The 57,671-nt window shown below is 44.6% G+C and carries 41 protein-coding genes and 3 pseudogenes (1 of these 44 running past the window's edge); 22 read left to right on the top strand and 22 right to left on the bottom strand.

What is annotated here, in order from left to right; all coding sequences use genetic code 11:
- From B853_RS18305 to sstT, 6 genes are all read left to right on the top strand, one after another.
- Positions 1-102, top strand: the 3' end of a protein-coding gene (locus B853_RS18305) for a hypothetical protein (protein ID WP_038883244.1). Its footprint begins 324 nt before the window's first position; 102 of the gene's 426 nt are visible here — the last part of the coding sequence; its start codon lies beyond the left edge, outside the window; its stop codon occupies positions 100-102.
- Positions 103-111: 9 nt separating this feature from the next.
- Entirely contained in the window at positions 112-723 is a 612-nt protein-coding gene (locus tag B853_RS18300) for an SCO family protein (RefSeq protein ID WP_010450612.1), read from the top strand.
- Positions 713-1,180 carry a copper chaperone PCu(A)C gene (locus tag B853_RS18295; protein WP_010450610.1) on the top strand — a complete coding sequence of 156 codons (468 nt, stop codon included), beginning with the start codon at positions 713-715 and terminating at the stop codon, positions 1,178-1,180. The genes B853_RS18300 and B853_RS18295 overlap by 11 nt, the downstream gene beginning before the upstream one ends.
- A gap of 189 nt (positions 1,181-1,369) precedes the next feature.
- Complete coding sequence (locus B853_RS18290; protein WP_038883243.1) at positions 1,370-1,672, top strand: PTS sugar transporter subunit IIB; 303 nt, start codon at positions 1,370-1,372, stop codon at positions 1,670-1,672.
- 253 nt (positions 1,673-1,925) lie between these two features.
- Entirely contained in the window at positions 1,926-3,002 is a 1,077-nt protein-coding gene (rsgA, locus tag B853_RS18285) for a ribosome small subunit-dependent GTPase A (RefSeq protein ID WP_038883242.1), read from the top strand.
- Between the two features lie 258 nt (positions 3,003-3,260).
- Entirely contained in the window at positions 3,261-4,478 is a 1,218-nt protein-coding gene (sstT, locus tag B853_RS18280; RefSeq protein ID WP_010450605.1) for a serine/threonine transporter SstT, read from the top strand.
- Positions 4,479-4,540: 62 nt separating this feature from the next.
- Here the strand turns inward: sstT and pdxY are convergent, their stop codons facing one another.
- The 6 genes from pdxY to B853_RS18245 all read right to left on the bottom strand — a co-directional run bounded on the left by pdxY (position 4,541) and on the right by B853_RS18245 (position 12,317).
- On the bottom strand, positions 4,541-5,407 hold the full coding sequence (gene pdxY / locus B853_RS18275) for a pyridoxal kinase PdxY (RefSeq protein WP_038883241.1): 867 nt from the start codon (positions 5,405-5,407) through the stop codon (positions 4,541-4,543).
- 100 nt (positions 5,408-5,507) lie between these two features.
- The gene (locus B853_RS18270; protein ID WP_038883238.1) at positions 5,508-5,696 is read right to left on the bottom strand and encodes an AbrB/MazE/SpoVT family DNA-binding domain-containing protein; all 189 of its coding nucleotides are present in this window, start codon (positions 5,694-5,696) and stop codon (positions 5,508-5,510) included.
- Between the two features lie 124 nt (positions 5,697-5,820).
- The gene (potE, locus tag B853_RS18265; RefSeq protein WP_038883235.1) at positions 5,821-7,131 is read right to left on the bottom strand and encodes a putrescine-ornithine antiporter; all 1,311 of its coding nucleotides are present in this window, start codon (positions 7,129-7,131) and stop codon (positions 5,821-5,823) included.
- A gap of 64 nt (positions 7,132-7,195) precedes the next feature.
- Complete coding sequence (gene speF, locus B853_RS18260; protein ID WP_010450596.1) at positions 7,196-9,376, bottom strand: ornithine decarboxylase SpeF; 2,181 nt, start codon at positions 9,374-9,376, stop codon at positions 7,196-7,198.
- Positions 9,377-9,787: 411 nt separating this feature from the next.
- Positions 9,788-10,234, bottom strand: coding sequence for a helix-turn-helix domain-containing protein (locus tag B853_RS18255; protein WP_010450595.1), 447 nt, complete (start codon positions 10,232-10,234; stop codon positions 9,788-9,790).
- An 886-nt stretch (positions 10,235-11,120) separates the two neighbouring features.
- Positions 11,121-12,317, bottom strand: coding sequence for a tetratricopeptide repeat protein (locus B853_RS18245; RefSeq protein WP_038884725.1), 1,197 nt, complete (start codon positions 12,315-12,317; stop codon positions 11,121-11,123).
- Positions 12,318-12,785: 468 nt separating this feature from the next.
- Here B853_RS18245 and pulA point away from each other — a divergent pair, with 468 nt between their 5' ends.
- On the top strand, positions 12,786-16,775 hold the full coding sequence (pulA, locus tag B853_RS18240; RefSeq protein WP_038884722.1) for a pullulanase-type alpha-1,6-glucosidase: 3,990 nt from the start codon (positions 12,786-12,788) through the stop codon (positions 16,773-16,775).
- Positions 16,776-16,898: 123 nt separating this feature from the next.
- Here the strand turns inward: pulA and B853_RS18235 are convergent, their stop codons facing one another.
- From B853_RS18235 to lamB, 5 genes are all read right to left on the bottom strand, one after another.
- A complete protein-coding gene (locus B853_RS18235) occupies positions 16,899-18,518 on the bottom strand; it encodes an endonuclease (protein WP_038884720.1) in 1,620 nt (539 codons plus the stop codon).
- Positions 18,519-18,780: 262 nt separating this feature from the next.
- Positions 18,781-20,403 (bottom strand): alpha-amylase family glycosyl hydrolase, encoded by a 1,623-nt coding sequence (locus B853_RS18230; RefSeq protein ID WP_038884718.1) that lies wholly within the window; start codon positions 20,401-20,403, stop codon positions 18,781-18,783.
- A gap of 90 nt (positions 20,404-20,493) precedes the next feature.
- Positions 20,494-21,012 carry a glycosidase gene (locus B853_RS18225; protein WP_227741911.1) on the bottom strand — a complete coding sequence of 173 codons (519 nt, stop codon included), beginning with the start codon at positions 21,010-21,012 and terminating at the stop codon, positions 20,494-20,496.
- Positions 21,013-21,174: 162 nt separating this feature from the next.
- On the bottom strand, positions 21,175-22,005 hold the full coding sequence (locus tag B853_RS18220) for a MalM family protein (RefSeq protein ID WP_038887799.1): 831 nt from the start codon (positions 22,003-22,005) through the stop codon (positions 21,175-21,177).
- A 154-nt stretch (positions 22,006-22,159) separates the two neighbouring features.
- Positions 22,160-23,380 (bottom strand): maltoporin LamB, encoded by a 1,221-nt coding sequence (gene lamB, locus B853_RS18215; protein WP_038887798.1) that lies wholly within the window; start codon positions 23,378-23,380, stop codon positions 22,160-22,162.
- 443 nt (positions 23,381-23,823) lie between these two features.
- Here lamB and glgX point away from each other — a divergent pair, with 443 nt between their 5' ends.
- From glgX to B853_RS18185, 6 genes are all read left to right on the top strand, one after another.
- Positions 23,824-25,779 (top strand): glycogen debranching protein GlgX, encoded by a 1,956-nt coding sequence (glgX, locus tag B853_RS18210; RefSeq protein ID WP_038886724.1) that lies wholly within the window; start codon positions 23,824-23,826, stop codon positions 25,777-25,779.
- Positions 25,780-26,017: 238 nt separating this feature from the next.
- A complete protein-coding gene (locus B853_RS18205; RefSeq protein ID WP_081641237.1) occupies positions 26,018-27,739 on the top strand; it encodes a sensor domain-containing diguanylate cyclase in 1,722 nt (573 codons plus the stop codon).
- A gap of 289 nt (positions 27,740-28,028) precedes the next feature.
- A complete protein-coding gene (locus B853_RS18200) occupies positions 28,029-28,265 on the top strand; it encodes a hypothetical protein (protein ID WP_038886727.1) in 237 nt (78 codons plus the stop codon).
- Positions 28,266-28,454: 189 nt separating this feature from the next.
- A complete protein-coding gene (locus tag B853_RS18195) occupies positions 28,455-29,084 on the top strand; it encodes a recombinase family protein (RefSeq protein ID WP_038886729.1) in 630 nt (209 codons plus the stop codon).
- Positions 29,081-30,265, top strand: a complete 1,185-nt coding sequence (locus tag B853_RS18190) for a multidrug effflux MFS transporter (RefSeq protein ID WP_128826967.1) — start codon at positions 29,081-29,083, stop codon at positions 30,263-30,265. The genes B853_RS18195 and B853_RS18190 overlap by 4 nt, the downstream gene beginning before the upstream one ends.
- 101 nt (positions 30,266-30,366) lie before the next feature.
- Entirely contained in the window at positions 30,367-30,969 is a 603-nt protein-coding gene (locus B853_RS18185) for a TetR/AcrR family transcriptional regulator (RefSeq protein WP_038885762.1), read from the top strand.
- Positions 30,970-31,071: 102 nt separating this feature from the next.
- Here B853_RS18185 and B853_RS18180 read toward each other — a convergent pair whose 3' ends face one another.
- The 3 genes from B853_RS18180 to B853_RS18170 form a co-directional block, all read right to left on the bottom strand.
- On the bottom strand, positions 31,072-32,604 hold the full coding sequence (locus B853_RS18180) for an MFS transporter (protein ID WP_038885764.1): 1,533 nt from the start codon (positions 32,602-32,604) through the stop codon (positions 31,072-31,074).
- Positions 32,605-32,609: 5 nt separating this feature from the next.
- Entirely contained in the window at positions 32,610-33,623 is a 1,014-nt protein-coding gene (locus B853_RS18175) for an HlyD family secretion protein (RefSeq protein ID WP_038885766.1), read from the bottom strand.
- Positions 33,624-33,859: 236 nt separating this feature from the next.
- Positions 33,860-35,593: a hypothetical protein gene (locus B853_RS18170; RefSeq protein WP_038885767.1), complete on the bottom strand. Its 1,734-nt coding sequence runs from the start codon at positions 35,591-35,593 to the stop codon at positions 33,860-33,862.
- Positions 35,594-35,946: 353 nt separating this feature from the next.
- Here B853_RS18170 and B853_RS18165 point away from each other — a divergent pair, with 353 nt between their 5' ends.
- The 3 genes from B853_RS18165 (at position 35,947) to B853_RS18155 (ending at position 37,784) form a co-directional block, all read left to right on the top strand.
- Complete coding sequence (locus B853_RS18165) at positions 35,947-36,918, top strand: M23 family metallopeptidase (protein WP_038885768.1); 972 nt, start codon at positions 35,947-35,949, stop codon at positions 36,916-36,918.
- Positions 36,804-37,259 carry a bactofilin family protein gene (locus tag B853_RS18160; RefSeq protein ID WP_128826966.1) on the top strand — a complete coding sequence of 152 codons (456 nt, stop codon included), beginning with the start codon at positions 36,804-36,806 and terminating at the stop codon, positions 37,257-37,259. Before B853_RS18165 ends, B853_RS18160 begins: the two co-directional genes overlap by 115 nt.
- A gap of 138 nt (positions 37,260-37,397) precedes the next feature.
- The gene (locus B853_RS18155; protein WP_005429145.1) at positions 37,398-37,784 is read left to right on the top strand and encodes a DUF2541 family protein; all 387 of its coding nucleotides are present in this window, start codon (positions 37,398-37,400) and stop codon (positions 37,782-37,784) included.
- 48 nt (positions 37,785-37,832) lie between these two features.
- On the opposite strand, the gene B853_RS18150 is transcribed toward B853_RS18155, so the two are convergent.
- A complete protein-coding gene (locus B853_RS18150; protein WP_038885771.1) occupies positions 37,833-40,583 on the bottom strand; it encodes a M16 family metallopeptidase in 2,751 nt (916 codons plus the stop codon).
- Positions 40,584-40,889: 306 nt separating this feature from the next.
- Between B853_RS18150 and B853_RS18145 the strand changes: the two genes are divergently transcribed.
- Positions 40,890-42,776 carry a methyl-accepting chemotaxis protein gene (locus tag B853_RS18145; protein ID WP_038885773.1) on the top strand — a complete coding sequence of 629 codons (1,887 nt, stop codon included), beginning with the start codon at positions 40,890-40,892 and terminating at the stop codon, positions 42,774-42,776.
- 138 nt (positions 42,777-42,914) lie between these two features.
- On the opposite strand, the gene fecE is transcribed toward B853_RS18145, so the two are convergent.
- From fecE to B853_RS18115, 6 genes are all read right to left on the bottom strand, one after another.
- The gene (fecE, locus tag B853_RS18140; RefSeq protein WP_038885774.1) at positions 42,915-43,679 is read right to left on the bottom strand and encodes a Fe(3+) dicitrate ABC transporter ATP-binding protein FecE; all 765 of its coding nucleotides are present in this window, start codon (positions 43,677-43,679) and stop codon (positions 42,915-42,917) included.
- A gap of 2 nt (positions 43,680-43,681) precedes the next feature.
- Positions 43,682-44,641, bottom strand: a complete 960-nt coding sequence (locus B853_RS18135) for a FecCD family ABC transporter permease (protein ID WP_038885778.1) — start codon at positions 44,639-44,641, stop codon at positions 43,682-43,684.
- An 11-nt stretch (positions 44,642-44,652) separates the two neighbouring features.
- Positions 44,653-45,606: a FecCD family ABC transporter permease gene (locus B853_RS18130; protein WP_373854507.1), complete on the bottom strand. Its 954-nt coding sequence runs from the start codon at positions 45,604-45,606 to the stop codon at positions 44,653-44,655.
- A gap of 77 nt (positions 45,607-45,683) precedes the next feature.
- Positions 45,684-46,607 (bottom strand): Fe(3+) dicitrate ABC transporter substrate-binding protein, encoded by a 924-nt coding sequence (locus tag B853_RS18125; protein WP_128826964.1) that lies wholly within the window; start codon positions 46,605-46,607, stop codon positions 45,684-45,686.
- A 100-nt stretch (positions 46,608-46,707) separates the two neighbouring features.
- The gene (locus B853_RS18120; RefSeq protein WP_038887493.1) at positions 46,708-48,825 is read right to left on the bottom strand and encodes a TonB-dependent receptor family protein; all 2,118 of its coding nucleotides are present in this window, start codon (positions 48,823-48,825) and stop codon (positions 46,708-46,710) included.
- Positions 48,826-48,946: 121 nt separating this feature from the next.
- Positions 48,947-50,983 carry a TonB-dependent receptor gene (locus B853_RS18115; protein WP_038887494.1) on the bottom strand — a complete coding sequence of 679 codons (2,037 nt, stop codon included), beginning with the start codon at positions 50,981-50,983 and terminating at the stop codon, positions 48,947-48,949.
- A 241-nt stretch (positions 50,984-51,224) separates the two neighbouring features.
- Here B853_RS18115 and B853_RS18110 point away from each other — a divergent pair.
- The 5 genes and pseudogenes from B853_RS18110 to B853_RS18090 form a co-directional block, all read left to right on the top strand.
- Positions 51,225-52,432 (top strand): annotated as a pseudogene (locus tag B853_RS18110) (ATP-grasp domain-containing protein).
- Positions 52,429-54,240: an IucA/IucC family protein gene (locus B853_RS18105; RefSeq protein ID WP_038887496.1), complete on the top strand. Its 1,812-nt coding sequence runs from the start codon at positions 52,429-52,431 to the stop codon at positions 54,238-54,240. The pseudogene B853_RS18110 and the gene B853_RS18105 overlap by 4 nt, the downstream one beginning before the upstream one ends.
- 6 nt (positions 54,241-54,246) lie before the next feature.
- Positions 54,247-55,446 carry an MFS transporter gene (locus B853_RS18100; RefSeq protein ID WP_038887498.1) on the top strand — a complete coding sequence of 400 codons (1,200 nt, stop codon included), beginning with the start codon at positions 54,247-54,249 and terminating at the stop codon, positions 55,444-55,446.
- On the top strand, positions 55,418-57,250 hold the full coding sequence (locus B853_RS18095; protein ID WP_038887500.1) for an IucA/IucC family protein: 1,833 nt from the start codon (positions 55,418-55,420) through the stop codon (positions 57,248-57,250). Before B853_RS18100 ends, B853_RS18095 begins: the two co-directional genes overlap by 29 nt.
- Positions 57,243-57,428: pseudogene (locus tag B853_RS18090) on the top strand (siderophore biosynthesis PLP-dependent protein); the annotation flags it as partial. The gene B853_RS18095 and the pseudogene B853_RS18090, both read left to right, overlap by 8 nt.
- A gap of 23 nt (positions 57,429-57,451) precedes the next feature.
- Here the strand turns inward: B853_RS18090 and B853_RS18085 are convergent.
- Positions 57,452-57,671, bottom strand: a pseudogene (locus tag B853_RS18085) (IS4 family transposase); the annotation flags it as partial.

Below are 57,671 nucleotides of genomic sequence, written 5' to 3'. Positions count from 1 at the left end.
GATGTGATATTGCCCGTTTGTACACACGATGCAATGACGTGGGTTGGTGAGCTTTCAGATGGCAAAGACACCATCTATCCAGCCCTAAAAATGCAAAGATAAGGAATTGATATGAGCCGTAATTGGTCTCTCTTTCTCGTTGTGGCTTTTGTCCTCGGCTTTGGCGCTAAAACTTACCTAGACGGACAAAAAGACGTCGAGAAAAAACAGCAAGTCTCGACGGAGCAAAGCGTGTTGTTTGGTGAAGGCGAGAAACCCGTCGATATCTTCGATACCAGCGATGATCGTATTCGCATCGTTTATTTTGGCTTTACACGCTGCCCGGACGTTTGCCCAACATCTTTAGCTATGCTGGCAGGCGCACTCAATCAAATTGACGATACACAAAAATCCCAGCTACGTCCGATGTTCATCTCGCTTGATCCAGAACGCGACGAAGCAGATGCGTCAGCGAAATATGCTCACTACTTCCACCCTATGATTGAAGGTTTGTCAGCGCCACTCGAGGTGACAACTCCACTTGCCCACAAGTACGGTGTTATTTTCCGTAAAACGGAACTCGAAGGCTCAGAGCTGAAATACACGCTCGACCATAGTTCTTACTTCTATTTCTTAAAGCCTGACGGCACACTCATCACCAAAGTGCCGCATACCTTAACGCCTGCACCAATTGTCGAGGCGATAACCAAACTGACTGCAGAAGGAAAAACCAATGAAAGCTAAGCATGCAATCAAAACGTTGGCACTCTCCGCCCTACTTCTAAGCCCTTTGGCACAAGCGAATCTCAACGTGATGCCACATGAGCCGTATGCGCGAGCAATGGCGCCAGGCGCTGTCACTAGTGCGGTCTTTGTCACTTTTGCTAACCGTAGCCAAGAAGACATCAATATCGTCGCGGCAGAAACACCAGCAGCGGGTAAAGTCGAACTGCACGATGTGATTAAAGAAGGTGACGTAATGAAGATGCGTCAGGTAGACCACATCACATTAACGGCAAAAGAAACCACAGAGCTAAAACCGGGCAGCCTGCATATCATGCTATTTGACCTTAAAAAGCCACTTAACGAAGGCGACGAAATCGAAGTCACAGTGACTTACGGCAACGGTCAAAAGCAAAGCTTTACCGCTCCAGTGAAGAAAGTCATGGCAGGAATGAAAAAGCACGAACATCACCACTGATTCTTGCTCGGAACATCAAGCCAAAGCTCCTCTGCATGAGGAGCTTTTTTATTCCCCCAACATTTTCTCCTATCAATAAACATAAGCTGCCCTCCCATTTCCCAATGCTAACTTTTGTGTTCTAAATCAGAGTCAATAGACCGCAGCTGAGATATAAACAAGGCTTTGCTGCCAAACGAGTTTCTCACCATGTTAAAAGCCCTTTCTCGCGTATTTAAAATGCTGACGCAAGTGAATCCAAATCTGGAACAGGACGTTGATACCATCATTGACGCTATTGGTGGCATGGATAATTTGGTGGAAACTGGTGCTTGCGCGACAAGGTTACGCCTAACTCTAAAAGACACTGCTATCGTGAGTCAAAAAGCATTGAAAGCACACGGGGCACATGGTGTGGTGATCATTGATGAGCGACATATCCAAATTATCTATGGCGTAAAAGCCAATACTTATTCGCAAGAGATGGAAGAACGTCGAATAAAACACATATAAAACGCAAAGGAGTTGTAAGAATCGAATCACAGCCGCTATACTCCGGCCGTTAACTCACCAACCAAGAGGAAATATGATGATTGTAATGACAAACACTAACTGGGCAGCGAAAGGGTAAACGTCCACTTTTTCTCGTGGCTAAGCCACAACACCTCCCTTCTTTGCCCGGTCTTCACCGGGGTCAGCTCTATGCGAATTAGACCCTAATGCGATTTGTATTAAGGCGCTTTGTTGCGCCCGGGATAATTCAACAATGAATAAAACACATTCTTTTTGTGAATCACTACTTACTCAACCTAACCCACTAAAGCTATTAGGTTGGAAACCATTTTTTCAACAACAACTAACGTTAGACGATTACGAAGACACACTCTTTGCACGAGTGATTGCTCACCATCGTAGTGGCTATGTCGTGGTTAGCGAACAAGGTGAAACCCACTTACCAATCCAAGCCTCGCTACCCAGCATGACCGTCGGCGACTGGGTAATATTAAACCACCAGCAACAGTTTTCTCGTTTGCTTGAACGCCGTAGTTTATTTAGTCGCAAAGCCGCGGGCAGTAAAGTAGCCGAGCAGCTTATCGCCGCCAACGTGGATACGGTATTTATCGTGTGTTCACTCAACCACGATTTTAACCTTAGCCGAATTGAGCGTTACTTAGCACTCATCAATGAATCCGACGTCGAGCCCGTCATTGTGCTGACAAAAGCCGACTTATGTGACGATGCTGATGAGCTTACAGCTCAGGTACAAAAGCTTGATCCTCTGCTTATGGTAGAAAGCGTTAATGGTCTGGATGAATCAAGCGTCACCAAATTGATGAGTTGGTGTGGCGAAGGCCAGACCGTTGCGTTCATCGGCTCTTCTGGGGTAGGAAAGTCCACCTTAGTGAACACCCTACTTGGCGAGCAAGAACAAGCAACTGGTGGTATTCGCGAAGATGACAGCAAAGGTCGACACACTACAACCTCTCGTTCAATCCATCTACTGCCCTCTGGTGCAATCATAATGGACACACCGGGAATGCGTGAGATCCAGTTGGCAGACAGTGAAGCAGGAGTCAGCGAAACTTTTGCTGATATTGAAGCGCTAGCAGAAAGCTGCCGATTCAATGATTGCCAACATCAAACCGAACCTGGATGTGCGGTTCAAGCCGCAATTGAAGGTGGTTCATTGGAGTTACGCCGCTTTACCAACTACCAGAAGTTATTGCGAGAACAAGCCCATAATGGAGCGACTCTCGCTAAGCAGCGAGCGCAGAACAAACAGTTCGGAAAAATGGTGCGCAATGTTGTGGGTGAAAAGCGTAAACGACAACAAGGTTACTAGATTGTTATATCTAGAAAAACCATAGAACATAGGAGGCTAACGCCTCCTTTTTTTATAACTTTATAAAATCACACCTTTCATAACAGACAATACTTTACAACATTTAACATCAATTAAATCAACATTGAGCAAACATTTAAACTAAAAACAAACTAAAACTAGACACAAAATATTACCAAGCTAAGATATGTGATATTCAGCAAGAAAATGGCTGGATTTATAAAAACAGGATAAGTAATCAAATTGCAGGAATGATGTATGCAACACAACAGTCTCGTTGCCCGATACGCTCGTGGTAACCTCGTTCTCCAAATCCTCGTCGGTATTGTTCTCGGTACGTTGCTCGCAACGATTGCCCCTGAGCATGCTGAAAGCGCAGGATTACTCGGTAGCCTATTCGTAGGCGCTTTAAAAGCAATCGCTCCAGTTTTGGTGTTTATTTTGGTTGCCGCTTCAATTGCGAACCAAAAGAAAAACCAGCACACTTACATGCGCCCAATTGTGGTTCTATACCTGATGGGGACGTTCTTCGCAGCACTGACCGCCGTGGTTCTGAGCTTCCTTTTCCCTACCAATCTAACTCTGGTAACCGGTGCTGAAGGTGCAATGCCACCTCAAGGCATTGCTGAAGTATTGCGAACGTTACTCTTCAAGCTGGTTGATAACCCAGTAAATGCACTAGTAGAAGCAAACTACATTGGTATCCTTGCATGGGGTGTCGGTCTTGGTCTTGCACTACACCACGCGTCAGCGACAACGAAAGCAGTATTCGAAGATCTAAGCCACAGCGTTTCTCACATTGTTCGCTTCATTATTCGTCTTGCTCCATTTGGTATCTTTGGCCTAGTGGCTTCTACCTTTGCTACGACAGGCTTTGGTGCACTTGCAGGTTATGCTCACCTTCTTGCTGTATTACTCGGCGCAATGATGGTCATCGCTCTAGTTGTTAACCCAGCGATTGTTTTTGTAAAGACAAAGCAGAATCCTTACCCACTGGTGTTCCAATGTCTACGTGAAAGTGGTGTAACCGCATTCTTTACTCGCTCAAGTGCTGCAAACATCCCAGTTAACATGGCGCTTTGTGAAAAGCTGAAACTAGACGAAGACACATACTCTGTCTCAATTCCTCTTGGCGCGACCATCAATATGGCTGGTGCTGCAATTACCATCACTACTTTAACCCTAGCTGCCGTTCACACTATGGGCATTGAAGTAGACCTAATGACTGCAGTACTGCTAAGTATCGTGGCTGCTGTATCAGCTTGTGGTGCATCTGGTGTTGCCGGTGGTTCTCTACTTCTTATTCCTCTTGCGTGTGGTCTGTTTGGTATCTCAAACGACGTAGCAATGCAGGTTGTAGCAGTTGGCTTCATCATCGGTGTGATTCAAGACTCGGCTGAGACTGCACTAAACAGCTCAACGGACGTTATTTTCACAGCAGCAGTTTGCAAAGCAGAACAGCAAAAAGCGCAATAGTACTCGCATACAAAATGTAAAAAGGGAGCCAATTGGCTCCCTTTTTTTATTTAAACTCAAAGCTACTTACTTGATGCAACTTCTTCTAATGGGAAATGCTCGCTAGGGTCAACAAACTCTTGTTGTGCCGCGATTGTTTGCAGCTCCCACTCACCGGCTTGGTGAGTCGCATTCAATACGCCATAGCAAGCATCATGACAATGCTGGAACGCTTGTTTTGGTGTCCAGCCTTTTAACAAGCCTGCGGTAAAGATCGCTGAAATCAAATCACCAACACCTACTGGTGCTTTTTCAAATTCAAATTGAGGACGCTTAGCAAGGAAAGTACCTTCCTGCGTAGCCAATAACATATTGAAGCTCGTATCGGACAGACAGTACAGGTGTTTCACCAATACCACTTTGGGACCTTTTGCTAATGCGCGCTGACAAGCTTCAATCGCATCATCCAAGGTATGGATTTCCATCTCTGCAAATTGAGACAGTTCAAACTGGTTAGGGACTATCACATCAGCCATTGGCATTAGACGAGTCAATAAATGATCTGCGATACCCGGAGCAACAATACAGCCTTTGTCAGGAGCGCCCATTACCGGATCACACACATACAGAGCTTCTGGGTTAGCTTGTTTCACTTTTGCGACCGTTTCAGCAACGGCAAGACACTGCTCTGCGCTGCCTTGATAGCCCGTAAGCACTGCCTGGCATTTGTCCAGGGCGCCTATATTGCTAAGGCCACGAACCAACTCGTTGATGTCATCAGCAGAAAACGCACGACCCGTCCAACCTTCTTGATATTGGGTGTGGTTAGAAAATTGAACGGTGTGAATAGGCCACACTTCGAAACCCATGCGTTGCATTGGGAAAACAGCACTGCTGTTACCAGCATGGCCAAAAGAAACATGCGATTGTATAGAGAGGATACCTTGCATAGTACCAGACCTCTTCTTGTAATTATCAATAGTTCAAAGACAGCGGCAAGCGCCAATTTACGAAACCAGTAGTGTATCCGACAAACCTCAATTCTCTCACTCAATTCTCACCGTCTTGGCTTGAATCGGTTGGAGAGTTGGTTTTCAGTACCATTTTCTTAATTTCCATTTTGTCTTTATTGAGCGCAATTTCGAGGGTGTCCCCTTCCCTTATCCCGAGTTCACTCAGGATCACGCTTGGAATGACTACGACGGTATCGTCACCGATTTTAACAGGTTGGCTAATCATCTTTCGTCCTCCAAATGTCAAAAATGAGTTTTCACGTTATGAATGGCGAGTAATCAGGTGGTCTCCCTAAAAATAAAACAAAAGAGCCTTCCACACCGCGTATGGGAAGGCTCGATTGAAAAGCTTAGTTAGCTAGAGGTTCGTGTTTCGATGCAATCAAACCGTAAGCACTCCAACCTAGGAAGGTTACAATAGAGCCCCACATCATTGCGTCATAGCCAGAACCGTACAGTGCGTAGAAGCTGTATACTGAACCAATCAGAGCGATAATGTTTGTCGTCTTCATTTCACGCTCAGGCACATGAGCCACTTGCTGCATAATGAAGATTGCGCCCATACATAGGATGTAAGGAACAACGTTGGTTACCACCGCTAGGTTAACCAGCGCTTCAAACTGCTCATTCAATGTTGGTGAGATGGTCATCAAAGACAATACAGATTGAATCACAGTGATCGCCACCATACCTTTGATTGGCGTACCGCGTTTATCGACTTCTGAGAACAGTTTAGGGAAGAAGCCTGCATCTGAAGATGATTTGAATACTGAAGCGATAGTGAACTGCCAACCCAATAGAGAACCTGCACACGCTAATACCGCCATGCCCGCAACCACTTTACCAGCTGTAGAACCTAGCATCACTGTCCATACCGTTGAGAATGGCGCGGTTGATGCTGCTAGTTCAGAGTTCGCTACAATACCAGAACAGATGTTAGTTGAAACAATGTAAACCACAGCCGCAATTAATGTACCGCCCAATACAGCAATCGGTACGTTCTTTTCTGGGTTTTCTACTGCTTCTGAGTTTGCACAAGCTGATTCTAGACCTAGGAACGCCCATAGAGTCATCGCGATAGACGCACTTACCGCTTCACCAAATGGTAGGTGATGTGGGTTCCATGCTTCAACGTACATTGTTGGGCTAAAGTAGAACCAACCAACAATACCCAAAGAACAAACCGGAAGGATAACGCCCCACACAGTGAACGAACCAATTTGACCCGTGATCTTTGCACCACCAAAGTTAGCAAAGGTACAAATCCAAAGGATAGCGATGGTATACAAACACGTTTCAACCGGTGATAACGTCACTTCAAAGAAAGCAGAGCCATAACCGACACAGGTAATCGCGATCGCAATATTGGCAATCAGTAGTGACAAACCATAGGTCCAGCCGGTCATAAATGCACCCGATTTACCAAACGCGTAAGAGGCATAACCGTTCATACCACCTTCACGCTTACTAAAGCGACCACATTTTGCAAATACATACGCCAAAGCTAGTGAGCCTGCCGCAGTGATCAGCCAAGATAGAATCGAGATCGTGCCCACTTGCGCCAACTTACTTGGCAACATGATGATGCCCGAACCCGCCATGTTAATGAATGTCAAAATGGTTAACTGCACCACCGACATTTTTTTAGTTTCAGTACTCATAAATTATTCTCCACGAATAAACGGTTCGCACCAGAGCCTGATGGCTCGGTGCGAACGGGGTAGATTAATCTTTTAGGACGTAACAATGTGCAGTAGTGCGACCATTGACATCTTCTAGGTAAACACCTTGAATTTCAGGAGCGAAGCCTGGGAAGCGGTTGATGCCCTCTTCAAGTGATAGGAAGTAATCCACAACTTGTTGAGTCCAAACCTCACCTGGGATAACACATAGGATGCCTGGAGGGTAAGGAAGCGCACCTTCTGATGCGACGCGACCGCTTGCTTCTTTCAGTGATACATAGTCACACTCACCACGGAAGTATTTACGGGTTGCAACATCTGGTTTGTGAACCATTGTTGGGAAGTATTCGCTACGGAACATCGCTTTTTGTAGCTCTTTAACGTTCAGCTCTTTGTACATGTCGTGCATTTCTTGACATAGCTGACGGATGGTGTAGCCGCGGTAACGTTCTTTGTTCGCTTCGAACACGCGTGGCAGTACAATGCTTAATGGCGCGTCATCACGGATGAATTTTTCGAAGCGGTTGATCTGTGCCACTAGGTGACGGATCTTACCCATATCCTCTGCTGGAGTTAGAAGGAACAAGATAGAGTTCAAGTCACACTTCTCAGGGATGATGCCGTTTTCACGTAGGAAGTTAGCCAACAACGTTGCAGGAATACCGAAGTCTGCATAACCACCATCTTCAGCAATGCCTTCTGTCGTTAACAGCAGTTTACATGGGTCAACGAAGTACTGACCTTCACCGTAGCCTTCAAATTTGTGCCATTTTGCGTTTGGTTCAAACATGAAGAACTCTTTGTTAGATGCGATTTCTTCAGTGTCGTAGCTGCCCCATGGCTTACCATTAATTTCAGCTGGTACGAATGGGCGGATCAGTTCACAACTCTTAAGGATTTCTTTACGCGCTTCGATACCTGTCTTCACAGCATCACGCCATAAACGTAAACCTGCTTCGCCGTCGTGGATCTTCGCGTTCACATCCAGTGCAGAGAACAGTGCATAGAATGGTGATGTTGATGCATGCATCATAAACGCGTTGTTGAAGCGTTTGTGGTTACAGTAACGAGCCTGTCCTTTGATGTGCGCATCTTTTTTATGGATTTGCGAAGTTTGAGAGAAGCCAGCTTGTTGTTTGTGAACAGACTGAGTTACAAGTACACCTGCGTCTTCTGGTTTCAGATCCAGTAACAGTGGTGAACAGTCTTTCATCATTGGAATAAATTGCTCGTAACCAACCCAAGCAGAGTCAAACAAGATGTAGTCACAAAGATGACCGATCTTATCCATCACGTAGCGTGCGTTGTAGATAGTACCGTCGTAAGTACCAAGCTGGATGATAGCTAGACGGAATGGACGTTCATCACGAGCACGCTCTGGTGATACTTTCGCGATTTGAGCTCGGATGTATTCTTCATCAAAACAATGCTCGTCCATACCACCGATAAAGCCCCAAGGGTTACGCGCTGTTTCTAGGTAAACTGGCGTACCACCTGCTTGGATTAACGCACCATGGTGGTTTGATTTATGGTTGTTACGGTCAAACATCACCAAGTCGCCCTCGGTCACCAACGCGTTACATACCACTTTGTTTGACGCTGAAGTACCGTTTAGTACGAAGTAGGTTTTATCTGAGTTGAAGACTTTCGCTGCGTGTGCTTGAGCTTGGTGCGCAGAGCCTTCGTGGATAAGCAAGTCACCTAAATCAACGTCGGCGTTACATAAGTCACTACGGAACAGGTTTTCACCGAAGAAATCATAGAACTGTTTACCAGCTGGGTGTTTCTTGAAGAACTGGCCGCCTTGGTGTCCAGGACAGTCAAACGCAGAGTTACCCATATCTACGTAGTGAGTCAATTGTTTGAAGAATGGAGGAAGCAAACGACTTTCATATTTAGTCACCGCTTCATTGATTTGACGGCAGTAGTACTCGATTGATTGTCTTTCTAAATCAATCACACCTGTCAACCAAACATAATCTTCTGCTGAAACTGGAGTTTCATCAATAACTAGGAATACAGGAATGCCATAGCCAGTTTCAGAAATTGCTTTATGTAGACCAGCTTTAATATCTGTAGAGGTAATAATAGCTGCGCCAACATCTGTTAATTCAACATGATCTAATGGTTGTAGGGATCTATTGTAGGTTTCATCCAGAGATTCAGACAATAAACTAAAATCTTCTGGCATGTAATTACTAACACCAATTACTAAACGATTCATTTGGAATATCTCTTATTTGTTCTTTAAAAACGACAGGTACAGATATTACAAAGGAAATTAATATTTAAAATTCAAAAAACAAATTTCGTGACTATATGTTCATTATTAAAAGACTTATTTTATCGAAATTAAATTTCGAGACTTTAATCACTTTTAAACCACGAGGCTGATGATATTAGATTTGATTATTATTGAAACTAATCATTAAAATTGTGTGATTTAGACTGCTATTATTGAAAAACAAATATTAGGAAAATAAAATTTTGCGATTTCAATCACTATATATGACTTGGCGTTGTAATATTAGTGATTATCAACAGATGTAATTTAACTAAATTTAAACACGTAACAAAAAAGCCATCAACACAAATGCTGATGGCTTTTTACTTTGAATGGTAGGTTAATACAAAATCAATTAAATAAATGGCTATCGAGTTTTACTCCACCATTTGACCATTGCTGGTAGCGCTTAACGGCAATGCCCGATGAATACATCGTATGTTTACAGTCCATACACTCAACGAAGTAAAGCCCACTCATACCTGCCATCACATGTAGCCTTCGACTATCGCAACGCTTACAGGACAAACGTTGCACCTTAGAGTTCACATCAACTCTACGTGCAAAGTTAAGCGTTTCATGCGTGCACAGTGCCTCTACGGCGCTGTCTTTGAAGGGGTGTTCACTCAGCAAATGGTTAATCGCATAATCGTAAACAGGGGGAATCGAAGATTTGCCACTCTCTATATTGGTTATCTTAGCAACGGAAACACCCAACAAAGACGCAAACTCCACTTTGCTGTATTCCAAGATAAACCTTGATGAGATGAACTTATCTGCACTAATGATTCTCAACATACACAAATCTCTACTAAAGTATATCTAGGAGGCTAAAGCAACCTCCGACTCTATACTAAAAATGTTAAATAAAATCACTTCCTAAATCTTTTAGAACTGCGTTCTATATTATAATTCGCTAGAGACCATACTAAAGGCATGAGCTTTCAATATAAGTCAGAATATAAAGTTTGCTTTTACTAATACAAAAATTAATAGCTACTATTAGTTAAACTAATTTGTATCCATTAAAGTTATTAATTTGTCATTTATTGAGCAAACTTACTTTTTATTTTTAGCGAACCTGATTTGAGCTATATTAGGTTAAAGAAACAAGGGGGGAATTCCCTCTATACAAGAAAAACATTTACAAAGCAGATCATGTTTCCATTTTATGTTGAAATAAGAACAGAAAGTGTACGCTATTAAATATCCACTCATTAACAAAAAATAATATTTCTACATTTTTAGGATAAAAATTTTAAAGACAAAAGTAGCTATAAATTAACACTAGTGTAAGAAATACTTTAATATGCAACTACTCTAACCGTGTATCACTATCATGACTTCAAGATGCAGAGTTCAGCGTGTTGTCATTGATTCGAATTTAAGGACAACAGCACAGAGTAATAGCGGGCACTCCCCAAGCTGTTTAACACAGCTATTCTTTAAAACAGAACGCAGGTCTGTAACACGATCCCGAAGGAAAAGCTGTCTTGGTTCGTATACTCGGATTCTTGATTTAGACTCACTAGACCTTCAATCACCGCTCGCCTACAAACCAAATCATTCTCACTGAACCTAGCATTTCGACGTAACTTGGGTATAGCAACAGATATAAAAAAGCCCAAGCAACGGCTGTTACTTGGGCTATCACTAAGAAACTCAAAAATTAAGGGTTATTGACCTAGTGCGGCTTCTGAGGAGACAAGAAGTTCTGAGTGAAATCTAATGCCTCTTTTGACAGTGTCGTTTCAGGAGAACTGCCACTCACATTCGTACCATCAAGTTGCTCTACGCTCTGTGGATCAAAAGTAGCATCACTCTGGATGACACCTTCCATTTCTTCATCATTTCCGGGCACTAACAAGTCTTCTTCATTTGGAAAATATGGTTCACGGCTATATACCTTATTCAGAGCACGTATAATTGAGTGCTTCTTAACAGCTCCAGAACTCAGCTTCCTTTGCAGCGGCTTTGCGATGGCTTGCAGTCCAACAACAACATCAACACCAATGTTAGCCGCAACCTTGTCTCGCAGAACTTTAGCAGGCTCATAACCAAAGCTAGCCGATAAGAATAGCCAAACATAGGCTATCGCATTCCCCGTTTTTCCATTGTCTTTCCAAGCCTCTCCTGCATGATACATGGCTTCTGCATTACCGCTTTCTGCAGCCCTTTCTAACCAATAGCACGCTTTTTGATGATTTTGCTCTACTCCCGTGCCATATAAATAGCACAATCCTACTTGCACTTTACCTTCAGGACTTTCTTCTTCTGCTGCTCGCATGTACCAGTAGAGAGCATCAGCTTCATTTCGAGCAAGGTTATCAGGAGACTTTTGCCAATCCCCCATATAAAGTATCGCCGGAATGCACTTCTCCTCGGCGGCTTCTTGTATTAGCTGCAATCCTTTAGGAATGTTTTTTTCCGTACCACGCCCGAAGATCAACGCTTTTCCTGTCGCAAACTTAGCTTCAACATCTCCCTCGACACCAGCAATTGCGACGCGCCAAAAGTTGGCTTGCTCTTTCAGAATGACATCTTCACGCATTCGTTCACTTAAGCGAACTACGCCGTACATCCCAGTAACATTGTCTAGCTTTGCCGCTTTGTCATACCAGTAATAAGCCTTCCTGACGTTTCCTCTCTCTGCCTCTTTCGCCAAAAACAGGATTGTCGGAATATGACCCGTTTCTGCTTTAAATTCCCGTTCTTTGATTTCTTGTTCGCGTGCCTTTTGCATCGCTCGGCGATAAGCAGCTTCGCGAGCTTTCTTTTCAAGCTCTATGCGCTTTTTCCGCATCGACAGCGATATCATCCAGACAAAAATCAGAATAAGAGAAAGGCCAGTTGCACCAATAGCAATCCCCATGCTACTCATAGTTAGCCTCTTTTATATATCGGCTTAAACATACCCCAACAGGGCGCTTAAAATATCTCTTTATTATATAACGACCGTTTGACCAAAATCTGAAGTTTGAGACAGTAAGGGGACTGCTATCACTACGTAATTTGTAAATCTTTTTTCTACTTACAAATTAACCACTAAAAATTTATAGATCTCAATCACACTAATGGGGCTGAGTGATTCTCCTCCCTTATCATCCCCCTGCTCTACTCCTCACTTAATTTATGTATAGGCTTTGAGTCGCATCTCTCATTATGTGTTGAGTTTAGTACTTAATTTGTGACCCAAACTCATACTGTGACTAAATTTTAACTTGCAAATAACTTAGCTGCCTGCATTCACATTTTGCTGATGCATCAGTGTATTAGCATTTACGTGCACATTTCCTCTAGAGCGTCTTGCTCTGCCTACTTTCAGATTTATAACAATGGATATGTAAACGTGGACAACAAAACATTCAAACTATCAACCGTTGCCAAAACCGTTCTACCGCTTCTGTCAATTGCGGTACTTAGCGGCTGTGGCAGCGACAGTACAAACGATGACAACACCAACCCAGGTAACTCTGGCTTATACCCTGCTGGAGAAAATGAAGTCGTTGTTTACTACAAACGAGACACCGCAGCAGCATCTAGTGCAAGTGACTACGAAGGCTGGGGATTACACCTATGGAATGGCGAAGGCTGTACCAGCACCGACCTCGATGCGATGGGAATTGGCTCAGGCGGTACAGATTGGAGTGCTCCTCGCCCGTTTGATGGTATCAGCGATACCTATGGTGCTTACTATGTACTTAAAGTAAACCCTGATGCGTCTGATCCGCATGAGTGTATGAACTTTATTCTTCACAAAGATAATGACAAAGCATTCGGTAGTGCCAACTCTAAAGTTGAGTTAACGAAAATTGGCGAGTCAAAAGGACTATTTGGCTTCCATGGTAGTAGCGAACTGTATTACGAACCAATTGAAGAGCGTCCAGTCGATATCGACGGCCAGAAAGCACATTGGTTAGACGCGGAAACCATCGCTTGGGAAGCAGCCGAAAACGCTGATTCAATCAAGCTGTTCTACAGCTTGAACAATGACATCAAGATGGGTGAAGACAAAACGGTTACTGGCGGCACTGCAGTTGAACTCACTAAGGTTGGTGAACTATCGGATGAGCTTAAATCTCGTTTCCGTCATCTTGCTGGCTTAAAAGCTGCGGGTATTAGTGTGGATGCAGATATCCTCCACAAAATCCTAAAATCACAAATCGTGATGGTTGCTTACAATGCAAATGGCGATGTCACTTCGGCAACTGAAGTGCAAAAACCAGGGGTTCTTGATGCGGTATTTGCTGACGCTGAAGCTGGTAACGCAATCGGGCAAGAGCTGGGGGCAGTTGTTGAAGGAACGGCTGCGACATTCAAACTTTGGGCACCGACTGCTCAAGAAGTAGAACTGGTCCTTTACGATGAAAACCTAAACGAACAAGCTACAGTCGCTATGACAGAAGACCCTGAAACGGGTATCTGGGCTTCTGAGGCACAAAGCAATGTAGTAAATCAATACTACCGCTACCAAGTGAAGGTCTACCACCCAACAACAGGTAAAATTGAAACTCGCCTAGTAACAGACCCTTACTCTTTGAGCTTATCTGAAAACTCTTTGTACTCTCAAGTTGTTGATCTCGATGACTCTAGCCTAAAACCTGCAGGTTGGGATAACTATGATCGCCCAACTGTGAAGAAAGACGAAGACCACGTACTGTACGAATCACACCTGCGCGATTTCAGCTTCAATGATAGTAAAGGTACAGCAAGCCTGAACGGCAAATACCTAGCCTTAACAGAAGCAGATCGTGAATCAGTATCTCACCTTCAAGCACTAAAAGACGCAGGTCTAACTACGCTGCATATCCTTCCTGCTTTTGACATCGCAACCGTAGATGAAAATGCAGAAAACCGTGTTGATATTACAGATACGGTAGGAAAACTCTGTGGTGTGAAACCGGAAGCGGCTGTTTGTGGTACAGAAGACAACGGCAAAGTGATCGAAGATCTGCTTAACAGCTACGATCCTTCGACAGGCGCAGCACAAGCTCTGATGAACGATCTACGCATGTTCGATAGCTTCAACTGGGGCTACGACCCATTCCACTACACTGTGCCTGAAGGCAGTTACGCAACCGATCCAAACGGTTCTAAGCGTATTCTTGAGTTCCGTGAAATGGTTCAAGCTACACACAAAATGGATCTAAAACTTATCATGGACGTGGTTTACAACCACACTAATGCATCTGGCGTAAATGATAAGTCTGTACTCGATAAGATCGTCCCTGGATACTACCACCGCCTAAACGTAAACACTGGTGGTGTTGAAAACTCTACTTGTTGTGACAACACAGCAACTGAGAACTTGATGATGGGTAAACTGATGGTTGACTCATTATTGATTTGGGCAGACGACTACAAGGTTGACGGGTTCCGATTCGACTTAATGGGCCACCAGCCAAAAGATGTGATGGTTTATGCACTGAAGAAAGTTCGTGAAATCGATCCTAACACCCTATTCTACGGTGAAGGTTGGGACTTTGGTGAAGTTGCAAACAACGCACGCTTCGACCAAGCAACCCAAATCAACATGGCAGGCACTGAGATTGGTACATTCTCTGACCGTCTACGCGACGCGGTTCGCGGTGGCAGCCCATTTGATGGTGGTGTAGATTCGGAAGGCAAACACCCTCTTCGTTTCAACCAAGGCTTTGGTAACGCAGCTTATCCAAACGAAGAAACTAAGACTGACGCAGATGCTGTTAATGGCCGTCTACATAACCAAGATCTCGTTCGTCTCGGCATGGCTGGTAACCTAGCAGAATACGTACTTCTAGATTACAAAGGCGAAACAAAACTTGGTAAAAACGTAGACTACAATGGTGCTCCTGCGGGCTACACTAAGATGCCTTCTGAGAATATCTCATACGTTTCTAAGCATGATAACCAAACCCTATGGGACAACAACGCTTATAAAATCGCAACAGGTACAAGCTCTGCTGAGCGAGCTCGTATGCAGTCTGTATCGCTATCTACAGTGATGTTAGGACAAGGTATTCCTTTCATCCACATGGGTTCTGAGTTGCTTCGTTCTAAATCAATGCAGCGCGACTCTTACGATTCTGGTGATTGGTTCAACCGTGTTTTCTTCGACGGAAGCGATAACAACTGGAACGTTGGTCTACCTCGTGAAGACAAAGACGGCGCAAACTGGGAGTTGATCAAAACTATTGTTGCTGACAGCGCTGCGAAGCCAAACGCTGACGATATCGAGCTAACTAAGCAACAATTCCTAGAACTACTGAAAATCCGTAGTACAAGCGAACTGTTCCGCTTAGATACCGCTCAAGACGTGATGAACCGTGTAGACTTCCGCAATGTTGGTGACAACCAAGTTGAAGGTCTAATCGTTATGTCGATTGATGACGGCACATCTGCTGGTGCAGATTTGGATCCTAACTACGATGCAATCGTAGCGGTAGTTAACTCGACATCTACAGCTCAATCCTTCACTGTTAAAGGCGCTGCGGGCTTCGAACTGCATGAAGTTCAGAAAAACTCGGCAGATGACATCGTGAAAAGCGCGAGCTTCTCTGGTGAGACATTCACAGTACCAGCACTAACCACAGCTGTATTTGTTCAACCACAAGCTGGTGCGCAAGGTGCTGGCCTACCAGTAAATACTGACAACAAAGACGTATCAAGCATTCCTCCTTATGGAGAAACTGCGGTTTACGTTAAAGGTACAATGAACGGTTGGTCTGATAACAGTGACTGGGCAATGACCTTTATCGGTAACGGTATGTACTCAGTAACGGGTGTACTAGAAGCAGGTGATCACGAGTTTAAGTTTGCTGACGCAGGTTGGTCAAATCCAAACATTGGCTGTGACGCTGCAGATCAAGCAAGTGGCTCATTGAACCTAGGTACAGAAGGCAACTGTAAGTTGTCTGTTGCAGAAACAGGTAAATACAGCTTCACCCTGAACGCTCTACACGTTCAAGATCAAAGTGTTGAAAAGCCTGTTGTATCAGTAACCAAGTCTGCTGATGCACCAACATTTGGTGAAACTGCGCTTTACCTTCGCGGTGATGTTACAGACGCTAGCTGGGCAGCAGTTGAAACAGCCAAGTTTAGCTACGTTGCAAATGATGTTTACTCTCTAGATATCACTCTAACTGCAGGTAAGTTCGACATGAAGATTGCAAGCTCTGACTGGGCGGCAGAAACGAACTTCGGCGGCCAAGGGGCGATTGAGTTTGGTACACCTCTAACAATGGAAGCGGGTAGTGCGAGCGGTAACATCAGCATCACGCTACCTGAAGATGGAAGCTACAACTTCCACTTCAATGCAGCAGACAAAGCAGCTCCAATCGTAACTGTAACGAAGAACTAATACAGTAGGCGCAATCATGTGCTAGTTTGGGGAGGTTAATACCTCCCCTTTTTTGTTCTCTAAAAAAGCCGCCAAGTTAATCTGTTTAACTTAAGCGGCTTTCGTGTTCTTAATGGTTGAGGGTTAATTGCCCCAAATCATTTCAACAAACTCAGGGTGATCGATAAACGGATTGCGGTTTCCTTGAAACTCAAATACTTGTTGGTTACGACTCAGTTCTTTTGCGCTAACAGGATCATTCTTATGCCAACGCTTAAGCATGCTTAGCATCCACGGTTCAAATACTGTCGTGCTGTTACCATTGAGAACCGCATCAGAGCTACTGGAGTTCGCCTCCCAGTTACCAATAACGTTTTCATAGCGTGTTGCCATGTAGAAATACGCACGCGCAAAGTCTCCTTTAAATTCGTCTATCGGCTCAAATACTGTACCTGAGTAACCCAAAGACGCGCTCGCCGAACCTAATTTTGAGCCATTACTAGAAATGTAAGTGCTGCTACCAACCTCACCAAATGGCCAATTACTACGCTTCGCATTAACGTAGCCATCCGTTGCAAACAGGTGGTGGCCATCAGAGTTCATCGGCTCTACCTTGCCACCAAACCAGCTTTTCGGGAATGAGTGTTCTCGGTTGTAGCAATCTCCCTCTTTACTGTATTGACCACATTGGTCTGTGACTTTAGTGAAACTAACCGTGTCATTGCCTAGCGGCTTTTCCGAATACATATCAAGAATCGAACCATCTTTTTCATAATAGTTATCCAGATCCGCATCTTTCACCAAGGTCCAAATCGCCGAGTAACCTCGCCCCGTGTGGTTATTGATGATATTGAACAGTGCTGTTTTCAATGCAAAGCCAGTTTTGCCCTCTGCCGCTTTGTAATATTCCCCAACCACGGGTGGCTTGGTTGTCTCACCAAGGGTGAAATTGGTGGTTTGCGATTGAGTAAACTCACCACCTGATGCTAGCGTTTCTTGACCTAACATCAAGACGTATGAGCCGTTACCGCTACTACAGCAAATACCATCACCATAGCTATCATTGATGGTAAATTGATAATCGCCATCCGCTAGGCACATGGTTTTTTCATAGGTTTTAGAGGAATCGAAACCTTGACCAAAGAACAGTACTTTTGATTGGTTGTCCTTCAGTTCCCAGCTAGTCTCTGAGCCATAACTGTCAGTCGTTAAAGTCAATAGGATTTCATTGTCGTTGCAACTTTCAACTGGAGGCTGAGTACCACCGCTATCTTGGTTCGGTAGAAAGTTATCAATGAACACCACTTCTGAGCCATCAAAGCCCGATTCATCATAGAACCTTAGACCGACATTAATGGTTTTATTTGATGATGCGGTATAACTGTGTGTTAACTGCTGCCATTGATTAGTTTGGTTGGGGTTCGTGTAACCATGGTATCCATCGACGATCAGACGCGCTTTAACATTACCTTCAGTGTGATAAACAGAAACTGAAAATGGGTAAGTTTTTCCTTGCTCCACATTAATGGTTTGCAAAAAATCGGTGTTACTTTGTGTCCCCGTATTCACGACCACTTGTGCGGCTAAACCACCAGACTGAACTTGATTACTGGTAGGAGATACTGCAATACCAGAATCAATCACCGTCCACTGGGTTGGCGTATTGCCACTCCACTGTTCGAAGTCACCGTTAATGACATCACTGTAGGCAAATGGAGAGCAAAGCAAAGGTAGAATAAAGAGGGGTTTCGCTATGGATTTCATTATAATTTTCCATTAGTTATATAAATCCACGAAAAGATAAACATAATGGTTACGTATAAATAAGCGTCAAATCACAATTTTACGTTGCATGAATGTGAATATTCTCATTCTCGTGCAGAACATCTCACAAACTGCGTACTGTTTATGACGAAAGATAACAACAATTGTTCGATATAAAACAGAAGGATAACGGAGTAAAAAAGCCAAGTGAGTGCCTATGGGGGTCAGCAGCTGCACTTGGCTTTGGATCGAGAAGTTGATTTTATTTAGCGCTTGGCATCACCTTGAAGAAGCGTCCCTGTAAAGAAGACATTGGGATCAGGTATTGCCCATTGCTTGGTGTGATTTGTTGGTTTGTCATTAAATCTATCAGCGCTTGATTGCTGCCGACTTGTGATTCTGTTAGCACAATATTGCGCGCGCTCTCAAGCGTATTGAGTGCAAACAATACTTGGTCATCACCAGACTTTTTCAAATCCACATAACTGCCATTGCTTGCGACCAAGTTAGTACGAGAGCCTTGGTATAAAGCAGGGTGAGCAGCACGCTTATTCATCAATGACTTCACGTAGTTTTTCAAATCAACTTGATTAGCGTCTAAGGTTGCCGTTATTCCTTCAATCTTTGCGCTGCTGCGAGCAACATGGTCATCACACACACCTCTAATAGCACAGGTATTGTTGTCTTCTTTTGCGGCAAAGCCATCAACTTGGTCACCAATTTCATCACCGTAGTAAAGAGTGATTGGCCCGGTATAAGCGGCTTGGAAAGCAAAAGCTGCTTTATGGCGTAGCCAGTATTCCGCATCATTCACATCAGCCAAGCCGCCTCGTTGCAACAAATCACCAAAGCGAACTAAATCGTGATTACCAATCATCAAGTTTGGCTGAGCATGAGCTGGGTACTGATTGTGGGTTTGATAGCCATTGTCTAGCCAATCAACACCTCGCCCACCAACACCACTCTCGTTCACTGCAAGTGTTTCCAAGATACGATAGCGCATTGGGAAGTCAAACGCTGAGCATAATGCGGGGTCATCGGCAGAACCGTACGTCTCACTCGCAATATCAGACTCGCCCTTCCAGACTTCTGCCACCATGTAGCCTAATGGGTTCACTTGTTTGCCATCAGCATTGGTATAAGTGACATTTTGTGAGGCTTCATCCACTGCTTTACGAATTTTCGTCCAAGCATCTGTTGGTACTTGATACGCTTGATCCAAACGCCAACCATCAATTTTCAGCTCTTTCACCCAATAGGTAGCAACTTCTTTATAAAAATCTAAGCTTGCAGGGTAATCGACTGGGTTGCTCGCACCTGAAGGTAGTAAACCCGATGGCGATGGTTTGATTAACCCATTTTTATGGTGACCAAACACACCATCAAAGAAGACATACAAGCCACGCTTGTGAGCTTCATTAACTAACGTTCGCGCGGTTTCCAAATCGCCAAAACGGGGATCAATTTTGAAATAGTCTGTCGCGAAATATCCTGTAGCATCCAAACGATCCGCCCAATGATCTTGACCATCAATGGCTTCAGACTCAAAAATTGGTGTTAGCCAAATCGCGTTTATGCCTAAGTCTTGTATATAGTCGAGTGAATCAATAATACCTTGCAAGTCGCCATTGTGATGGCTGGTCCCATAACCTGTGCCGTGACCAATACTCAAGTCTCCATCAACAAAGCTTTCAACCATGATCTGATACATACGAAGTTGATTACTTTGTTCCTTGATGCTCGTTTGACAGGCATAGCTCATATCAGGCAATGGATTATTATTGTTATCATCTCCACCGGAAGAATTGCAAGCTGATAGTGCTCCAACCACACTTAATGCCAACAACGTTTTATATAACGATGCCTTATAGCGGATATTATTCATAAAACTCTCCCAAAATAAAATAAACCCCTGCACGTATTCCATGCAGGGGTTAATAAATAAAGAATAACTTTTAAATAACTAAATGGAATATTATTGGCACTTAGATAACATTATAGAGTATGGCGCACCATTGTCTTTAAACTCTAAACTCCATAAGTACTTTCCAGATTCTTTAATTTCAACTTTTGTATCTGTACCATAGCCACCATAAGTTAACTCATTGAGTTGACCAACAAATAACTTTTTACCTTTTGCAGTAAATTGAGGTTTCCAGTGCTCAGCCGCATACTGCATTTTATATTTTCCTGGCACTTCATCAATTACGACTTGGTAAATATTATGCCCTTTATAAGCTAGCTTACGTTCAGCTACGTGCTTCCAGTCTGCATTTGGAAAACTACCAACCACAAACATGTCTTTCGACAAAGGACCATTTTCAACAGAATCTGGTAGATTACAGTTTGTCATCATCTCCATTTGATCGCTGGTAAATGCAACCACATTATTTACTTCATCATTAGGTGTATTTTCTGATGATGTTGATGAACAAGCAGATAAAATTGAAACAGCAGCCAAAGTGAATGCAGTATTTATAATTAGTTTCTTCACGTTATATCCTTATTTTAATTCTCTAGTAATTAATATATTTAAACAAGATATATTATGGATCTAAATAATTTCAACTTTAAATGCAATTTATAAAATATGTGAAAGGGATAACTAAATGTACAATAAAAAGCCGACTTTTTATTGTCGGCTTTTTCATATAAATCACTTATTATTCACGGCTTTTACAAATACTTCTTGTGCTCCTTTGATTCCCAAAGCTTTAGCTTCATCAAGTAAACTTAATGCTTTAGGGATATCATCAGCTTTCACTGCAGATTTTATTGCATTGTGATAGTAGTTTTGTGTTTCAGGTTGAACCGTTTCAACACTTTTTGCTGCTACTGGTGCCGCTGTTGATTTGGTCTGTGATGAGTTGATCGAGAAGAAGCTTACGCGATCCAATGAAACTTCAATTTTCCCTTTATCACTATTAGGAACCGGGATATCTTTCACTTCTGGTAAGTAGTTACCTCGAGCTTCAGCGTCTAATCGAGCTGGATGAATAACATCTGTAAAACCTCCAAGCTCAGCTTGGTCAGTGTAAACAATCAAGTAAACAGAATCTAAACCGACGGGAGGGAAAAAGTCTTTTTCAGCCACTAAGCGGTTACCTAGGTGAAGGCGTGGTTTTGTGTACTCAAATTCCCCTTTACCATAGCTTTCGATCTCTTTACCGTTTTTATCTACGATAATGGCACGTGGTACAAAAGCTGTATCTTCAATCAGACTTGTAATTTTAATAGCGAACTCACCGCGGTCTGCAGGCAGTTCGAATACCGCTACACGGCTGTCGATATCCTTATATCTCAGCACTTGGCTCTGAGAAGTGATGTCAACAATAGCAGAGCTTGGAAGCTTCATTTTTACCGACTGAAGCTCAGAGAGTTTCTCAACTTGCTGTGCTTGGGCAACTTGAACTTGCTCGATAACTTCAGTGGACTGACAGCCAGCAAGTGCGACACATCCACTTAACATGAGGGCACGGAAGTACATACTTTTTCCTTCTAGTTATTTTTCTAAAGGTTTTTCCATTGGAGCATCTTAGGGTGACTTCGCCAAAACGTCTAACTTTTCGAAAGCCCTTAGAAAAATAGCCGACTAACATCGGCTATTTATCGGACAGCTAGATAACTAAGAGATTACTTGATTACCACCAAGCTTCTGCTTGGATACCAAATACAAACTCGTTGTCGTCACCATTAAAGGCTGTATCATTTTCAGTATCTAAGAAGTACGTACCATATACACGTAGTTCAGGACGAGCCCACCAGCTGTCACCCATTGCCCATGCTTGAGCAACTGTAAGTTTTGCATTACCGAAATCTTCTGTTGCTACGCCGCTATTAGAAATTTTCTCACCAGCGTTGTAACCAGCTTCAAACACTGTACGCATTGTATCATTCCACTTGTACATTGGGCGAACAACTACTGAGTACTGATCGATATCAAAGTTCTTACCTGTGTAAGAGCCGTTATCTTCACCACCAATATCGCTACCTGATAGGTATGCTAATTGGTGACCCATTTCCCAGTTTTCAGCCAAGTTTACAACACCCCAGTTAAGCAAACGGAAGCCAGATGCATCGTTAAACGCCTCAGTTCCTCGAGCGTAGTATGCACCAGCGCCCCAGAAGTTTGCAGCTTGAACACCATAACCATTTGTACCAAATTGGAACACTGTTTGGTTGAAACCGTTATCTAAGCCTTGGTGAAGAATTGCAGAAGCAAGTACACCATCATCTGCAACCTCAGATTTATCATTTTTTTCAGTTGCAAAGTTATATGCCATAGCAAGCTCTAAAGAAGCGTTCTCCCAAAGACCAATGTTGGCTAAACGAGCATCAAAGATGTATCCTGTTGATTCGCCGTGGTCACCATCTTGAATCAAAGCAACAGATAGTTTTTGATTACCTACAGATAGATTCTCAATACCACCACCAGTGCCAGAAGTGTTTAGGAAGTAGAAGTCAGAGATATGAATATCTTTACGTTGGTAATAAGTTTTACCAGCCCACATCGTTGCATCTTTGTCTGAAGCAATTAAGCCTTTTGCTTTAACTGCAAACTGTGCAACGTTAAAATCGCCATCTTCCCAGCCATTTGCGCCATTGTTGCCTTGAGCAATCATAGATTCAATGCGCCAAGTTTGGTCACCTGTTTTTAGGTCTTCAGCAAAACCAAACTCGTAGTAGTTATCACTTTCGTTGCCTAGACGACCAGTACCCGCTTTGTTGATCGCCATATCACCATTGCCGTTTCCGCTGATACCAATTCCAGCACGCATGTAACCATTAAAATCCACCGCGAAAGCAGAACCAGCAGCTAAAGTTGCAGCAACAGCAGCAGCAATTACACTTACTTTTTTCATTCTTAACTCCATTAAGGGTATTTATAATTCTGTCTTCCCTGCTCTCTCTCTTGGTGCTATAGGCAGTAAAAACCACCAAAAGAAAAAGAGGTAAGATGGGAACAAGTCCCCGTTTGTTTCAACAGTCTTAAGGTTACCCAAGGCGTACAAGGATGACTTCCTCCACCCAAACTAATTTAGGGGGGGGATGAGAAGGGATGAGAGAAATTACCGAATGGTGTTTTTTCGAGTCAGATCACCAATCTAGGGAGGAATTAGTAAGTTTATTCTGTTTTAAGTCACTACAAAGTGATATCCATTTCATATTTTTGCAAAATATGGGTAGTAGAAAGTAATTAAATTACATTTATATTTTTGTCGTTGAGGTGGTTGACCTTAGTAAGACAAAGTTTTTTACTTATAGTTTCTTAAAGGTAGCAATAAAATTAAAAAAAGATTCCCTAATGACAAAATTTCACTCTCGCCCGTACCCACTTGGCGCAACTTTGAATACTGCAGGTTGTAACTTTTCAATTCACGCGCCAAACAGCAAAGACATCAAGCTCGCTTTGTTTTCTAGTGAGAGTGAATACACTTTGCACGATCTACCCAATGAATACGCTGGTATTCGCCATACCTTTATCCCAGGCATCAAGCTCGGGCAAAAATATGGGTACGTCGTAACGCATAAAGACCAACCTTTGTTAATTTCCGACCCTTACGCAAAATCCATTGACAAAGCTCTCCACTATCAACCTCCCTTCTCTCCAGCCAAAAGTTTTGATATGCCTAAGTGTGTGGTTATTGAAGATGAGTTTGACTGGCAAGACACGGAACACCCACGCATTCCCAGAGAAGAGATGACGCTATTCGAAACACACGTAAAGGGATTAACGAAGCAACATCCTGAAGTAAAAAGCGAAGAGCGAGGTCGTTATTTAGGGTTAGTGTCTCCAGAAATGCTAGCCTTCTACAAGCAGCAGAATATCAACACTCTGCAATTGTTGCCGATTGCGGCCTGTATGCATGAGCCACATCTGTTAAAGATGGATAAGGTGAACTACTGGGGTTATAACCCATACTTGTTTATGGTGCCGGATCCACGCTATGCAGAAAAAGATGCCGTAACGGAATTGAAAACCACCATACGAGAACTGCATAGGCACGGCATTGAAGTAATTTTAGACGTGGTTTACAACCACACCGCTGAAGGAGGCGAAGGCTCCACTGTCTTCAACCTAAAAGCACTCGATCCTCGCTTTTATATTAAACATGGCCAGCACTTCGCAAACTATACAGGCTGTGGCAACACGGTAGATCTAACATACCAGCCAGCATTAAATCTTGTCATGGATACTCTGCGCTACTGGGTGAGCGAGTTTAAAGTCGACGGTTTCCGCTTTGACTTGGCAGCCACACTTGGTCGCCAAGGTGATGACTACAACCCTGAAGCCGCTTTCTTTAAATCCGTAGCGCAGGATCCAATATTGCGTGAAACCAAGCTGATTGCAGAGCCTTGGGATATCGGCCCTAACGGATACCAAGTCGGTAATTTTCCATTTGGTTGGAACGAATGTAACGACAAACTGCGCGACATCTCACGCAGCTTTTGGCGAGGAGATCAGGGCTACCTGAAGGAATTCGCAACTCGCTTAATGGGCTCTCGTGACATCTACAGTGCAGCAAACTGGCCTTATAAACTCACAGTCAACTACATCACGTATCACGACGGCTTCACCTTGCAAGATCTTGTGTCTTACAAACAGAAGCACAACGAAGCCAATGGCGAAGAGAACCGCGACGGCCACGGTGACAACCGCTCAGAGAATTACGGTGTCGAAGGCGAAACTGACAGCCTAATGGTCATTGCTACGCGTGAAAAACAAAAGCGCAATTTAATGGCAAGTTTACTCTTTGCGTTTGGAATTCCGCATATCCTGACTGCAGACGTACTCTCACATACACAAGGTGGTAATAACAACGCCTATTGCCAAGATAATGAAACCAGTTGGCTAGATTGGACGTCATCGGAACGTAAACAACACTTCAAGACGTGGATGTCACAAATGGTCGCCAACCGAAACCAATATATGGTGCCTTTCATTCGTGCGTTCAGTGGTGAGAATCGCAATAACAACCGCATCTTTTGGCGTCGCATTGATGGCACCTTGATGGAGCATGACGATTGGAACCGATTGAGTTCAGTTGCTTTACATTTGGGAATTGGCAAAGATGGAGAAGAGCTTGTTTACCTGATCAACCAAACCAATGTCCCTGCTCGCTTTAAACTTCCAAATGACCGAGATCAGGAATGGGTAACGATTTGTGATACTAACGTTCGTAACCTAAATCCTGGACATGCTGAAGGTGAAGTACTCTTGTCTCCAACCTCTATGGCTATTCTTCATTTTCAGCCATAATACTCAACATCATGACACTACTTACGCGCCCAGACTCAGATCTGGGCGCTTTTCTAACGCATTCTCCGATATAGAGTTTTCTTTCTGTTATTAAACACACCATACGCATTGTTATGAGCATGAAATAAGTCTACTATTGGCAGCCAAATCACATTATAAAACAACGTTATTTGGCATGGCTTTTCCTAAACTATTAATACGCATACTACGGCCCTACTTGGTCATTCTCGCGGGCTTAATGATCTTTTTAGCTCATTCGCAGTTTGTTGACTCTGAAACAATGGTTTATCGTCAGTCTCAGACAAACCTGATTACTGCTGATAGGCTTATCCGCTCACAAATTGAAGCTACCTTCAGTAAATTCTATCTATTAGAAAGAGCATTGCGGGCTAACAATAACAACTTACAGAGCGACGATTTTCTAGCATTAAGTGATGGCATCCTCGATTACTCTCCTCAATACTCAAACATCTTATTCACTAAAAGTGACGGAGAGGTAGCTTACGACTTATCCAACCAAGTAGCCCTAGCAGATACCTCTCATATCAATTGGCACAAACTCGATACCATCAGTGACAATTTCTATATTTCTTCTTTATATCCCAATCTAAAACAGGAATGGGTATTTGCAGTTAAACATGTTCTGCCAAATTCTAACGCCCAGTTATGGATAGAATTCAATCTCCTGCACTCTACCCAACAGTTAAGAGGTTTGAAGACATTAAGCAAGGGCTATGTCTTTGTGGTAGATAGAGACACAGGGCGCCTTGTATTTCACCCAAACCCTAGCCGTATTGGCGATAAATCCATTAGCTTTCACGGCGGTATACATGAGAAAGTTGCTAGCGGTCTTCTATTTGGCAAGCACGAGTATTACTACCAAGATCACTTCAAGGTTTCAGTTTTTGATGCTGACAATTCGTTAAACTGGGTGTTTGTTGCTGGCACAGATCGAGCCGATATCTTAAGCAGTAGTTACCAGTTTACTCTCACTGCCGCCGTGATAGCATCCCTGTTAGCACTTGCTATCATTATTAATTACCTCACATACCAACTGCATTTATCACTAGCTAAACTAAACAGTGCTAAGAATATTGGTGAGTTCAAGACCCGACTTAAAAGCGTTCTTCACCGCTTCTGTTTTGATCGAGGCATACAGTTCTGCGTTTACGATAGTATTAATCACGGCTTTTATACCCTTGATTACCACGGCAATAAGAAACTCACCCTATCTGATGCCAAACTAGCGGCAAGCTTTTCTCAGTCATCAATATCCTATCGAAGTAAAAAGTACTCGGATGTACTGGCTCAGAAACTCAAAGTTCATGGAAACCACTATTGCATTCCATTATTTGATGGTCAGGAGTTACTGGCTGTCACTTATGTCTGCTGTCGCTTTCCGACATACAAATGTATTCTCAACTTAATCCAAAACTATGCACAAATCGCGTTAGCAAACCTAAAGTTACATGACCGTTTACGTCATCAAGATCCAATGACACAGCTAGAGAACAAAGCGTGTCTGGCAACAAAAGTTGCTCGAGAACTTGGCAGTGAGAACCGCTTCATTGCGATGATCGATATTGATAACTTCAAGTACATCAATGATAAGTATGGTCATCCCGTTGGTGACTTAGTGATTCAAAAAACAGCCGAAGTAATGCGGGACAGTTTCCCTAAGCCAAAGGGAATTTGCTTAGCGCGCTATGGCGGTGAAGAGTTTGCAGTTGTATTCCAAGCCAATGATGAGTTTGATGCTAAGCACCAGCTTGATGGTTTCCTGACAGCATTGCAACGGAGCCATTTATCCCTTGGCTGCGGTGATGTCCGATTTACGGCAAGTGTCGGATTTACACCATTAGAAACTAGCTACCATCATGTGGTGGAGCAAGCTGACAAAGCACTTTATCAAGCAAAAAGATTGGGCAAGAATCGCGTCTGTCATTTAAAAGCGGCATAACATTCTTCGTCCTTAAAGACACAAAGCCAGAACAGATAACGTTCTGGCTTTTTACTGTTTACTACTCCTTTTCAAAGCGCTAGACAACCCATCTTAGGGAGCCTCTATAGTGCCCTTCCTCGCAAAACCTCATATTTGGTAACGCCTAGTGTTACTTTTAGTCTTGTGCGCTATGACTTGTCGCGCATTGATGGTGGCGTTCATTTGATTTAGGCATTCTTCCTCTCAACCAAGGCTCATCCTGATAACCAAAACCAGAGCCAAGATACCATTTTTGAGAGTCACCACTATGAAAGCCATTAAATCAATCATCATTGCACTACTGTTTACATCAGCACTTTCTGGTTGCGTTTCAACGTCCGGTCACTATCGCTTGGCACCCAACGTTCGTCCTACCTTGATGAATGCCAATATCAACGTTCAGCCACTGGTCAACACGGCGGTCTCCGTTGGTAAAGTCGTACTGCCTTATGCGATTTCAGCAGGACACGCTTACGTCAATACGCCTTATTTCTTATTACAATAAACCGTAGCCGTCTAATCTCTAAAACCAAAACTAGCCTGTTTTTTTCGGCTAGTTTTCATTTATTGATCATAGAGATACGATTCCACCACCTTCAATTTGGTTCATTTGGTGTTGTAAGGATTAATGAACCAATGTATATTTATGAGTCATTACAGTATATGAGCCATTCATAAGAGGCACTTTACGACCATGAATACCTTTATCTATACGCGCCGCTCACCCAAAAAACAAGCTTATCCCGAGCAACTTGAAGCTCTTAAAACCGCTGCCCCAGAAGCGACACTTCTTGAAGATAAAGTTCGCGGCTGCACACCACCAGCCAAGCGACAAGCCTTTCAACAACTCTTAAACACCACTCAATCCGGTGACACGGTGGTACTTTGGTGGCTAACCGCCTTTGGCCGAGACTTCAGCCAAGCATTGAGCACAATTCAGGTACTGCTTGATAAAGGTGTCATCCTCAAAACCGTTTGTGAACCACTGACATTTGAACCGAATTCAGTTCAAACCCAAACATTACTCTCTCTGCTTTCTGGTTATGGGCAAGTGCAAACTCAACACCGTTTATTTGCCGCAGCACAAGGCCGTAAGGCACTTAAAGACAACCCTGAGATGTGGAAGCAGAAATTCCGAGGTCGTCCAGCAGACAAAGCGAAACATCAACATATCGCTACTCTTCTTCTGGAAGGTAACACACTACAAAATGTGGCAGAACAGTGTGACGTGAGCTTATCCACGGTAAAGCGAGTGAAAGCAAAACTGAATGATTTTGATGAAGAAGGGAGCTTGCGTCGCCGTGGTGATGGTGAAAAATCATGAGTCGACCGTTCGAATTTAAAACCATCTTGCTAGCGTGTTTGATAATCAGTGTTGGTCAGCTCAGCATGGGCTTGGTGTTTCCATCTCTACCTTGGATCGCGAAAGATTTCGATATTTCCCTCGACCAAGCTCAGCTCCTAGTCAGTGTTTATTTACTTGGCTTCGGTCCTTCACAGTTTATCTATGGCCCAGTATCCGATGCGTTGGGTCGTAAAAAAGTGCTTTTGGCTGGCTTGTTGATTGCCATGCTCGGTCTGTTGATGATCATCTTCCTCAGCCACACATTCACAGGCATGATTGCAGGCCGTTTTCTGCAAGGGTTGGGGACTGGCTGCTGTGCGGTGCTAGCCCGTGCATCAACTCGTGACCGCTTCAATGGCCCAGACCTGCCAATCGCACTGTCCTACATTGCGATGGCTGCTTCGATCACACCGTTAGTTGCACCCGTTATTGGTGGTTTCATTAACGCCCACTTCGGCTGGACCATGGTGTTCATTTCATTATTGGGTTACGTATCTCTCGCTTGGATTGTGATTGTGGTGCGCTTTAAGGAGACCGTCTCGCAAACCTCTGCGTTGCCATCACCGAAAAAGATGCTGCTGCAATATCGTGACCTACTGACTTCTCGTTACTTTATGAGCTTTGCCAGTATTGGTTGGCTTAACTTCAGCTTGATGATCACAACCGTTTCGGTGATGCCTTTTATCATGCAAAACCAAATTGGCATGACATCTGATCAATACGCGATGTGGGCGCTGATTCCAGCATTCGGCATGATTTGTGGCACCAGTATCTGTAACCGTGTGCGCCCAATCATCGGAACGAAGAAGATGCTCTTAGCAACACCAATCCTGCACTTAAGCTCGGCAATGTGGCTGTTCTTCTGCCCTGTTGAGCCGTTGTATTTAATGCTTGGTCAGCTGCTAATGATTTTAGGCAATGCTATCGCTCTACCTTGTGCTCAAGCCATGGTAATGCAACCCTATAAGAAGCAAGCGGGGGCAGCTGCAGCGATGTCGGGCGGCGGCCAAATGGTGGTGTCATCAGTAGTGAGTATGGCACTCGTACAGTTGGGTTTAAGCCAAGCATGGCATCTATCATTAGTGATTGTGGTCTTCGCGACTATTACGCTGACTAACATCTTACGTGGCTTTGCCACTGAGCAACCTTCAGAACAATAGAGCCGAGATTTACTCTGGTTCAGTTTGTACCAAGAAATGAAGTGTATCATTAGATCAATAATGATACTGTACTGAACAGTTTTATTTAGGCTGATTTAGTTATGCGCGCATCTACTGAAAAGAAAAGAACTCGAATCATCGAAGTAGCGACCGAACTGTTTATTGAACAGGGTTACAAGGATACATCACTCGATCAAATCGTTTCAATTTGTGGTGGTTCAAAACAGACCCTTTATCGTTACTTTTCCAACAAAGAAGGGTTGTTTGTTGAAGTGCTCGCGCATAACACCAAGAGCAGCCTAGAATCCGTTTTCCAACTTGCCGATAAACAGAATGAACCACTAAAAGAAACCTTAGAAGACTTCGCCAAAAAGTATCTACGAGGCATTTGCTCTAACCCAATCTTATCGCTTTATCGCATCGTGTCTGCTGATTTTAATAAACATGACTCGGTTCCAAATCAGTTTTGGCAAACCGGGCCGCAGCGTATTCACCAATACTTAATTGAGTTTTTAAAAACCGACACCATCAGCCAGCAGCTTCACATCGATGATGCCGATTTAGCCTGTGGTCAGCTACTCGCGCTGATCAAAATGGATTGCCAGAATATGGCACTGATGGGCTTTGATTTCTTAAGCGATGAAGAATTGGATTCGCATACACAAAAAGCGGTGACGGCGTTCCTTAAACTTTATCAGCGCTAAGAACCTCAAAACTAAAAAACAAAGGGAGCACATTGGCTCCCTTTGTTTTTACGGCTTAGTTACCGAGTTGCTTGGCTGGCTATTTGTTCTGTTTACATAACCTCAGTGCGCTCCTTGTTTTGCTGCCAGCTTTTTACCAATCAACAAGATTGGCGCAAGGGCAAAAATAGAGACAATAAACATCACCAACGAATTACTCAGTGCTAATGTCGTAGCTTGCTCTTTCACAACCGCACTAATTTGGCTCATGCCGAGTGCCGGATTAGGTAAGCGGCCATAAGTCAAAATCGCGCTGCTCAATGCCTGTTCATAAGCCGCAAACACATGGTTTGAACCGTCCAGTGTACGACCGATTTCGCCCGATGCTTGCGCGCTGTGGCTTTGAATCACGCGAGAGAAAAACGCCCCACCAATCACCCCGCCCATGGTTCGGAACAGATAGAAGTTAGCAATGCCTTCTAAGCGCTGTCCTACTTGAAAGTACATCAACACAGCAATCGTCACCGACACATTCAACAAGCCAACACCAAAACCACGCAGCAGCATTGGAATGGGTAGTGACTCCGTACCAACAAAACTTGGCAGTTGGCTGAACTCGTGTACCGACAATAAGATCATCAGCACACCAAAAGGAACCACAGCATCCGCTAGCGGACGGCGGAAGTAATACACCAATACACTCACCAGCATGCCGACCAACATGGCGTAAAACGATGGCAACTGTGCATAGCCCGCATTGAGGCTGTTATAGTGCATCGCCATTTTTAGGAAGTTGGCAAACAGCACCGTACTTGCCATCACGGCAAAGCCCGCAAGAAAGGCGTTGTACATAAACACGTTGGTCTTCAACTTACCGTGCAATTGCATCGACGCAGTATCCAAATGGCGCGTTTTCACCAACTGACACACCGCCAACAAAACCAGTGCTGCAGCGACAGAAGAAGCCTGTACAAACCAGTCTGAATCCAACCAGTTGTAGTAGCTGCCGCGCATTAGTAGGAACACCACCAAACTCATCGTTAGCGCGAGTACGAAGTAAACTGAAGCTGATGATTTTGGCTTGGCTTCAATCTCAATCGTCTGAGGTTTGTATACGCCGATCATTACTAGAGCTGAAAAGTACAACCAGACCGAGACAACATTCAGAAATGACCAATCAAACTCTTCGACAATCTCAGCCACCAACCACGGATAAGCGCCCATTGGTAACAGTGTTGAGAAGATCAGTGTCAGCGCAATAATCGCAGGCAACCAACGCTGCTCAAAAGTATTGAGTAGATAAAGGTTCACCACCACCAATAACATGCTCATGAAAAAGCCGCTTACTAACCAAGTTAGCGTGAATAGCAGCGCATGCTGACCTACCCAATAGAGCGCCAGGTTCGTTCCCAAGCCCACCAGCAATGCAAAGTGTAATGGCAATGACGTACCAAGCTTACGCACCAAGATTGGGGTAAACATAAACCCCAACACTTGAGTGATCATAAAGCCGATTTTCACTAACTCGACTTCATCTGCGGACAAACCGGATGTGGCTGCCATCTCGTGGGACAACTCAGTAAACATCACTGAATTGACCCCAAAAGCCGCAATGGCGAACAGTGCAAAAATCAGCAATGGTGAACGTGTTTTCATGGCGATTAACCTTGCGTTGCGGTCTCAATCGACACTTCAGCCGACAAGCCAGGGTAGATGCGCTGTTTCAGCTCTTGTGGAATATCCAACTCGATACGCACTGGCACACGCTGAACTACTTTCACGAAATTACCGGTCGCATTTTGCGGTGGCAGTAAACTAAACTGCGCGCCTGTTGCTGGGGTTATGGAAGTTACACGACCATGCAATGGATGATCAGGGAACATGTCTAACACCACTTCCACGTCTTGCCCTTGTGCGACGTTTTCCAATTGAGTCTCTTTGAAGTTTGCCTCAATCCAAACGTAATCCGGCACCATCACAATCAAACCCATGCCCGGTTGAACAAACTTACCCACTTGCACTTGTCTGTCCGCCACATAACCATCAAATGGTGCTCGAACGATAGTTCGCTCAAGGGCGATATTCACCAACCTTAAGTTCGCTTCCGCTTGCTTGCGTTGTGCGGTTAGCTGCATCTTTTCTGTTACTAGCGCATCAAGCTGCTTCTGTTCAGCAGCTAGCGCGAGCTTGGCAGTTTCAAGGTTGCTGCTTGCTTCAATAGAACGCGTTCTTTGCGCTTCAAATTGGTTCTTACTCACCGACTGCTTTTGTACCAAGCGTGAAAGACGTTTGAACTCCGCCGCTTGATGTTCCGCGTTAGCATTTGCGCTGTGAATGCCCTGCTTCGCCTGCTCGATCTTTACCAGCTGCATTTCGGTTTTGGTTTGGTTTGCGGTCAGCGCAGCCTTTGCGACATCTAACGCTGACTTCGCGATTTCTTGGTGGGCAATGAAATCTTCATCATCAATCGAAAACAGTGGCGCACCTTTGCTTACCCACTGGTTATCTTCGACAAAAAGTTGGCTTACCTGCCCACCGACTTCCGGAGAAATCGCCGTCACATCCGAGTGAACATAAGCGTTATCGGTAGTCACCGTATTAGGTTGGTATAACGCACAACCCGCAGCGAATAACGAACCAATAACAAGCGACAACGCAATGACTTTCTTCTTCATTTTTGAAACCCAACTTAATGATTTTCACAAACTGTACTGTACCGTACAGTTTTAGCAAAGATACATTTGATCATTTATGAAGGAGAAAGATCCATCCCACTGATTTTTATTGATCTTATTTGGTGCCCACTTTTGAATGAAAGGAAGAGAATTGAAGTACGTATATTGAGAAAAACAAAAAAGGCAACACTGAGGTCGCCTTTTGATTAAGGAAATAAATACTTGCCCAATAAAGCTTACTGCTGAACAACTTTTACTGGTGGTTTAGTTGAGCTGACATAATCAAAATCGAATGCAATACCATCTTTAGTGATATCTATTGCCATGCCCCCTACTAATTGGTTTTGCAGACTCATTGTTACATCTTCAGGAACAGGCTCTCCAGAAACTTGAGATGCTGTTTCAATCACTTCCAATACTCGCTCGGAGTCCATAGTGAAGCTCAGTAGACCATTCGCTGTTAGCGGCTGAGCCATTACTTTTTCACTTGCCGCCGCTGCGGAATCACCACTGTAAAGTGTTAGATGGCTACCATTAAGGCGGGCAAAGACATTCATTGGTTTGCCTGCATATGGTTCAAGCAAGCCACCGATGTTCACTGGTTGGTTATCTGGTTGGATTTGGATCTGTGCCAACTCCGGCATGAACATTTGTGCTGTTTGTAGCAACATATTTGGATCGTCTGCGGAGATAGAGAAAAGCGCATCCAATTGGCCTAATTCAGGGCCATATTGGCCGTTCATATCCACGTCGAGGCCAAACATTTCCATACTTAAGCCTTTCAGGCCATTTGCCATACCAGCGCCCATACTAATAGCCGGAGCTGGGTTTTGGCCACGCATTTCTCTTTGCGCTTCTGCCAGAATTGAACATTGATATTGTGGAGTCGTTAGGTCAGTCCAAATCTTACCAATCGCAGGCGCGAGCGTTGCAACATCCAAGCCCAGCGCCACGCTAAACATACTCTTTTCACCGTTTGATTCAGCTAGGACACCACGCATTGACTGTAGTGCTTCAAGAATCACTTGGTTCTTAGATTCAACGACAAAACCGCCATCAATGCGCGCTTTATCGTCTTCTACTGTATATTCAGCAAAAACTACTGACTGAGGCCAGTTTTGAGCAATTTGGGTAAATTCAGTATGACAAGCAGGCGAACGCAGCTCTTTCATCATTCGTTCATTTTCGAACAGCTTCAATTGACGAGCCATCAAGTTGCCATCTGCCGTTGTTAGGCCTTTGATGATCTGCTGATGATCAATTAAACCGAACGAGTTTGCACTTTCACCATATTTTGATTGCAGCGCAGCAAGTCGGCCTGTGTCGAGGATATTATGAGCTGGAGCTTCTAGTCCTAAAGCCATTTTTAGTGGGTTAGCCTCACCAAGCATCGGAACATCGATAGTGATGGTTAATACGTTATCAATAACAGCGACAACAAGCCCCATACCTTTTTGAGGGTCTTGTACATCAGCGACTTCATAACGACGATATTCCACTGTACCGAGTTTAACTTTCTGATGGCTAATTCCTGCTTTTTGTTCTTGTTGATCAAGCGTGTTCCATAGGGCTTGAGGAGTCTCAATCGGTAGCTTGTATACAGGAACCGCACCCAGAGTGTAAATAATTGGGTTTATCTTATCGCCTGTGCCTAGAAATGCTTTTAACGTTTCTGGCGAAGATGCGCTTTCTAAATAAGCATCAATGAAATTTAGAACAAATTGCTGTTCAGGAGTTAACTCTTCTCCCACAAACAAGTCAGAAAAAGAGCCCTGCTCTGCAGTACCAAATGCATTTAAGTACTCATAGTGATTAAATGCTTCTGTTTGATAAGTTAGCAACAACGTATCCGCAGGAACTTGACCAAGCAATGCATCTGAACCGCTGCTTTGGGCAACTTCATTTTGATACAGGTAACCCGCCCCACCCACTGCTGCAACGACGGCAGCCGCCAATAATAATTTTTTCACTTTCTACTCCATTTTATGGCGGCATGAAGGAGCCCTTCAGAGACCTAGCCAATTTGACATATAAAACCAACATCATAAACAGACCAAGCTTTGATTCAATTAACAATCAACCTTATTAATGGATGTCTCAGAATTTATAAGATAAAACGTGATCTCATGTGAAAATTGCAGGTGCAGCATTCCCCCTCGACCGATAAATCTCATTCGTTAAATCAAATTTTCGCCTTTTGTTGAAGCTTTGACGTAACATCACGATCTCACAACCCAACTTCGTGTTGTACTGGAGAATTCGACTGTGTTTTCGTAGAGTCTAGACTCGCTCGATATATGAACAATCTTTGCAGATTAAATCTATGAAAGACCAGTTAACCATATCCGTTTCTACCATCAACGGCTCGAGGCATTGGTGCGTTACAAAAGCAATGCAAACTCGCCTAAAAAGTTTGCTGGCTGCTATGTCTATTGGGATATGTGCAACGACAGGATTGGTGTTTTATCTATATTCAGCCGTCGATAGCGCGGAGCTAAAACAAGCTGAGTTAGCTCAGCACTCTGTCGGTCTATCTGAAGAGTTAGCACAATTAAAACAACTCAAATCTGAGCTAGAAAGCGATCTTTCAGAAAGAGAAGAACAAATCACAACAGTCTCAGAACGTTTATCAGATTTAGAGTCTTCACTTGGAATGGAGACAGGGGTAGATTTGGCGAACCTAGAATCTCGCCTAGACACTGCTGCTATTGCATCTAATGTACGTATCGCAATGCTAACTCAGATCCCAAGCGGGTCACCGGTGGGAAAGGAAAGAATATCCTCTGGTTTTGGTAAGCGTATTCACCCGATAACCAAAACAGCAAAAATGCATCGCGGCTTAGACTTTGCCGTCAACATTGGAACACCAATCTATGCACCCGCGGATGGTGTTGCTGAGGTCACCCGCCGAAGCAAAAAAGGATCAGGTAACTTTCTTCGCTTGCAACATTCATTCGGTTTTTCTAGCTCATACTCACACTTAAAAAGCTTTAAAGTAAAAAGTGGAGAGTTTGTCAAAAAAGGCCAACTTATCGGGATGTCCGGAAATAGCGGGTTATCTTCGGGCCCGCACCTACACTACGAAATTCGATTTGTAGGGCGAGCTCTAAACCCAAGACCATTTGTCGATTGGAACGTAAACGAATTCGAAGCAATATTCAGTAAAGAACGAGGTATAAGATGGGAATCTTTAGTCAACACCGTGGAACAGAGAGTCGCCAAGCAACTTCAACTCTCATCGCCAAAGGATGTGCTGTTAGCGGAGAACTCAAACTTGAAAATGACATCCAAGTAGATGGCATAGTAAATGGTCAAGTGAATGTCGATAGTACGCTAATCGTTTCTGAAAGTGGCCGTGTTAAGGGTGACGTATATGCAAATAAACTCATTATTAATGGTATCGTCGAAGGCAACTGTTACGCCGAACAGATTCAGGTCCTTGAGAAAGGACGTATTACAGGTAAAGTTTGGAGTAATAACCTGAGCATTGAGCCAGGTGGCAAGTTCTTTGGTGAAGCCGCAGAGTTACCAGAGAAAGAGGTCATTTCACTAAAGAGCAAGACAGAAGAACACCAAAAAAACCAGCCAAAAACACAAAGCTCAGATAACAAGCCAACATCTCGTAAGCAAGCATAGCAATAGTGAATATAGATTTTCATCCACAAACACAAAGTCAGCGGACTGTGAAATTTCATTCACAATGAGAAATATTGCTAGCTGATTTTCATTAAGCTCGACTATGATTCGCGCTTCTGTGTTTTGATGATTATTTGAATGAAAATCTATACCGCTATTATCACGGCAGCCCTAGCCGCAACAACACTTATCGCGCCAGCTCATGCGGACGATAAATTCACTTTGGGTCGTACTATTTTGTTAGAACACGGTAACCTTGCAGCAAAGATCCCGATGGTCATTTGCCGCAATACTAACGCGATTAAAGTGAAAGCAGAGAAAGACTTAGAATTAAGAAAAGTCGTTGTGAGATTCCAAAATGGTGATGAAAAAACCATTCGATTCCATCGTGACCTGAAGAAAGACAAAATGACCGACTGGCGCTACTTTGGCTATCGCCGATGTGTGAAAAACATCGAGGTGTATGGTAACTCAGAAGGCTCAAAAGCTGGCGTTCGTGTTTACGGCAAAGAGAAGAACGACTAGATATCAACTAAAAAGGACGACCAAATGGTCGTCCTTTTTCATTAGGATTTAGGATTTAGGATTTAGGATAATCGTACTTCGTTTCGCTCCCTTACCAAAAGAGTGCCGCGCCTGATTCATCACTTCTTCTAAGGTGAGCGATGTTGCCATGTGCTCCACATCAGACAGTACATCAATATCGTAACCTTGGATAAGGTACCTAGTGTAAGCCCAACCTCTATCCCCTGGGAGGTCAGCCAATTCACTCATATCTAAAACAAGTTGCTTCACCGCCGTATCCAGTTCATCTTGAGTAATATTGACCAACAATTCATCAATTGTTTCATCAAACACTTGCTCTACTTTCGACACTGCTTTCGGATCAACCTGTGCTTCAAAGAACCAGTCAGTTACCTTTTCTCGGTCTTGTACGATCGAATAAACCGCCGGATTGTAATCTAAACTCGCTTCTTCACGTAGACGGTCAAGAACTCTAGTAGAACTGATGCGTTGCAACACATCTTCGATAAAAATCGTTCTTGTCGAAGTCGGTTGCTCACTACTGTTAGTCAGCCTTAACAAAAAGAATGCGGACGGTTCATGCCCATCAGTAAACTCTATATGTGACGTCGCATCTGGATTGTATTTCACACTGTAATCAACAGGTGAGGCTGACTCGAGTGGTATTGACGCAACATACTTGCGTAACAGAGGGGCAATAGATTGAGCGTCTAAATCCGCTACAATCACCATTTTGAAGCCTCTATCCTTTAAGAATAGGGTGTCGTGAACCGCCAGAATTTGCTCAGCAGTCACCCCATCTACATCGTCAGGCAACACCATTCGATGGCGACTATTCGGAATATAAGCATTTTGGTTGACTGCTCTTAGCCATTTACCAATAGGTGAGTTCAGAAAGGTGGTGCTTTCTTGGCTATATTCTCTCTTCACCGCTGACAACTGACGAGCATCTACCTTAATTTCTGTCGCAACGTTGTACACGCCATTGAGTGCATTCGCTAATTGCTGTTTCGGTGCAACCATCTCAACGCCATGATGGGTATCGCCCAGCAAAGGATACATACTCATCTCGTGTGTGCGTAAAAAGTTGTCCAATTCTGGTCCCGAGAAGTCACCTAAACCACTTCTTGCACCAACTAGACTTGCCAGCTCATATGCGGCGTAAAGTGAAGGATCCAGTGCTGCTTTTCCGCCCTGACTTGCAAAGAAGATGTGAGCACGTTCGCCTGCTTTTTGATCTTGTTGGAACCAAACTTCAATACCATTCGACAGTGTAAATATTTCGAAGCCACCTTGATGCGGCTGCACTGAAACGATGTCACCCTCATTGCTTGGCTGAACAAAGCCTTCATTCTTGGCATACATTGCCAACGGTTTTTCACCAAGTTTTGCGTAGCTCGAATCAAGTTCTACAAAGACATTGGTAAACTGTTGCTTCGCTTCCCCTTGAGCCAAACCAATAATAAAGGCTGGATCGTTGTCTAATAGTTGCGCTAAGTGCTTGTTGGCCTCTTTAACATCAAAGTGCTCAACGAAGTCACTTAAGCTCATTTGATAGTCTTGTTTTGATTGGCTGACCAAATTCTGCTCAAGCTCATACACGCGCTCATCAACGTAACTATGTGGCTTACGCTTATCCCAATCACTGTCAATATTGGTCAGTTCATTGCGATACCCCGCGATGACGGCCTCCAACTCCTCAGAAGAGACCCCATGATCTCGAAGGGAAGCCAAAGTACCAATGAATAGCGGGTGCATCTCATCTCTTTGTTCACGTGAGAATGATATTCCACCAGTAGACAGGCGACTGTAATTGTTAAAATAAGTCTGTGCATAAACGTATTGGTACGGCTGAGCAGCGTCATTTAGCACGGAGTACATTCTTTGTTGAATCAATTGTGATAGAACATCATCTGCCCATACTTGATGTTGATCCTCACGAGTTTGGTATCCGATAGGCCCTCTATAAATCGAATAGTGGAGACTCGGAGACTCCATTGAGCTGCTTTCTAATAGCAAATCATCAGGCTTAAGTTGAATATCACGTCTCTTCACGATGTTTTCATCAGCAGTGCTTTTCCAATCAGAGAAATGCTTTTGAATGGTCTCACTCAGCTGCGCAACATCCACATCACCAGCGATTATCAGTTCAGCATATTGAGGCTGATACCACTGTTGGTAAAAGTTTTTCAATCCTGCGGCCGTAGCCTGCTCTATCGATACCTTGGTACCTATGGGATCATTGCCTTCAAAAGGAGTGCCTTTTATTGCAGCATCGTACGCGTTGTAAGCTAATGATTTATCATCAGGAGTCGCTCTTCGCCATTCACCTAAGATAACGCCTTTCTCTTGTTCAACCTGCTCTGGCTCAAATGCGATGCCATCACTAATATCTCGCATCCATGTCAATGCCTCTTTGAGCATTTCATCATTGGCAAGGTCGAGCTTATAGGTGGTTTCTTCGTAGGAGGTAAATGCATTGATATCAGCACCAAAACTCCCTCCTGACTGCTCAAAGAACTTGATGACGTCATTGCCAGAGAAATGCTGGCTGCCATTAAACGCCATATGCTCAATAAAATGCGCATAACCTTTCTGGTCTGCGCTTTCCTGCAATGAGCCAATATTCATCTTTAAACGAATAGACACTTCTTTGTCTTGGGTCGGATAGATGTGGTATTTCATCCCATTCGCCAGTTGATCAACATGCCAATTAGCATCAGGTTGTATGGGGGTTGAAGGAGGAGTCAGCGCACAGCCTGACAAAAAAAGTGCGGGGAATAACAACATATTACGCATAAATATCGCCCTAGATATTGATAACTAAGCAAAATATATCGTTCGTAATGTATGCGTGATATTTAATATGACATTTCAGCACAATTTGTTTGATCTAGATCGCATTTTATAAAGTGATAATCATTTAAGAAAGCAAGCTTACTACGCTCATACAGCTCGATTCATAGGATCTATGCCTCACTTTGCTTTATAAATTTAACTAAACCTCAATAATAAGACTCAGATCTGCATTTATTTCGACTAGTAAAATATAATGCAAAAGCAATACATTTAATAAATCTATAATAATTACTTAGCGATATCTTTATGCTTAAAAATCTATCTTTAAAAAACAAGCTGGCCATCTCAGCCAGCGCTGCCATTATCCTCGGGGGAGTTTTGGTAGAGGGGTTGTCTTTTCGAGATGCACTGCAACGACTAGATGTCGAGGTTGAGCAGCGCCTTGAAAGTACAAGTGCTTCCTATAACCAATACGTAAGCGACTGGTTACTATCCAAAGAGAGAGCGTTAAAGTCACTGTCTCAGGATGCCGAAAAGTCAGCAATCGTCACCCACCTAAAACAGGTAAAGGACTCCGCCGCTTTTGACAACGTCTTCCTTGCTTACCCTGACGGTACTCAAGACAACGCAAACGGTGTTGTACTTCCACCGGGCAATGACGACCCTCGAAAATGGGGTTGGTACACCAACGCCATTGCAAATCCATCACAAGTCTTCATTGATAACCCAACGGTAGCTGCAGCGACCGGAGCAAATGTTGTTTCATTGGGTAAAGCCATTAACCTTCACGGTCAGACATCAGTACTTGGTGCAGATGTAGAGATTGGCGATATCATCAATAGCCTTGATAAAGTCATTCTTCCAGGTGAGGGCTACATGTTCATTGCCAACGAGCAGGGCAATGTATTCATTCATAAAGACAGCAAATTCCTTAATCAACCAATCAGTAAGTTAGGGTTAAGTTTTCAGGACATTGCCGCTATTTCTCAATCAGGTAATGACCGTCAAGTCAGTGTAGATGGAAACACCTTCGTTGTTTTTGCGAAGAAGATTGAAGGCACTGAGTTAACGACTGTGACTGTCATCGACCACAACTCTTTGATCGAACCACTTTATGACGCTGTTTGGGGACAAATCATCGCAACCAGTATCGTGGTTATTCTTTGTGTCGCTCTATTTAACTTGTTGTGTAACATCCTTTTCCGTCCACTTTACAACGTTTCTAATGCGCTATCGCAAATCGCCAATGGTAGCGGTGATTTGACTCAACGTATCGAGGTAGAAAATCGCGATGAAGTTGGTGAGCTAGCGGAAAACTTCAACCTATTTGTTGCTAGCTTGCAGGAGTTGATTGGCCATATCCGTCATCAAGCGGTCGATCTAAACCAACGCTCTGAGGCAAGTACTCAAAGAGCAATTCAATCTGTTGACGAACTAAACCACCAACAACAAGAAATCACCATGGTGGCGACTGCTGTAACCGAGATGGCATCTGCGACACAAGAAATCGCTTCACACGCAGAACAGACGGCAAAAGCGGCGATTGACTCTTCGACCAGCACTCAAAATGGCCACGGCTTGGTAGTAAATACCAAAGAATCGATCAACAACTTGTCGTCTGAAGTTAATCAAGCAAGTATTGTCATTGGCGAATTGAATCAACACGCACAAGACATCAACACTGTGCTGTCAACGATCCGTGATATTGCTGAGCAGACTAACTTACTAGCACTCAACGCAGCGATTGAGGCGGCGCGAGCAGGTGAGCAAGGTCGTGGTTTTGCTGTAGTTGCTGATGAAGTTCGCGTACTGTCGCAACGCACACATACTTCAACGGAAGAGATAAAATCGACCATCGAAACCTTGCAGCAAACCACTCAACGTGCAGTGGCGATAATGGAAAGAAGCTCAGAGCTTGCAATTGGCTCAGTAGCCGATGCCGATCAAGCAGCGATGGCTCTTGATGAAATTAACGCCGCCGTTGCCCTCATCAGTGATATGGCAACACAAATTGCAACCGCTGCTGAAGAGCAAACCCACGTAACTAATGAAATCACACAAAATGTCACCACGATTAAAGACGTTACTGATCAGTTAGTTGTTGGGGCAGAAGAGTCAAAACACGAATCTTCGCAGCTAAAATCGCAAGCAGAAGATCTCAACTCAAAAGTGGCGACGTTTAAACTGGCGTAAACACTAATTCAACTCTAGGAACTCTAAACTCCAAGCCCCGCCACATTGCGGGGTTTGTTTTAAGCTACTAGCGTCTGTTGACCTCTCAAGCTGATTTTTTCAGCGAAGATGAACAGTCCCTAGAGTCAGTCCATCTTTTTAAATCGCTACGCACATCGGCGTGTTTGAGATAGGGTCACGGAAAACACGAGCTTTGAGGTCAAAAACATCACTTAATAACGCCTCGGTAAACACCTCATCCGGAGTACCTTGCGCCACTAGCTGCCCTTGTTCAAGCACCACCAAATGGTCGCAATATCGACAAGCTTGATTGAGGTCATGCAGTACTACGACTACCGTTTTTCCTTTGCTGTTCATCTGTTGCATTAGGTTCATCAACTCCACTTGATGCGACATATCGAGATAAGTCGTCGGCTCATCCAACATGACTACTTCCGTATCTTGTGCCATCACCATCGCAATCCATGCTCGCTGGCGTTGACCGCCAGATAACGACTCAACGGGCTGTTCGGCAAATTCAAAGACCCCAGTGTCGTGCATCGCTTGTTCGACAATAACTTGATCCTCTTTCCCTAGCTTTCCCCAATGTGACACATAGGGTGAACGGCCATATTCAACCAACTTTCTCACTGTTATCCCCTCGGGGCTGACCAAAATTTGTGGTAGCAGCGACAACGAGCGAGCTAATGCTTTATCAGCATAATTCGATAAAGGTTTACCTTCGAACATCACTTCACCTGATGTTGGCTTATTGATTCTTACCAAGGTTTTTAACAAGGTCGATTTTCCGCAACCATTCGGGCCAATCAACGCGGTAATCTTGCCCTTTGGAATGGAGACCGATAAGTTAGGAATGATGATGTGTTTGCCGTACGCGACGGAAAGGTGCTGCGTTTCAAGCATAGTTACCAACCTCGATAACGATAAAGAAGAAAAATGAAATACGGTGCGCCAATTACAGAGGTAAGTACGCCTGCTGGTAGCTCAATCGGAGGTTGCAACCCTCTGGCTAATCCATCAGCACAAGTCACTAGTGACGCTCCTAAAAGCGCAGAAGCAGGGATGAGTAACTTATGGTTATGACCGAACAACAAGCGAGCCAAGTGAGGAGCCAATAGACCAACAAAACTTATGGTGCCCGCAACAGAAACACTCATGCTTGCTAGCAAGACCGCCGCAACCAGAGCCATTACTTGAACTTGCTTCGGGTGAATACCAAGCGTAGTCGCACTCTCCTCACCTAGCCCCATGACATCCAGCCGCCAAGCCAACCAAAATGCCAAGGGTAATAGTAAGATTAACGCGCTCCATATAAATGGCACTTGCTGCCAGTTTCGTCCCCATAAGCTGCCCGTTAGCCAGACCATTGCGGTATTAATTTCAAGAGGGTGAGTAATCAATAAAAAGTCGATGCCACTCGCCAGAAAGGCACTGACAGCAATACCAATTAACGCCAACCTTGCTGGAGTTGGCTTTGATCGCCATGCCAAAACTGCGATCAAACCAGCTGCAAACAACCCGCCCATCATTGCAACTAACGGCAGCCAGCTAACAGGTGCATTCGGGAACCAAACCAGACTTGCCGTTGCTGCAAGCCCTGCTCCGGCACTGATTCCCATGAGATCAGGTGAGGCGAGAGGGTTGCGAATGACGCCTTGCACCAGCATGCCAGAAAGCCCTAACCCCGCCCCGACACCAATAGCGAGCAACATACGTGGTAGGCGATATTGGTTAATCACAAAATCATCACTCGAAAACGCTATGAGTTGCTCCATCACCTGAGAAACAGAGAGAGAAGCGGCACCAACCAACAAACCTGCAATAGCCACAGTGATGAGAAACCCTGTCAAAAGCAAAAGCTTCATATGATCAAACACTATGCTCTCCTCATCGCGATCAGAATAAAACAAGGCGTACCAAGCAAGGCCGTAATAACACCAACTGGAGTTTCTGTCGGGAACGCAATTGCTCGAGATAGTGCATCAGACCACGTAACTAGTGCTGCACCAGCCAAGGCACAAATGGGGATTAATAGGTGATAGTTTTGGCCGACTATAGGCCTGACTAAATGAGGAATAAGTAAACCGACAAAACCGATTGGTCCTGCGACCGCCACGCTAGCACCAGCAAGCAAAACAATGGTCATTCCGCTCAACAAACGTGTAAGCTTAATATTACTTCCAAGCCCAATCGCTACATCTTCTCCCAACGCTAACAGGTTGAGATTGCGAGCCAAACTCATGGCCAAAAGCAAACCCAGCACAGCTGGCGGCCAGAGTTGCTGCCACTGTTTTGAGTCGGCACTAGAGAGTGAGCCCGTAAGCCAATGCAGCACACTGTAAGCCATATCGTCGGCAAGGATAAGTGCAGCTCGGGTAAGGCCAATAAGTAGCGCACTAACAGCAATTCCCGCTAAGACCAAGCGCAATGGATGAGAACGAGCTGAGAAAAAACCGCCGAGTAGCATAACGACCAAGCCACTAAGTAAAGCGCCAAAAACTGAATTGAAGATGGGAGGTAAGCCGCTCAACACCGGTACACCAATAGCAGCTAAGGCCATAAAACAGGCCGCACCTGCATTGATGCCAAGAATCGATGGTGAAGCCAAAGGGTTACGCGTTAAACCTTGCATCAACAATCCAGAAACGGCAAGGCAGACTCCAACCATCAAGCTGACGTAAGCTCTTGGCGCTCTTAATGTGGCGAGGATTTGATGGGACATATTACTCTCATCAAAGGCCAACCAAACTTCTGTTAAATCATGCAGAGTGAGCGAAAAATTCGACCACCCCAGCATGGACACGAGATAACCGGAGAATACCAAGCCCATTAGCACCAGCGTAAATAGAACCGCTTGCCATGGAAACACAGATAGACGAGAGCGGCCGCTAGGCATCGTTATATCACTCATGGCGCGTCCACAATCCGTTCTAGATTTGTCGCCATCTGCTCCGCAGCGAGCATGCCTCGATTGAGTGACCACAACTCAGGGGACACCTCTATAATAAGTTGCTTTTTCGCTGACGTGAGTAGCTTGAATAACGGGTTACTCTGCCAATCATCCACCACGTTGGGGTGCGAATACGCTCCAATAAGCAACCAATCAGGATTGGTTTTAAGCAGTAATTCAAAACTGGTCGGAAGATAGGCTTGCTCACTTGGTTGAGTGATTGGACTGGCTATACCTAATGCCGTTAGCACCCCTCCGGCATAAGATACAGGGCTGTGCAGCCACATACCTTTGTCCGAGACCACTGCAAATTGGATGGTTTGTTTCAGAGAGAGCTGCTGCTTATACGCAGCCATACTTTGACGATGCAATTGCAGGCGAAGCTCCATCTCTGCTTGTTTATTAAGAGCGACGCCCACCTTACGAGCGGATTCCAAATTCTCGTGATACGTCTCACCTCGGCTTTTAAGCAATAATGTTGGTGCAATTTGCTGCAAATCTTGATAGATGGTGCGATGCCGCTCGGCATCTGCAATAATCAAATCCGGCTTGAGTATAGCAATCGCTTCTAAGCTTGGCTGCGAGCGCATTCCGACCGATTGCCATGGTTCAACTAAATCGCGTACTGCGGGGATCACGCGAGAAGCGTCGTTATCATCTGCCACCCCAATAGGTGAAACACCCACAGCTGCGAGCGCATCCACAAAAGAAAACTCCAAAACTACCACTCGTTGCGGCGTAGTAGCTATCTCAAACTGCCCCTGCTCATCCTCTACGACTCGTGTCATTGCTGTACTTGAGAAAGAGAACAAGTTCAGTAGCAACAAAGCAAAGGCCATTGCCCACCGTAGTGCAGACGGGAGTCGAGTTACATTTATCATATTTATTTTCTCCAACGCCAAGATCGTCAAAGTCGCCAACGTCAATTGGCGACTTTTATGCCCAAAGATTTAAGGCAATTAATCTTCAAAGTTCGATGTCTTAAAACTGGTAATTTAGGTCCAATGTGTAAGAACGTCCCGGCGCTGGATAACGGCCAACTGGGCTGGTATCAATACCACGGAAGTAATAATCCTCATCAAACAGGTTATTCACCGCAACATTCATACGCAATTTGCCTTTGTCATCCTTGTACAAATCGGTACCAAGATTGAAGTTCCAAACCATATAAGCGGGCACTTTGCCCTTAGCACCCGTTACATCTTCATCACTGGTGTTCGCATTGTCTGCGTATGCATCGCTGAAGTAGTAGCCTGACAAGGTTGTATCAATGCCAGCAAAGGTGTAGGTCGCATCCCAGCTAAGCTGATGCTTAGAGGTGTAAGCCAGCTGGTTACCCTTGTTTGGACCGTTTTCTTCTAGGGTTGCATCCAAGTAGTTGTAACTCGCACCTAAGCTCAAAGCTTGTAGCGTTTTCGGAACATAACGGCCAGAAAGTTCGATACCTTGGTGAAGGGTTTTACCGATATTGTCGAAGGTTTGAGTTGCACTTTGCCATTGCAGTTGGTCTTTAAAATCAATGCGGTAAAGTGCGGCATTAAAGCTAGTAGTCTCTTGATTGTAGCGCGCTCCCAACTCATAGTTCCATGCAAGTTCACTGCCTTCTTCACCAAGACCACGAATGTAAGCAATTTGCGGAGCACGCAGTGATTTCTGAGCATTGGCATACCCTACCCACTGCTCCGTCAAGTGGTAAGCCACCGTCAAGCCAGGAAGCCATTCCGTTACCTTGTTGTCTGCGCTCTGAGATTTGCCTAAATCATCAAACGTCATGTCGACAGATTCATAACGAACACCTGGCGTAACTTTTAATGCATCATTAAACAGACCTATTTCATTGCTGATGTAGCCCGCAAATGCATCCGTCTCCAAATGCCAATCGCGCGGTACTTGGGTTTCTCCGCCTTCAATTGGAGTTTGAGTCAGCTTGTAGTCGATGTCTTCATTGACGTAACGAGCACCCACAATCCAGTTTTGCGTAACAGATTTTCCTTCGAAATACATCGCCAACTTTGGCTCAACCCCATAAACTCGGAACTCACGCGGAGAGGTACGAATATCGGTTGATGGCAGAGCTGGGTCGGCCCAATGCCCACCGGCACTGTTAAAGCCCCATTGGAAGAAACGCTCAGAATTATGTCCAAATGTCAGTACCTCTAGCTCTGCACTATCAGCAATATTTAGATCGTGCAGATACTTCACGCTCCAACGCGTTGATTTTCCTTGATACTCATCGTACGGACGTTTCGATTGAGTGCGGTCTTTCTTATAGTCTTCCGGAGACAGTGCGCCCGGCATTTGCGTATCCGCATCGTAGCGTTGAATGAAGGCTTGCAGCTCTTGCGTATCGCTTAGTAGCCATTGCGCCTTGGCTTGGAAGTTCTTTACGTCAGTATCAGAATGCTCTCGGAAGCTCTCGCCTTTTAAAAAGTTACCTTCGAGTTGAATAGCGAAAGTGTCCGTCAGCCAACCTCCAGTTCGTAGATAGAAATCGTTGAGCGGAGTGTCACCTGCTTCAAACACTGTCAGGCGGTTACTGATTTCAGTTTGCCAAGTGTTTGGAATCGGTTTGGTAACCAAGTTAATTACACCACCTACGTTGTTCGGACCATATTGCACTGCGGCACCACCGCGAACAATATCGATTCGATCCAACATAGATAACGTTGCAGGGAAGATAGATTGCCCAGTGTGACCATAGGGAGCAAGAGTCAATGGCACGCCATCCATCAAGAATTGAGCATGGCCACTACGGCTCGCTTTTAAGCCACGAACAGAGATATTTGGCAGTACACCCGTACCAGTTTCATCTTGTACTTTGATCCCAGGCACGCTCTGCAGTGCGGCATCAATAGAATGCGCAGCCGTCTTTTCGATTTGTTTGCTGGTCAGAACAGTGCGGGCACCTGGGTATTCTTTCACATCTTCCAACTCTGAATTACCAATAACACTCCCTGTTACAACAACGGTTTCCATGATTTTTGTTTGAGGCTCTGAAGCGGCAAATGCACTCATGGATGTGATAGATGCAATGGCCGTTGCAAGGATGCTAAGGCGCAACTGCGCTTGAGGTTTACCATCCAAATTCTGGTAAAGCATGGGAATCTCCTTTGAGATAGGTGCGGGTCAAAGTAATAATCTTGTTTTGACCCAATGGGCTAAATAACCTCGAAATGAGGCGAAACATCGACGATTGAGTCGTCAAAAAACCAATGAGGCCTTAGAACTGGTATCCATAAGTGAGCATAAATTCTGCAGGAGCACCGTAACCAATCTGATTTAAGCCAGATTTACCATTGGTCGCACCAAGGATGTATTTCTCGTCAAAAATGTTGTAAGCGTTGGCTTGAATTTTATGACGACCAGTTGTGTACGCAGCCATCAAATCAACCGTGGTGTAATCACCCAAAGCGACAGCTTCGTCATTGCCCGCATAACGGTCCCCAACGTATTTCACACCACCACCCAAACGCCAGTTATCGTCGAGCTGATAAGTACTCCAAAGTGAGAACAAGTGGTCAGATACATCATTTGGTTTTTTACCCGTATCTTTATCTTCAGCATCAAGGTAGCTATACCCTACCGAGATATCCCATTGCTCATTGATCTGACCGCGAGCTTCCAACTCAATACCTTGGTGACGAGCTTCAATCTTATCGATCACATCACCATCAACGTTGGTTTGTGGTTGCTCTTGGTCAATTTGGAAGATCGCCGCATTTAGCATTAAAGCGTTGTCCAACAAGTAAGCTTTTGCGCCGACTTCTTTCAGATCAGTATGGAAAAATTCCGCCAGTTTGGGATTGATGTAAATGCCTGAGTAAGGCAATTGCCATGAGCGAGCTAAGCTTGCATATACCGACATATCGTAGTTAATACGGTAGACCAGACCCGCACGGTAGCTAACCTTGTTGTCATCCAAATCTTCTTTTGTAGCGCCCGCTTTTTGCTGCTCAAGATCCATCGAGTCGTAACGTACATTACCGATCACTGACAAGTCACCAAAGGTGTATACATCCTGAATGTAAATGCCTGTCGTGGTTGTTGTGTTGTCTCGGAAAGGCTTAAAACCTGGATCTGGCGTTGGCCCTACGATAGGGTCATAGATATTTTTGGGTGGTAATGTTTTGTTGCTCGCCAAAGTGAGATCGATATTGATCTGGTTAAAGTCGGCACCGATCATCAATTGGTTTGATTCTGTCTCCCAAACCAATTCTGACTGTAGCGTTGTCGTGGTGCGAGGGTCATAACCAAAGTTATTCACAGTTTGAGAAACTTCGTTATCAGTTACGGTTCCCTGTCGCGTACCCTTTTGCTTAAGTTCAATATGGTTGTATGACGCACGGTTAGTCCATGCCCATTCATCATTCAAACGCCATTCATAATTAACCGCAATACGAAGGCTGTCAGACTCTTGGTAGTCATTGGTACCACCAAAGAAGGTGCTCTCGGAAACATCTACTGGCTTACCATTTTTCGATGGCACCCCACGGTAAGGGACAAGCTCTTGGTGTGCGTACTCGACATCAAAATCAACCGTATGCCCCTGCGCAGGTAAAACTCGGATAGTCGGAGCGATGAAGAAATCATTCGAATCAACATGGTCAACGTAAGAATCCGCTTGTCGATATTCTAAGTTGATTCGTGCATTGACCTTGTCACTAAAGGCCATTGAGCTATCGATCTGCCCAACAAATTGGCTATTACTGCCAACACTACCGTTAACACTAGTAAACTTGTCACCATTTGCTCGTTTTGTCACCAAGTTGATGACACCACCAGCCGATCCTCGACCATACAACGCGCCAGCTGGGCCTTTCACCACTTCGACACGTTCGATATTTGCTAGGCTACGATATGATTGCAGTGTGCCATCATCACGCATGCCATCACGGTACATATCATTAAGCGCATCAAATCCGCGGATAACAAACTGGTCTCGGCTACCTTCGCCTAACGTGTTGTTCACACCAGCAACACCATCCAAAGCATCCACCAAACGAACTGCACCGCGATCTTGCATTTCCGTCTTAGTTACCACTGAAACGGCTTGCGGCACATCTAACCACTCCACGTCAGTTTTAGTGCCCGATTGCGGCATGTGTTCTGCGTAGCCTTCGTATTGATGACCGATCACTTGTTGTGTTTCATCTGCCACAACACCTTCTTCCGCCTGCACATTCGAAGCCACTGCTGCTGCAGTCAATGCTCCTCCAACCGCTAATGCGAGAGGGGGCAAGGTCAATCTCATATTCATTTTCTAATTCCGTTTTTGTTTATAAAACTGCCAACGGTTGCGAATGAAAACAAATATCATTTCGCTTTGCAATATAAATTTTATGATCTATATTTGTTTGCCCTATGTGATCAGGGTAATAAAAAATAATTAATACAAACAAAATTATAACTAGTGCTTCTGTCCCAAAATCTCAAAAGAGACTGATTGGAAGCCGGCTGTGAGCAGACAGCAAACAACGTTAGAAAATTAGGAAAGCCCCATGAAATCTACGATGATCATCGTGAGTCATGTCGTCAATGATGCAGTTACTAACGGCTTCGTACCTGCAGCAAAAGCGATGGGTCTCCACGTCGTATTGATCACTGACCATAAGCTCAACCACCTAAAACTGGCCAGTGACGATGACCTTTTCAATCCGGACAGCATTCTGGAATGTGATGTATTCAACCCTCTTGAGCTTATCGAGACCATAACGGAGCAAGGTCTTAAACCCAATGCTGTTTTCAGCAACAGTGATCACCTACAAACCTGGCAATCTGTGCTCAGTTTTTTGGTGTTGCGGCAAAAGACTGGACAGTCACGCTTAAAGCCAAAAACAAACATTTAACCCGTCAGATGCTCAACGAAAAATCGTTACCCAACATTCAAAATGTGTTGCTTCATCGCGACATGGTTTCCGAGTTTGATTTTACCTTTCCTGTGGTGGCAAAACCCAAAGAAGGAGTGGCAAGTTTGGATGTACAGCGCTGCGATTCACAAGCGGAGCTAGATAGTTATTGCGATACATTTTGGCAAAAACACCCAGCGGCCCCTATTTTGGTGGAAGCGTTTTTACAAGGCCCACTCATCACAGTTGAAACCCTTGGTGACGGTGAAAAACTGATTCCAGTTGGTGGGTTCGATGTTGAACTTTCTCCTCCTCCGTACTTTATTGAAACTGCGGCCAGTTGGAATGGTGCAAACAGCCTCCATTACCGCGACGAGTGTTTACGCCAGCTGAAAGCGTTCGGTGTGGGTTTTGGTGTTTGTCACAGTGAATTTATCGTGACGGAATCTGGTCCGGTATTAGTCGAAATCAACTACCGAAGCATTGGTGACGGACGAGAGTTCTTACTCGACAACCTTAGCCGAGGCAGCTGGTTCACCACCATCCTGAATCTTCATCTTGATAGCAAACTCGACCGTAATTTTCGCATCGATGGCAGTGCTCAGGTACGTTACTTAGTCGCCCCACACAGTGGCAATATTGAAGGCACATCTACGTCGTTCATCCATCAAGACGGTGATATCGTCACTCAACAGCAGGTGCTTAAAAAAACAGGCGAATACTTCCAAAAGAGTTTTTCCAACAAAGATTACTTGGCAAGAATTTCGATTGCGTCACCTTCCGGTCAACCACTAGAAGCAACACTGCAGCGCGCCCTATCTCGCTTTAATCTCACACCTGTCAACGAGGTGACCGCATGAACGAAAACGCTTTGTATCTGACTCAACGTCTGATCGATACCTGCTTACGCGAAGACCTATTTGGCTTACTATCTCGAGGCAGATTCATCACTAAACTCCCAAACAATCTGGGGGTCACTTCTTATCCACGTGAACAAATCTGGCTGACATTTGTAGATGCAGATTTCACTCTCTACCTACCGGTTAAACCGAGCTATTACATGCAACGCTGGATATACGGAAAGCAAGATGAATCAACATGCGATGGCTGGATAATTGAAAGAAATGACCTTGTAGAACGACAGCAGCACTACCAAAATTGGATTGAATTTCTCAAGGCAAGCGCTCATGAAAGCTCACATTCCCTATTGGATGGCTACTTACAGGAGCTAGAATGCGCAGAGAAGCACAAAGGCTTGTGTGATAACGCATTCGAACAACATTCTGACTCACTGATGCAGCCTATTTCTCAGCTCGACAGTTGGGAGAAAAAACTGTTGCGCGCCGATCAGATCGCCTCTTACCTCGATCACCCATACTACCCAACCGCTCGCGCCAAATTTGGCTTGAGTGATAAAGACCTCACTCAATACGCTCCTGAGTTTGCGCAAAGCTTTACCTTACGTTGGCTAGCTATTGAGAAATCACTGGTAACCCTAACCAGCTCACAACCCAAATGCTGGCCAACGATGGAGCAAGTCGGGTTACCGGCAGACTTCGCGCAAAGCCATGTGTTATTCCCTGCTCACCCTTTAACACTGCAAAGTTTGGCATCCTTACCCGAAGGCGTGCTGGAAGCACCCACTGCCTACTTAGATGTCTCACCAACCTTATCTGTACGTACGGTGGTCGTAAACCAAGCGCCGCATATTCACATTAAAGTTCCATTAATCATGCGCTCATTAGGCACTAAGAATATCCGCTTAATCAAACCTTCCACTCTTTATGACGGCCACTGGTTTGAGCGCCTGCTTACTCATTTAGAGCAAACCGATCAAACATTAAACGGCACGCTTTTCCACTGTAATGAAAAGCACGGCGGTCATGTTGGTGAAGACAAAACCTTCGCTTACATCGTACGTGAGTATCCAATCACCCATAGCCAAGATAAAGCGCTGGTTCCTGTTGCAGCACTGGCGAGTCCTATGCCAGATGGCCGATTGTTCCTAGAGCACCTTGCTGAGCAGTACTACCAGCAAGACACTCTGGCTTGGTTTAAAGACTACGTTGATCTGTTGTGCAAAGTGCACCTCACCTTATGGCTTCGCTACGGAATCGCGTTGGAATCTAATCAGCAAAACGCCATCATCGCGTTTAATGAACAGGGAAAAATGATGTTGGCGATGAAGGACAACGATGCCGCACGAATTTGGCCTGAGCGCTTTAACACCTTTGAGCAGCACTCTCCGGTTAAATGTGATCAATTACTGGACCAACGCATTAAAGTAGATGACGAACTGGCGCTTGGGCAGATGTTTACCACCATCACTTTACAATTGGATATTGCGGCAATAGTGGAAGCAATGGCCACAAATGGGATCACCTCTTCAGCTTCTCTGTATGCCATTGTCGCACACAGCCTGTCTCAGCAGCTTTGCTCTCTGCGTAAATCAGGCCACGATACCAAACTGGCACACGAACTGCTGTTCGATTCGCCAGATTTGTATGCCAAATATTTATTGAGTTCAGGCAGTCTGCTATCAAAAGAGGCGTCTGGCGCAAGCGATATTAATAAGTTCTATGGCTTGTCCGCACCCAACTTCTTGCTGCTTACCAGCGAGGAAGCACAAAAGGCTTATCTTGCTGCTATCAAACAGAGCGCGAGCTAACTCATTATGACCAAACTCATCTACAGCGTCTTGCTTTGCCATTTCATCGCCGCGTTTGCTGCTCTCGGTATGCCTTTGTTCTTACCTGTAGTTTTACCAACACTCGGCACGCAGATTGATACCGATTGGGCTGGGGTATTGTTTATTTTACCCACCTTTTGTACTGCGGTGGCAGCAAGGTTTTGGGGACAGTTTGCAGATAAATATGGCCGACGCCGTTCACTGCTGCGTGCTCAACTTGGTCTTGCAGCAGGCTTCGCTATATGTGGTCTGGCGAACAACCTAACAATGTTTGTGTTTGGTCTTATCGTTCAAGGAACCTTTGGCGGCACGATGGCCGCCTCTAATAGCTATTTATCTAGCCAGATTGAAGATGCTAAAACACTTGGCAAGTCGCTTAATAAAACTCAACTATCGGCTCGCTTAGCCCTGATCATCGCCCCAATTGGCTTGGGCTGGGGTCTATCGGAAACCAATCCGCTCAATGCTTATCTCTGGTTGTCCATTATGCCCTTGCTAGCGCTAGCCATCACGCTAACACTGCCTGCTGATCAAACGATAAAACCATCGGCTGTTCGTAACCAAGCTTTTGAAGAAACTCAGCGCAATGAAAACCAATCGCTGCGTACTCTGTATTGGGTGTTCGGCGCTCAGTTCAGCTTCGCTTTTTCCATGGTTGTGACCTTCCCGTATTTCTCGCCATATGTGCAGCAATACAGCACCACAAACCAAGCATGGATTGGATTTTTGTACGCGCTGCCACACGGCGTTTATCTCTTGTTGGCTGGGAAAGCTCATCTTTGGTCGGAGTGCATCAATGGCCACCAGCCGCAGCGTACCTTGTGGTTGGGCTTTGGCTTGCTTTCACTCAGCACCGCCATGCACTTGGTTCACTATGAAGCTGTACTGATCAGCGCTCGCCTCACCTTTGGCCTTGGCATGGTTTGCTGCTATCAAGGTTTACACCAAGCATTGGCCAAACGGCTCGACCGGCAACAGTGCGGCAAAGTGTTTTCACGCTTTGATGCGATGTCGAAATGGGGTGGCGTCGCCGCAGGGTTATGTGCATCTTTCATCTCTAGCTTCGGTTGGCTTGAGGTTCCTTTCCTACTTTCTGCGTTAGTCAGCATCGCAACACTCATTGCGCTGATTATCCACTCAAAATTTGGACATCAACATGTTACACACTCCATCCTCTCCGACTGACCACTTGGCTGAAAACCGAGTCAAGTTCAACCATGAGAAAGCCCAACTCAACACCGTTATGGGCATTTTAAACTGTTACTTGCGTGAATACGCGATACCAAATCAACAAGTTGAATGGCAATGTCACTCGACCACACTGCCGCAAACACTTAAAAGAAACTATACCTCGCAACAACTTGTGACCATTCACCTCTCCGAGCAAGACAGTTTGCTTGTCCTGCCCGTTGAGTACGCAAGCAGGTTGGGTAAAGTGAAGCTTGCCGATATGCCTTGGGCGAAAATGCCCGGCGCAAGTTGGTGCAAACTCAATACCAGTCAACAAACACTAACGCTGCTGCTCAATTACCTTAAACAAGTGCTGGCGATCCCTTTCAACCATGAGTTAGTTGAACAGATGGAAAACAGCTTATTGATTATTGAGCAGTTTCTAAATTCGAACAACCAACCTCAGCAACACAATGCCTTTATCGCATCTGAGCAGTCTTTAATTTGGGGACACACTTTCCACCCCACCCCAAAAAGCCGTTCAGGTGTGAGCATGGATGATTTGCTCGCATGTTCACCTGAAGTGGGAGCAAGAGTACCTTTGTATTGGTTTGAAGTAGACAGCGATTTACTGGATGTTTTGAGTTCAGATAACCGCGCAGCGCCACAAGCAATGCTGGAACAGTTAGCTCCAGAAAAACTGAGTATAAAAGCCACCATGCTTTACCCTTGTCACCCTTGGGAAAGCTACACCATCTTGCAAAACCCATTGGTCAAGCTGGCGATTGAACAAGGCAAAATTACCCCTCTTGGTTTAGGCGGCGAACATATGTTGCCAACATCCTCAGTGCGCACGCTTTACCATCCGGATATGGATTGGTTTGCGAAGTTCTCCATCAACGTTCGTTTAACCAACTGTGTTCGTAAGAATGCTTGGTATGAACTGGATAGCGCGGTACAACTAACCTCGATTCTGCACCCAATCAAAGAAAGCGAACAATTGCATAATCCCGTATTCAAGGTAATGACCGAACCTTATGCAACCACGCTCAATCTAGCGAGTCTCGCAAAACAACAAGAACAAGAGGTGACAAAAGCTCGCGAATCGTTTGGCATTTTATATCGAGAAAACTTCACTCTGAGTGAAACTGATATCTTGCAACCAACCTTAGCTGGAGCGCTGTTTGCCTACGATAAAAACGGCAATAGCTGTATTGCCAAGCAATTAAAAAGCAAAGCAAAAGTAACTCGAAGCCAATACACCGACATCGCTATCTTATGGTTCGAACGCTACCTTCATTGCCTCATCCCTGGCGTATTTAACTATTACTTCAAACATGGTGTGGCATTTGAACCCCACTTGCAAAACACCCTGATTGGCTTTGAAAAGGATATGCCGTGCTGTGTCTGGATTCGAGACTTAGAGGGCACTAAATTACTGCCAGAGTTTTGGCCACAAGAAACATTGAGCCAACTATCCGAACGAGCGAGCCAATCGGTTTACTACAGCCGAGAGCAAGGTTGGAACCGCATCGGATACTGCACCTTTATCAACAACATCAGTGAAGCCATTTTCTTCATTGCAGAGGGGAACCAAGGACTGGAACAAACGCTGTGGAACGCGGTCGCTAATGCCATAACACGTTGGCAATCGGTCAATGGTAAACAACCAGAACTCAACTCTCTGCTCGATGGCGGACACTTCCCAAGTAAGAACAACTTCACCACGCGCTTAATGCAAAAAGCAGACAAAGAATCCAGCTACACACGAGTGAAAGCACCATGGATAACTCAACGTCAAGGAGCAGATCATGCTTAACTCTACTGCGCTTCCTGAACAGATTCAGTCCGAAGTCCTACTCTTAGCGACACAGCAAACCGAACCCTTGTGCGCATACCTTTATGACCTCAATGCGCTAGAGCAGCACATCAAACAAATGCGTCATGTGCTACCACAAAACGTTGAGCTGTTTTATGCCGCAAAAGCCAACCCCTCAGCTTAATGCCGTTCGGATAAGCATTAATGCTTATATCTAAATGGATATTTTGTAGGGACAAAAAGGACTGAACGTGGATACGTTCGGTCCTTTCTTTTATCCGGTAAAATGAAGTGACTTATGCTCTCCCTCATTTGCTTGAGTTTGCTCGGTAGAGTTCCATCAGGACTCAGTGCCAACCAACGTAACTGGGTATCTATTAAGTTTATTGCCGCTGTAAAGCTAACTCTAGTTGGGCTTACA

The organism is Vibrio rotiferianus CAIM 577 = LMG 21460, assembly GCF_002741985.1.
Lineage (GTDB): Bacteria > Pseudomonadota > Gammaproteobacteria > Enterobacterales > Vibrionaceae > Vibrio > Vibrio rotiferianus.
This window is presented reverse-complemented; position numbering and strand designations above follow the sequence as displayed.

Coding starts and splice junctions, on each gene's coding strand:
- B853_RS18300 (WP_010450612.1), top strand. CDS start 112: ATGAGCCGTAATTGGTCTCTCTTTCTCGTTGTGGCTTTTGTCCTCGGC.
- B853_RS18295 (WP_010450610.1), top strand. CDS start 713: ATGAAAGCTAAGCATGCAATCAAAACGTTGGCACTCTCCGCCCTACTT.
- B853_RS18290 (WP_038883243.1), top strand. CDS start 1,370: ATGTTAAAAGCCCTTTCTCGCGTATTTAAAATGCTGACGCAAGTGAAT.
- rsgA (WP_038883242.1), top strand. CDS start 1,926: ATGAATAAAACACATTCTTTTTGTGAATCACTACTTACTCAACCTAAC.
- sstT (WP_010450605.1), top strand. CDS start 3,261: ATGCAACACAACAGTCTCGTTGCCCGATACGCTCGTGGTAACCTCGTT.
- pdxY (WP_038883241.1), bottom strand. CDS start 5,407: ATGCAAGGTATCCTCTCTATACAATCGCATGTTTCTTTTGGCCATGCT.
- B853_RS18270 (WP_038883238.1), bottom strand. CDS start 5,696: ATGATTAGCCAACCTGTTAAAATCGGTGACGATACCGTCGTAGTCATT.
- potE (WP_038883235.1), bottom strand. CDS start 7,131: ATGAGTACTGAAACTAAAAAAATGTCGGTGGTGCAGTTAACCATTTTG.
- speF (WP_010450596.1), bottom strand. CDS start 9,376: ATGAATCGTTTAGTAATTGGTGTTAGTAATTACATGCCAGAAGATTTT.
- B853_RS18255 (WP_010450595.1), bottom strand. CDS start 10,234: ATGTTGAGAATCATTAGTGCAGATAAGTTCATCTCATCAAGGTTTATC.
- B853_RS18245 (WP_038884725.1), bottom strand. CDS start 12,317: ATGAGTAGCATGGGGATTGCTATTGGTGCAACTGGCCTTTCTCTTATT.
- B853_RS18235 (WP_038884720.1), bottom strand. CDS start 18,518: ATGAAATCCATAGCGAAACCCCTCTTTATTCTACCTTTGCTTTGCTCT.
- B853_RS18230 (WP_038884718.1), bottom strand. CDS start 20,403: ATGAATAATATCCGCTATAAGGCATCGTTATATAAAACGTTGTTGGCA.
- B853_RS18220 (WP_038887799.1), bottom strand. CDS start 22,005: ATGTACTTCCGTGCCCTCATGTTAAGTGGATGTGTCGCACTTGCTGGC.
- lamB (WP_038887798.1), bottom strand. CDS start 23,380: ATGAAAAAAGTAAGTGTAATTGCTGCTGCTGTTGCTGCAACTTTAGCT.
- glgX (WP_038886724.1), top strand. CDS start 23,824: ATGACAAAATTTCACTCTCGCCCGTACCCACTTGGCGCAACTTTGAAT.
- B853_RS18205 (WP_081641237.1), top strand. CDS start 26,018: ATGATCTTTTTAGCTCATTCGCAGTTTGTTGACTCTGAAACAATGGTT.
- B853_RS18200 (WP_038886727.1), top strand. CDS start 28,029: ATGAAAGCCATTAAATCAATCATCATTGCACTACTGTTTACATCAGCA.
- B853_RS18195 (WP_038886729.1), top strand. CDS start 28,455: ATGAATACCTTTATCTATACGCGCCGCTCACCCAAAAAACAAGCTTAT.
- B853_RS18190 (WP_128826967.1), top strand. CDS start 29,081: ATGAGTCGACCGTTCGAATTTAAAACCATCTTGCTAGCGTGTTTGATA.
- B853_RS18185 (WP_038885762.1), top strand. CDS start 30,367: ATGCGCGCATCTACTGAAAAGAAAAGAACTCGAATCATCGAAGTAGCG.
- B853_RS18180 (WP_038885764.1), bottom strand. CDS start 32,604: ATGAAAACACGTTCACCATTGCTGATTTTTGCACTGTTCGCCATTGCG.
- B853_RS18175 (WP_038885766.1), bottom strand. CDS start 33,623: ATGAAGAAGAAAGTCATTGCGTTGTCGCTTGTTATTGGTTCGTTATTC.
- B853_RS18165 (WP_038885768.1), top strand. CDS start 35,947: ATGAAAGACCAGTTAACCATATCCGTTTCTACCATCAACGGCTCGAGG.
- B853_RS18160 (WP_128826966.1), top strand. CDS start 36,804: ATGGGAATCTTTAGTCAACACCGTGGAACAGAGAGTCGCCAAGCAACT.
- B853_RS18155 (WP_005429145.1), top strand. CDS start 37,398: ATGAAAATCTATACCGCTATTATCACGGCAGCCCTAGCCGCAACAACA.
- B853_RS18150 (WP_038885771.1), bottom strand. CDS start 40,583: ATGCGTAATATGTTGTTATTCCCCGCACTTTTTTTGTCAGGCTGTGCG.
- B853_RS18145 (WP_038885773.1), top strand. CDS start 40,890: ATGCTTAAAAATCTATCTTTAAAAAACAAGCTGGCCATCTCAGCCAGC.
- fecE (WP_038885774.1), bottom strand. CDS start 43,679: ATGCTTGAAACGCAGCACCTTTCCGTCGCGTACGGCAAACACATCATC.
- B853_RS18135 (WP_038885778.1), bottom strand. CDS start 44,641: ATGAAGCTTTTGCTTTTGACAGGGTTTCTCATCACTGTGGCTATTGCA.
- B853_RS18130 (WP_373854507.1), bottom strand. CDS start 45,606: ATGGGCTTGGTATTCTCCGGTTATCTCGTGTCCATGCTGGGGTGGTCG.
- B853_RS18125 (WP_128826964.1), bottom strand. CDS start 46,607: ATGATAAATGTAACTCGACTCCCGTCTGCACTACGGTGGGCAATGGCC.
- B853_RS18120 (WP_038887493.1), bottom strand. CDS start 48,825: ATGCTTTACCAGAATTTGGATGGTAAACCTCAAGCGCAGTTGCGCCTT.
- B853_RS18115 (WP_038887494.1), bottom strand. CDS start 50,983: ATGAATATGAGATTGACCTTGCCCCCTCTCGCATTAGCGGTTGGAGGA.
- B853_RS18105 (WP_038887496.1), top strand. CDS start 52,429: ATGAACGAAAACGCTTTGTATCTGACTCAACGTCTGATCGATACCTGC.
- B853_RS18100 (WP_038887498.1), top strand. CDS start 54,247: ATGACCAAACTCATCTACAGCGTCTTGCTTTGCCATTTCATCGCCGCG.
- B853_RS18095 (WP_038887500.1), top strand. CDS start 55,418: ATGTTACACACTCCATCCTCTCCGACTGACCACTTGGCTGAAAACCGA.